Consider the following 56658-nt stretch of genomic DNA (forward strand, 5'->3'; position numbering starts at 1 on the left):
AAGGTCGAGGCGGCCAGCCTCTGCCATTCGGACCTGTCCGTCATCAACGGAAACCGCAGGCGCCCGCTGCCCATGCTGCTGGGGCATGAATCCAGCGGGCGCGTCGTCGCCCTGGGACCGGATGTCGACGACCTCGCCCTGGGACAGCGCGTCGTCCTCACCTTCATGCCCCGCTGCGGCGCCTGCGACGCATGCCGGACCGAAGGGCGCATTCCCTGCACCCGCGGCACCGCCGCCAACGGGGCGGGGACGCTGCTCGACGGCGCCGTGCACCTCAGCGAATGCGGCCACCCCGTCCTCCACCATCTGGGGGTCTCCGCCTTCGCGGATCACCTGGTCGCGCATCGCAGTTCCGCCGTCCCGGTGGGCGACGACGTTCCGCCGGACGTGGCGGCGCTGCTGGGCTGCGCCGTGCTCACCGGCGGCGGCGCGCTCCTCAACGAGGCGCGGCCTACCGAGGCGGACGTGGTGGCGGTCATCGGCCTGGGCGGCGTCGGCATGGCCGCGCTCATCACCGCGAAGGCGCTGCGTCCGCGCCGGATCGTCGCGATCGACGCGCTTCCGGACAAGCTCGCCCTAGCCCGTTCGCTGGGCGCCGACGAGGCGCTGTCGCCGCAGGACGCCGTCGACCGGGGGATCAGGGCCGACATCGTCATGGAATGCGCCGGCCATCCCAAGGCGTTCGAAACCGCCTTCGCCATCACCGCGCCCGGCGGCACGACCGTGACGGTCGGCCTGCCCGCGCCCGGCGCCATGGCGCAGATATCGCCCTTGCAGGTGACCGCCGAGGCGCGCCGCATCGTCGGCAGCTATCTTGGTTCGTCGGTTCCCCGGCGCGACATTCCGTTCCTGGAAAGGCTGTGGCGCGAAGGCCGGCTGCCGGTCGAGCGGCTGATTTCGCGCCGCATCGGGCTGGAGGACATCAACGCCGCCTTCGACGCCCTGGCATCGGGCGACCAGCTTCGCCAGGTCATCATGTTCGATGCCTAGTTCACGGCCCGGTTCACGCGCCGCCACGCATATGCCGCAGGTTCGCGGCCAGAGAGGAAAGACCATGTCCGCCAACCCCATCGACCATGCAGATGCGTTCGACACCTATCTTCCGATCGACATCGACGATGCCGAACTGGAGCGTATATTGGAGAAGGCGGAACTGCCCGCCCTGCTGGCCGCGCTGGCGAAGCTGACGGGCGACACGTCGCTGGTTCCCCCATCGCTCAAGCCGCCGCATACGCGCAAATCCTTCATCCCGATGCCGCAGGGCGGCCTTGACGAAGCACAGCAGAAGGAAGCGAGGCGGCTCGCCTTCGACGCGATCAGGCGGTATCGCGACGGCGAGATCCAGACGCCCGGCCACACCGACGATGCGGAGCTGCGGGCGATCGTCAGCTTCCTCATCACCCGCGATTTCGACGATTACCGGGATCTTCTGATCCATGAGGTGGCCGACCATGACGTGGGCGCGCCCCGGTGGACCCTGTCCGAACTCGATCCCGACCGGCCGTTCAAGGTGCTGATCATCGGCGCGGGCATCACCGGCGTCGTCGCCGCCTATCGCCTCAAGCAGGCCGGGGTGGAGCATGTCGTGCTGGAAAAGAATCCAGAGATCGGCGGGACATGGTGGGAAAACACCTATCCGGGCTGCCGTCTCGACACGTCGAACTATGCCTATAGCTTCAGCTTCGCGCAGAAGACCGACTGGCCGCAGAAATTCTCGCGCCAGTCGGAGATCCAGGACTATGTCCTGAAAGTGGCGCATGACTATGGCGTGCGCGACCGCATCGTTTTCAATACCCTCGTCCGATCGGTGATCTATGACGAGGAAGCGGGCGAGTGGGAGGTGACGGCCGTCACCGACGGGGAGGTCAGGGTCCACCGCGCCAATGTCGTCATCAGCGGCACCGGCCAGCTCAACTCGCCCAAGCTGCCCAATATCGAGGGCATGGACAGCTTCGCGGGCGCAAGCATGCATTCCGCCCGTTGGAACCATGACGTAAGCCTGAAGGGCAAGCGGGTGGCGATCATCGGGACCGGCGCCAGCGCCTATCAGATCGCGCCGGCGATCGCCGACGAGGTCGGCAAGCTGGAGGTGTTCCAGCGCAGCGCGCCCTGGCTGTTGCCCACGGCCGACTATCTGGACGACATCAGCCCGGAACTGATGTGGCTGTTCCGGCACATTCCGGGCTATGCGCGCTGGTATCGCTTCTGGCAGTTCTGGCTCGCGACGGAAGGCCGGATGCCCACCGTCACCGCCGATGAAGGCTGGAGCGAAGAGGGTTCCATCGGCGCCATCAACCATGCCTTCCGCCAGGAACTGGAGGCCGAATTCCGCCGCCAGCTCGCCGACAGGCCGGACCTGATCGACAAGGTCATTCCCACCTATCCGGCGGGGGCCAAGCGCCTGTTGCGCGACAATGGCCAATGGTCGGCCACGCTGCGCAAGCCGCATGTCGACCTGGTGACCGAAGGAATAGAGCGGATCGTGCCCGAAGGCGTCGTCACGGCGGACGGCGTGCTGCATGAGGTGGACGTCATCGCCTATGCCACCGGCTTCCGCGCGGACGAGTTCCTGGCCGACATGGAGGTGCGCGGGCGCGACGGCGTGGAGGTGCACGAATATTGGGACGGCGATCCGCGGGCCTATGCCACCATGACGGTGCCGGGCTTCCCCAATTTCTTCATCTGCGGCGGTCCCAATTCGGCCGTGGCGGCGAACGGCAGCGCGATCTTCATCGTCGAATGCAGCATCGAATATATATTGGAGTGCATCCGCACCCTGGTCGTGAAGCGGCTGAAGGACATGGAACCCACCGACGCCGCGACCGATGCCTTCGTGGGGAAGATCGACCGCGCCAACCGCGCGCGGGCATGGGGCGCGGAAGGCGTCACGAGCTGGTACAGGAACAAGACCGGCCGCGTTTCCGCCGTCTGGCCGTTCGAACTGCTGGAGTTCTGGAACATGACGCGCGGGCCGGCCGAGGGCGATTATCGCTTCACCCCCTTGGGCGAGCTGACGACGCAGGCGGCGGAATGAGCCGCCTGACGGGGAAGACCGCCCTGATCACGGGCGCCGCCCGTGGCCTGGGCGCGGCCTATGTCCGCCGCTTCGTCGCCGAGGGCGCCAGGGTTCTGGTCACCGACGTGATCGACGAGGAGGGCCGGCTGCTGGCCGGGGAGATGGGCGCCGATGCCGCCGACTATCTCCGCCTGGACGTGTCCTGCGGCGAAAGCTGGGGGGCGGCGGCGGACCGATGCGTCGAACGGTTCGGCAGGATCGACATATTGGTGAACAATGCGGGCGTGGGCGGGGGCGGCGCGCTGGAAACCACGTCCGACGACCAATGGGAAAGGCAGATCGCCGTCAATCTGGGCGGCGTCTTCTACGGCATGCGCGCCTGCATTCCGCGCATGGCGGCGGCCGGCGGCGGATCGGTGATCAACATCTCCTCGATCAACGGCGTCAGGGGCAATCGCGAACGTTACGGCTATGTCGCCTCCAAATTCGGGGTCATCGGCCTCACCAAGGCGGCCGCCCTCGACTTCGCGGCGGCGGGCGTCCGGGTGAACGCGGTGCTGCCCGGCATGATCAGCACGCCCATGACCGCGGGATTGAAGGTCGACACGTCGCTTATCCCGCTGGGACGGCCGGGGGGCATGGACGAAGTGGCCCAGGTCGTCGCGTTCCTCGCTTCGGATGAAGCATCCTATGTCACCGGCGCCGAATTCCTGGTCGATGGCGGCGTCGTGCAGAAAGTGGTTGGACAATGACAGAGGCAATCGAACTTCGCGTCCCCCTGGAACCGGGGGCGCAGGGCGTCGTCGATCAATATCGCGCGGCGGCCCTGCCTCCGCTCGAACAGGGCACGGCGCAACAGGCGCGGGAAGGCTATCGCGCCACGTCGCTGCGCGCAGGCTTCGAACCGGAACGCGATGTCCGCGCCAGGGATCTGACGATCGGGGCGGGCGGCAATCCGCTGCGGACGCGGATATACGAGCCGGAGGCGGCGATCGGGCCGCGCCCGCTGATCGTCTACCTGCATGGCGGCGGCTGGGTCATGGGGGATTTGGACACCCATGATTCCACCTGCCGGCTGCTGGCCAGGCAGGCGGGCGCGATCCTGGTCGCGGTCGATTACCGGCTGGCGCCCGAACATCCCTTTCCTGCGGCGGTGGAGGACGCCGTCGCCGCGCTGCGCCATGTGCCTGAGGCGGTGGCCGGGCTGGGCATCGAAACGGCGGGGCTGGCGGTTGCGGGCGACAGCGCGGGCGCGACGCTGGCATTGGTCGCGGCGCTCGCGCTGAGGGACGAAGCGACGCCATCCGCGCTGGCCCTCTTCTACCCCGCCGGCGACATGGGCCGCAGAACCGCGTCGATGGACGAATTCAGCAGCGGCTATCCGCTCACATCCTCGACGCTTCGCTGGTTCCGCGACCTTTATCTGGACGATGTGGCGCTGGCGGGCGACTGGCGCGCATCGCCGGCGCGCCATCCGGATTTCGGCGCCCTGCCGCCCACGCTCATCCTGTCGGTCGGCCACGATCCCTTGCGCGACGACACCATCGCGCTGGCCGGGCGGCTGAAGCGCGAGGTGCGGGGCAGCGAGCACCGACACCTGCCTGACCAGATGCACGGCTTCCTGACGCTGGGCGGGGTCATCGCTCCGGCGCGGGGCGAACTGGACCATGCGGCGCGCTTCCTTCGCCAGGCTATGGGCCTTGGCCCCGTGCTGGAGCGGGAGGGAGAAAGCGCATGACGGCCGCGACCATGCAGCAGCAGGCTCTGACGGAGGCGACCGACACGGTTTCGTCCGTCCCCACGGGACTTTTCATCGACGGCGCCTGGCGCTCGGCGGCCGACGGGCAGCAATTTAGCGTCCACGATCCGGCGACCGGGGATGTCGTCGCCCGGCTGGCGAATGCGACGCCGTCGGACGCCATGGATGCGCTCGACGCCGCCGACCGCGCCTTCCCGTCATGGTCGCGCACGCCGCCGCGCGAGCGCGCCGAGTTGCTGCGCCGGACGTTCGACCTCGTCATGCGCGACAGGGAACGGATCGCCCGCATCATCACGCTCGAAATGGGAAAGCCGCTGCGGGAATCCCATGCCGAGGTGAGCTATGGCGCGGAATTCCTCCGCTGGTTCGGCGAGGAGGCGGTTCGCATATCCGGACGCTTCGGCTCGTTGCCGGAGGGCACCGGGGACATGATCGTCTCGCGCCATGCGCTTGGCCCGGCGCTGCTCATCACGCCCTGGAACTTTCCCCTCGCCATGGCGACGCGCAAGATCGCGCCCGCGCTGGCCGCCGGATGCACCGTCGTGATCAAGCCCGCCGCGCTGACGCCGCTCACCACCCTGTATCTCGTGAAATTGCTTGAAGAGGCGGGCCTGCCGGCGGGCGTCGTCAACGTCATTCCCACGACGAATTCGGGCGGCGCCACCGGACCGATCATCGCGGACAGCCGCTTGCGCAAGATCAGCTTCACCGGGTCGACGCAAGTGGGGCGGGTGCTGCTGGAGAAGGCCTCCGCCAACATCCTGCGATCCTCCATGGAACTGGGCGGAAACGCGCCCTTCCTGGTCTTCGACGATGCCGATCTCTCCCGCGCCGTGGAAGGCGCGCTCGTCGCGAAGTTCAGGAATATCGGCCAGGCCTGCACGGCGGCCAACAGGTTCATCGTTCATGCAAGCGTGGCCCAGGAATTCAGCCGGCGGGTGGCGGAGAAGGTGGCGCAGTTCAAGCTCGGCTCAGGCTTCGATCCGGACGTCGCGATCGGCCCTCTGATCGACGAGGCGGCGGTCGCGGGGGTGGACGAGCTGGTCCAGGATGCCCTGTCCCGCGGCGCGACCCTCGTCACGGGCGGCAAGCGGCGGGGCGGCGCGGGCACCTTCTTCGAACCCACGGTGCTCACCGATGTCGCAAGGGACAGCCGAATCCTGCGGGAGGAGATTTTCGGCCCCGTCCTGCCGATCGTCACTTTCGACACGGACGACGAAGCCATCGCCATTGCGAACGACACCGAATATGGCCTGGTCGGCTATGCCTTCACCGCCAGCATCGAGCGGGGGCAGCGGCTGATCAATGAACTCCAGACCGGCATGATGGGATGGAATGTCGGCGTCCTTTCCAATGCCGCCGCACCCTTTGGCGGGGTGAAGATGTCGGGCCTGGGGCGCGAGGGCGGCGCTGAAGGGATCGATGAATATCTGACCACCAAATATACGCTGCTGCCGTCCGTTTCCCGCCCGTGAAGCATTTTCCCGGCGGGCGGCGCCGCCTGCAAAAGGGATCGGCAGGGATGTGGGGATGCCATTGCCGGACGTTCTGCCCATCTCGTCCGGCAAAGGGAGCGTGCCGCGCCTGATGGACGCGGCACGCTTCCGAATTGGGCCGCTGGCAGGAACCCCGGTTCGCCGTCCGAACTGGGCGCCTGCCTGCGCAGGAAGGGATAAAAGGTAGAGCAGTCGGATCCGAATCTGCTTTAGAATTTCGCGTCGAAGCTGATCCCGTAGGTGCGCGGGTCGGCGAGATGGGTGTAATCGAACCCGTTGCCGGACAGGTCCAGCGAATAACGCGCATAATATTTGTTGAAGATATTTTTGCCCCACAGGCTGACGCCGTAGCGATCGTCGGCAAATCGATAGCTGAGCTGGCTGTTGACCAGCGCATATCCCTTCTGCGCGGTGCGTTCCGTGTTGAACAGGTCGAAATATTGCTTGGACGTGAAACTGCCGTTCACGCCCCAGCTCAGCTTTCCGCCGCCGGTCTCCACTATATCCCAATCGAAACCCGCCGATGCGCTGAGCTTCGGCGCGTTGGGCAACTGGTTCCCCCGCAGGGACGTGCCGTTGAGCGATCCTTCCTTGATCTTCGTGTCCAATATGCCGACCCCGACATTGATCCGAAGCGCCTGGACCGGGCGCACCGTCAGTTCGAATTCCGCGCCCAGGATGCGGGACTTGGGAATATTGATCAGCGTCTGGATATGGGTGACCGAATTGACGCTGATCGCCTGCTGGTCGCGATAATCATAATAGAATGCCGCCCCGTTGAAGGTCACGGCGCGGTCCAGGAACTGGCTCTTGAAACCCAGTTCATAGGCGTTGACGGTTTCCGGTTCCGCCACGTTCAATTCGGCCGGGGAAAAATAGGCCTGCGCGTTGAAGGCGTTGGCGCGATAGCCGCGACTGAAGCTGGCGTAGATCAGGTCGTTGTCGGCGGTCTTGAAATCGACGCCGACCTTGCCGGTGACCGTGCCTTTCTTGAAACGGGCGCTGGTCGACGCATCGAAATCGAACGGATCGTCGCCTGGGATGGTGTTGACGATGGGAACGCCGTCCGGCCCCTCTATCTGGGCGCGGTAGCCGACGACCTTGCCCCGATCCTGCGTATAGCGGATGCCGCCGCGCAGGATGAGCCGGTCCGACAGCTTGTAATTCATGTCGGTATAGACGGCGGCGCTTTTCCTGACCTGCTTATAATTGTTGCGGTAGATGCAGGAGACCGCGAAGCCGCTGTCGACGCAATCTTCCCAGGTGAGCGCGCCGTCTCCGTTCACGTCGATGTCGCTGTAGAATCCCGCCGACGTCTCGTTCCACAATTTCTCGATATTATAATAGGCGCCGAAGATGAAGTTGAACGGTCCGTCGAAGTCCGAAGACAGGCGAAGATCCTGCGACAACTGCTTGCCCCGTCCTTTCAGGTCGGCCTCCAGCACCCGCAGCGGCGTGCCGTCCGCCTCGTCGATGACGCGCAGGCGCCCATAGTCGTAGGACGTCACCGACGTGACGGTCAGTGCGTCCGCGACATGCCAGTTTCCGGTCAGGGACGCGCCATAGGTGCGGTGGCGATGGCGGCCGATATTGTCCGCCTCCATCTCCCGCCGTCCAAGCCCGGTCCTGAAATAGCTCGACGCGCCGAACATCTCATAGACCCCGTTCCCTATGCCCAGAGACCCGACCGGCTCGCCCAGGACGCCATATTCGATCGGATTTTGCAGGCTGGTCGTCAGCCGCAGGATGAAGTCCAGCTTGTCGTTCGGTTCGAACAGCAGGGACGCCCGGATGCCATATTGGCGCACGGCGCTGCCGTCGGGCCTGCCCGGCATCAGATTCTTGAACCAGCCGTCGGCGCGGGAGAATGTGAAGGCGATGCGCGCCGCCAGCGTGTCGCCCAGGCCCGCCTGCACCGCTCCGTCGGCGTCGTATCGGTTGTAATTGCCGTAGCCCAGTTTCAGATAGGCTTCGGAATCATGCCCCGGTCTCTTGCTGATGAAATTGATGGCGCCGCCGGTCGTATTCTTTCCATATAGGGTTCCCTGCGGTCCCCGCAGCACTTCGACCCGTTCCAGATCGAACATGCCCAGTCCCAGCAGGGGAAAGCTGCCCTTGTAGACTTCGTCGAAATAGGTCGCGACCGGACCCTGCTGGTTGAAGCTGAAGTCCGACATGGAAACGCCGCGCAGCGAGAAGATCGGCAGCCCGTCCCCGGCGACGGTCGACGCCTGAAGATTGGGAACCGACCCGGCGAGATCGCTGACCTGCTGAAGCCGCTGCTGCGACAGCGCCGCGCTGCCCAGCGCCGTCACCGACACGGGCACGTCCTGCAACCTTTCGGACCGGCGGAGCGCGGTCACGACGATGTCGCTGGTGCTGACCGATCCCGACGCGCTTCTTTCCGCCGCGGCCTGATCCGGACCGCTATCCTGCGCCAGGGCGGGTTGCGCAAATGCGAAGGCGCAGACGCCACATAATAGCTGATACCCCAATCCGTTCATTTTCTCTCTCCTTGATTGGCCATCGAGGAGTTTGCCTCCTTCTTGGCAGCGCTTTTGATGGATCGAAACCGTCATTGCCTCCCTAGGGCGCCTGGTTGGACAGGATCAGGGAGGCCGCCGACCAGAAAAGCCCGCCGACCCCCTGGACGAAGCTGAGTTTCATGTCGGGCACCTGCACCACGGCTTCGCCGCGCAACTGGCGCACGGCTTCCTGGATGGCGTACATCCCGTACATGCCGGAATGGGTGTAGGACATACCGCCGCCATTTGTGTTGATCGGCAGGCGGCCGCCCGGCCGCGTGTGCCCTTCGGCATGGAAGGCGCCGGATTCGCCGAAACCGACGAAGCCCGTATCCTCCAGCATGTAGAGCGGCAGGTGCGCGAACGCGTCGTAGAACATGGCATGGTCGATGTCGGCATGGGTGACGCCGGCCGTTTCGAACGCCTCCGCGCTGGCCCTGCGGAAGGAGCCGAAGGAGGTGAGGTCGTCCATCTGCGACACCAGCACGCTCTCGCAGGATTCCCCGGACCCCATCAGATAGACGGCGCGCTTCGCGCTCGGCAGGTCGCGCGCCCGCTCCGCGCTGACGAGGACGAGCGCACCGCCGCCGTCGGTCACGACGCAGCACATGTCGCGGGTGAAGGGATAGGCCACGCGCGGTCCTGCCAGAACATCCTCGACCGTCACCGGCGTCCGGCGCTGGGCGCGTTCGTTGGGGATCGCCCATTCGCGCTGCGCCACCACCACTTCGGCCAGGTCGCGCTGCCCCATGCCCCGCGCCTCCAGGAAGGCCAGCGCGGGCAGGGTGAACAGGGAATAGGGGGCGATGGCGCCATAGGGCTGCTCGAACTGCCCGTCCGGCCCCCTGGGGTTCATCGAATAGTTGGGCATGCCCACCCACGACCGGCCGGATTCGCCATGGGTGATCAGCACGACGCTCGCCTGACCCGTGGCGATCGCGGCGGCGGCGTGGCGGACATGGGCCATGAAGCTGCATCCGCCGATGGTCGTGCCGTCCATCCAGCGCGGGCGGATGCCCAGCATGGCGGCGACTTCGATGACCTGCGTCTCCGCCGTGGCGATGCCGTCCACGTCGGCGGGCGTCAGCCCGGCATCCTTCAGCGCCCGCCGGGCGGCGTCGGCATGCAACTGGATCATCGACATATCGGGAACGACGCCGACGCGTTCCGTCTCCGACGCGCCGACGATGGCGATATTGCCGCCATTGGGGGAAGATAGGGGCATGCTCATATCCTGACGGGCTTGAAGACGGGCAGGAACTGGTCGCCGCGCGGTTCGAACGCGACCTGCAATTCCATCCCCAGCGGCAGATTGTCCGGTTCCGGTTCGACCCCGACGATATTGGTGCAGAGGCGCGGGCCTTCCTCCAGCGTCACCAGCGCGATGATCTGCGGGTCCTTGCTCTCGAATTCCGGCGAAGGGCGATAGTTGATGATGTAGGAGGCCAGCCGCGCCCGCCCCGACACCGGCTTCCATTCGACCTCGTCCGAATTGCATTTCGGGCAGAAGGGACGCGGATAGAAATAGAAGCTTTCGCAACGGACGCAGCGCTGGATGCGCAACTCTCCTTCGGCCGCGCCCTGCCAGAAGGGCGCGGTTTCCGGGGTAGGTTCGGGAATGGGCCCGATCGACATCATGAATCTCCGTCAGTCATGGCCCGGTTCACATCTGCGAATCGAAATAGATGCTGGGCGCCAGCCCGTCCGCGAGCGGGCGGAACTCCCTTTCCACCGTGGCGGCGAAGGTCGCTGCATCCAGATCGGCCATGCCGTTCAGGGTCTTGATCATCTCCGGCACATTGTAGAGCATCAGCTCGCCCCCCGCCGCGCCGATGGTCCGCCCGGACATCCAGCCCGATTGCTTCGAACCCAGGAACACCGCGATGGGCGCGACGCGGTCGGGCGTATAGGGGTCGTCCGCCCGCGCCGGGCCGTCCACATTCTTGTCTTCGGGCGCGGTTTCGGTGAGCCGCGTCGTCGCGCCCGGCGCGATGGCGTTGACCGTGACGCCGTAACGGGCAAGGCCGTTCGCCAGCGACATGGTCAGGCCGACGACGCCCATCTTGGCGGCGGCGTAATTGGGCTGGCCGGGCGACCCGTGCAGGCCCGAAGCGGAGGTGAAGTTGACGATCCGGAAATCGCCCTGCGGATTGCGCAGCGAACGCCAATAGGCGGCGGCGGGCTTGATGGTCGAATAATGCCCCTTCAGGTGGACGCGGATGACCGCATCCCAATCCTTCTCGTCCAGGTTGAAGATCATCCGGTCGCGCAATATGCCCGCCACATTGACGACGATGTCCAGCCCGCCGAACTTCTCTATGGCCAGGCCGACCAGCCGTTCGCCGGTCGCGACGTCGGCGATGTCGCCGCCGTCGGCAATGGCCTGCCCCCCGGCGGCGATGATGTCGCTGGCGACGGCGGCGGCCGGTCCCAGGTCGCTGCCTTCGCCCGTCGTGTCGCCGCCCAGGTCGTTGATGACGACCTTCGCGCCCTCCGCCGCGTAGCGCCGCGCTATCGCCGCCCCGATGCCGCGCCCGGCCCCGGTGATGATGGCGACCCGTCCTTCCAATGCACCCATGACATATCCTCGACTTGTTGCTTGTGGTTTCGTTGTTCCGCTTTCCTCAGGCCGCCGCCCGCCTGGGGGGCGCGTAGAGAAGCTGGATGTCGGTGAAGCCGTGCAGGCCCCATGGTCCGTTTTCGACGCCGATGCCGCTCGACTTCAGCCCGCCGAAGGGCAGATGGGGTTGCAGGCCCATGGCATGGCCGTTGACCTGCACCTGCCCCGCCTCGATCCCCAGCCCGACATTGGCGGCGCGGATCGGGTCGGACGACCAGACCGACGCGGTCAGGCCGAACGGACCCGCATTGGCGCGGGCGACCGCATCGTCGACATCGCTGTAGGACAGGATCGGCAGCGCCGGGCCGAACTGCTCCTCGCTCACGATCCGCGCCCTTTCGTCCAGATCGGCGAGGATGGTCGGCTGGAAGAAGAAGCCGGGCCGGTCCATCGGCGCGCCGCCCGCCGCCACCCGCGCTCCCATGCCGATGGCTTCCGCGACCAGTTCCTTCACGCGCTCGAACTGCGGCCGGTTGCAGAGCGGCCCCAGCAGCGCGCCTTCCTCGTTCCAGGCGCCGACCGCCACGGAACGGGCGCGCTCCGCCAGCGCCTCGACCAGTTCGTCATGGCGGCTTTCATGGACATAGATGCGCTTGATCGCGACGCAGACCTGCCCATTATTGGCGAAGGCGCCCCAGAACAGCTCGTCCGCGATGGCGGATATGTCGGCATCGTCCAATATCACCGCCGGATCGTTGCCGCCCAGTTCCAGCGTCACCCGCTTCAGGTCGTTGGCCCCCGACGCCATCACCTTCCTGCCGGTCGCGGTCGACCCGGTGAAGGTCAGCTTGCGCGGTATGGCATGGGCGGTCATCGCCGCGCCCAGCGGGTCCGGGCCGGAAATGACGTTCAGCACGCCGGGCGGCAGGACCGATTGCAGCGCCTGCCCGACCGCCAGCGTCGAAAGCGGCGTATAGGGCGATGGCTTCAGCACCAGCGTGTTCCCGGCGCGCAGGGCGGGCGCGATCTTCCAGAAGGCGAGGGCGATGGGATAATTCCACGGCGTAATGCCCGCCACCACGCCCAGCGGCCTGCGGACGATTTCCGCATAGGCCGCCGCATCGTCCTGCACCACCTCCCGCGGCAGTTCGAGATCGGCATAATAGCGGAGCCATTCCGCCGACGCCTCAAACTCTATGCCGGTGTCCGCCAGCGGCTTGCCCTGTTCCTGGGCCAGTGTCGGTCCCAGATCGGCGGCCATCTCCATCACCAGCCCGGCGGCCTCCTTCAGCGCCCTGCGGCGCAACCCCTCGTCGCGGCTCCACGAAGCGAAGGCGTCCTGCGCGGTCGCCATCGCCTCCTCCAACTGTTCGGGGCTGGCGGCAGGGGCCTCGGCAAAGGCTTCGCCCGTCGATGGATCGATCACCGGGAAGGTGGCCCCTGTCCCGACGGATCGACCGTTGATGGTCATTGCGATGGCGTTCACGGCTGTTTTTTTCCTTATGCTTGCGATCCGGGGCTCAACGATAGGCGTGCGGCAATATCTGCGGCATGGGTCCGCCGACCGCGACGGCGCGGCGTTCGATCAACTGGTCGATGGTCGCAGGATCGATCCCCGCATCCTCCAATATCCGGACGCTGTGCTCGCCGATCCCCGGCGGCTTCAGCACGCCGCGCCATTCGGTCCTGCTGAAGGATGCGATGCGGCCCGGCGTGGCGATGAAGCCGCCATTGTCGGAAGGATAGACATGGGCGAAGCCAGCCTCGCACAGCCGGGGATCGCGCAGCACCTCCGTCACCTTCCTGACGGATGCCGACGGCACGCCCGCCCGGTTGAGGCGGCGCGTCGCCTCCTCGCGGCTGAGATCGATGATGGCGGCCCCGATGGCGGCAATGGCCCCATCCTTGTCCGCCAGCTTTTCCTCAGGAATTTCCAGGGCGCTGGCGATCTTCGCCGGGGCGTCGGGCGCGGCGATCCGGACCCAGCCGTCCGCCGCCCGATACATGCGGTCGAACGCGCCGTCCCCCTGGAAGTCGACGCCGCCGACGATGGCGGGCGGGCGGCCTTCGAACCGGATGATCTCCGCCGACTGGAGGTAGGTTGCGGTGCCCAGCAGCGTGTCCCATGTCCGCTGGCCTTCCCCGGTGCGCAGCCGGTGGAACAGGGCAAGCGCGATGGTGAGCGAGGACATGGAGGCCGTGCTGATGTCGCAGACGGATATGGTGTTGACGATGGGTTCGCCGTCGCCGCCCTCCGCCGCCATCATCCCGGCCATGCCCTGCAACACCATGTCCACGCCGCCGCGCCCGCCCAGCGGGCCGGTCTGGCCGAAGGCGGAAAGCGACATGGTGACGATGCCGGGGTTGATCGCCTTAAGGGAATCATAGTCGATGCCCAGGCTTTTCGTCACGCCGGGCCTCAGGCCGTCGATGAAGACGTCCGCGCCCTCGATGATCTTGTGGAAGGCCCGGATGCTGTCGGGATGTTTCAGGTCGATGGCGATGCTGCGCATGCCCCGGTTCGCGCCATAGGCGGGCTTGCGGAAGGGGTCGCCCTCTCGCGGTTCCACCTTGATCACGTCCGCGCCCAGCGCCGAAAGCAGGCATCCGGCATAGGGGCTGGCGAGGAACGGCCCGCTGTTGACGACCCTGATGCCCGACAGCGGGCCGGATCGCACGAGCGGGCGCGCATCGGCGGCCGGACGGGGCTGCGCGGGCCATGGCGCGACCTTGCCGCTATGCTCGCCAAGGGCAGGGGCGGGGCCGCGAACGGCGCCCGGCGTCGCGGTCAGGTTGATCGGGACGCCCGGCATGACGACAGGACCACGGTCGGGATCGTCAACCTCCACCCGCATGCCCATGGCGGCGACCTGGGGATGGTCCAGCCACCCCTCGCGCCCGTCGATCGGTCCGGAGGGGATGCCGACGGCGTCGAGGCGGTCCAGCCAATATTGGCGGGGCTGCTTCAGCACCGCTTCCTCGACCGCCTTCTGCACCCAGCCGATATTCTCCGGCGCGACCATGTTCGCCAGGCTGCCGCCCAGCCGCTCATCCTCGACAATCGAACCTAGCCCGATCACCTCCATGAACATCGCCTCGAACCGGGGACCGAGCGCGCCGCTGGTGAACCATTTGCCGTCGCCCGCGATCATCCGGGAATAGGTCGGATGGCGGCCCGCGCCCCCCACGGCGGTGCTGGGGTCCGGCGCGTTGGGATCGACCACCAGCGATATCATGGTAAGCTGCTGAAGCGCGTTGATGCCGGACACGGTGACGCGCTGCCCGAAACCCGAACCCTCGCGCTCGATCAAGGCCGCCACCGCGCAGACCGACGCCCACAGGCCATGCGCATAGAGCAAAGTCTGATAGACGGACTCGACCGGCTCCCCCGATACGGAGGACTGGCGGGCGAACTGGCCGCCATAGGCCCCCAGCAGCGCGGCGGATTCGACCCCGCCCGCCCAGGGGACATGGCCGGGCAGATAGACGGGCATCTCCAGCAGGATCAGCCGGGGATGGCTGGCCAGCAGTTCGTCGCCGTCCAGCCCGAAGGCCGCCAGTTCCTCGCCGTCCCTGGTGATCAGCATGTCGGCCCCGCCGATCCGGTTCCGCAGCCATGCGCGCCCCTCGGCCGATCCGGGATCGATCACCACGCTGCGCTTGCCGCGATTCCACATCGGAAAGCCGGGACGGCCGCGTTCCGGGTCGCCGTCCGGCGTCTCGACCTTCACCACGTCGGCGCCGAAGTCGGCGCAGAACATGCCGACTATGGGGCCGGCGACGCCGGTCGCGAGTTCGATCACCCGAATATCGCCAAGAGCATCCATTGGTCGTCAAAGCTCCCGAAAAATTATCGTTCTTGCGGCCATGGTCAGGCGCGGGACGGAACCGCCACGATGGCGCGCCCCGGCGAAGTGCCCTTGCCGTCCTGATTTTCCACGTCGATCTGAAGGTGGATGAGGGCCGCGCCGTCATCCGCGACGGACTTTTCCACGACCACCGCCCTGGTCGACAATATGTCGTTCTTCTGGTTGATGGCGCGGAACTGCATGGCCAGTTCCCTGATCTCGCTCTCGTCGCCCGCCCAGTCGCGCAGGGCGTTCAGCATATAGGCCCAGCGCAGATTGCCCATGCCGAACGCGCCCGGCTGTCCCGCCGCCTGTCCCGCCTCATCGTCCATATGGACATAGACGAACTCCTCGTTCACCGCGGCGAAGCGGCTCCATTCCATCATGGTCGTCTTGCGGGTGAAGGCCGGAATCTGGTCGCCCACGGCGATGTCTTCGAAGAAAATGGACAAGGCGAAGCTCCTAATAATGAATGAGGGTCATGACGCGGGACTTCACCCATTCGCCGCGCTGGTTCGTCCATTCGGTCTCGTTATAGGTGTAGAGCGTCAGGCCGTTGCGGCCCTCCCGCTCCTCCCAATGGGTCAGGCGGGAACGGCTGGAGATGACGTCGCCCGGCCGCATGCGCGCCCCGAACCTGTCGACCTGGCCGCCGTTCAGGATATTGTCGCCCTTCTTCGTTTCCTGGCCGGGGATCGCGCCCTGAAGCCGCAATTCCTCCTCGGTCAGTTCGCGGGGCAACTGCCAGGCGAAGGGGTTGAAATCCTCCGGCGCGACGATCCCGCCCCAGCGGGTCGTCCGGGCATATTCCTCGTCCCAGAAGAGACGCGGCGGCATCTGCCCCCAATAGGTCGCTATCGCCCAGCGGCGTATGTCGGTGGCCGTGATCGGAAAGCTGGTCTCGAACGAATGCCAGACGCCTTTCGACGCCTCCATCTGCGGCGTGACGAGGGTGGTCGCCTCTTCCATGGTCGGTCCTCCCATCGGTCCTAGAGCGCCACCGGCAGCCGGGCGATGCCGTTGATGCTCGCATGGCTCTTGAACTGGATGTCGGCCGGATCGGTCGCCAGCCGCACGTTCGGAATGCGCCGCAGCAGCGTTTCGAACACGATCTGCAATTCGATGCGGGCCAGCGCCTGACCGATGCACTGGTGCACGCCATAGCCGAAGGCGACATGGTCGCGCGGGCGGCGGCGTATGTCGAACTTCGCCGCATCCGGGAAATGCCCGTCGTCGCGGTTCGCCGCGAAGTTGAGCGGGATGATCCCTTCGCCCGCAGGGATCGTCACCCCGCCAATCTCTATATCCTCCGTCGCGATGCGCAGGATGATGAGGTGCACGACCGTCAGATAGCGCAGCAGTTCCTCTATGGCGTCCGGGATCAGGGCCGGTTCCGCCTGAAGCTGCGCCAGTTGATCCGGATGCTCCAGCAGCGTCAGCATGCCCAGGCCGATCATGTTCGCGGTCGTGTCATGACCCGCGACCAGCAGCAGCCATGCGGTGTTCAGCACGTCCCGCCGCTCGATCTGGCCCTCCCGGCTGGCGCGCACCAGGTCGCCCAATATGTCGTCGCCCGGATCGTCCAGCTTCTCCCGCTCGGCGATCAGCCGGTCGACATAGTCGTTGATGTTCGCATAGGCCTCCGTGGCGCGCTCTATGGCTTCCTCCGTCCCCAGGCTGGCGGCCAGCAGCGCCTCCGTCTCCCGGTTGAAGAAGGGATGGTCCGACGGCGGCACGCCCAGCAGCCAGGCGATCACCGTGGAGGGGACGGGCAGGGCGATCTCCTCCACGAAATCGAACGGCTCCGAACGATCGATGATATGGTCGATATGCTCGTCGACCAGCGCCTGGATGCGCGGCCGCATGACCTCCAGCTTCTTCACGATGAAATGCTTGGAGATGAGCCGCCGGAACAGCGTGTGGCGCGGCGCGTCCATGTTGAGGAAGGTGCTTTCCTCCTCGCTGGGGCGCGGCAACAGTTCGATCTGGGGGAAGCCGGGCAGATTCTGGTTCGAACTGACCCTGGGATCGGCCAGGATGCTCCGGACGTCGTTATAGCGGGTGACGAGCCAGGCCGGCGTGCCGTCGTGCAGGACGACGCGCCGGACCGGCTCGTGCTCGCGCAGCCAGGCATAGGCCGGCGGCGGATCATAAGTGCCGCGCTCCCAGGGGAAGGTGGTTTCGGGAACGGGCTTTTCCTGGATTTGGGTCTCTGTCGTCACTGGCTCGTGCCTTCTTCGTAGTGGGTGTCAGCGGTTCGTCGCGTCATCGGCCCGGCAGCAGGACCGGCTTGATGACCGAACCGGATGCAAGGTCGCGCTCGGCATCGTTGATCTTCTCCAGCGGATATCGGGCGATCAGCCGGTCGAAGGGAAAAAGCCCCTCCGACCAGAGTTCGATCAGTTGCGGGATCAGCAATTGGGGCACCGAATTGCCCTCGATGATGAAGGAAATTTGCTGCCCCTTCATCAGCGCCTCCTGCGGCAGGTCCAGCGGCGCGCCGCCGCCGCCCACCAGCCCCAGCTTCCCCCGCGCGCGCAGGGCCGCCAGGGCGCCGGCGATGACGGCGGGCGCGGCGGTCGTGTCCAGCGCATGGGTCGCGCCGCCCCCGGTGATGGACATGATCTGCTCGACCAGTTCGGGATCGCGGCCGGAGATGCGATGCGTCGCCCCCAGTTCCTGCGCGAGTTGCAGGCGGTTTTCGTGCAGGTCGACCGCGATCACCTTCCGCGCCCCGGCGATGCGCGCCGCCATGATCGCCGCCATGCCGACCGCGCCTGTCCCGAATATGACGACGCTGCTGTCGAAACGGACCTGCAGGGCGTTGAGGACAGCGCCCGCCCCGGTCTGGATGCCGCAGCCCAGCGGCCCCAGCAATTCTATGGGCAGGTCCGGCGACACCTTGACCGCATTGCGCTCGGTCGCCAGCGAATGGGTGGCGAAGGACGACTGGCCGAACCAGCGCGTCTGCAATTCGACCCCGTCCGAATCCCGGCCCGACCGATGCGATCCGGGCCGCAGCCCCAGTTCGTTCCGCTCGCTGAATTCGGAGCAGAAGGATGGCGTGCCGCCATGGCAATTGTCGCACCAGCCGCATGAATCATAGGTCAGGACCACATGGTCCCCGACGGCGAAGCGCGTGACGGAGGGGCCGACCGCCTCGACGATGCCGGATCCTTCATGGCCCAGCACGGCGGGCAGGGGCGCCCATTCGGCGGGGATATGCCTGACCACCAGGTCGGTGTGGCACATGCCGACACCGGCGACGCGGACGAGGATCTCGTTCCCGCCGGGTTCGGGCAGGTCCAATGGCTCGATGGCGAAAGGGGCTTGCGCATGGCGCAGGATCGCGGCGCTGGCGTGCATGTCTTCGACACTCCTCCTGGAAGCGGAAAGCGGACCTGGAGGTCAGGCCTTCGGGGTCGCCGAAAGTCGGATCGCCGCCGCCGGGCAGACATTGGCGGAGGATCGGACCGCGGCTACGCTGGCTTCGTCGCCATCGTCCACCGTGTCGCGCAGCAGGAGGACGACGCCATCATCGTCCTGATCGAAAACCCCGGGCGCCAGCATCACGCATTGGCCCGACGAAACGCACCTCTCCGGCAAGGTTTTTACTTGCATCATCCACGCCTTGTTTTTTGTTATTTATGGCCGAATAGAATCGACAATGAACAAGCTAAATCTTCAAATTTTAAAATAAAGAATAATAATTATCACCTATTGTCTCTTCAGTTCCGGAGGATTTGCAAAGTTGGCGCATATGCCCGGCGTGATACGCCCTGTCTTTGGTTATGACCTGTAACTTTCGCCATGGATGTTCGCTGGACGCCGAAGCCAATTTGCCGGTCGGCGCGCCGCGACATCGACAGGGCCATGGCGATCTGATATGCGGTTGAATCCACGCTTGGCCGATGGTCGGCAACAGATCGAACGCGCTTGGAGGACAGCAAACGCCCCAGCGCCGCCGAATGCCGGAACAGGGCCCAAGCGCCATAAGGCCGAGCGCCAAAAGAAAATGTCGGGAGAGGAGATGACCCAGATAAGAGCCTTCCCCATGAGCGAGTCCCCTGTCATCCCGTTGCGGGAGCGTCGCCGGCAGGAAACGATGAACGAGATTCTCGATCTGTCGATCGAGGTCATAAGGCAGCAAGGCGTCGCCGGACTGAATCTCACGACGGTGGCGCGGCTTCTGGGCGTGCAGCCGACCGCGCTGTACAAATATTTCCCGTCCTTGATGGCGGTCTATGACGCGCTCTACCGCCGCGCCGAAAACGATGTCCTGCATGAAGTCGAAAATGCCGTCGCGAGCGCCGAACCAGGCATGGCGGCGATAAGGGACGCGATGCTGGCCGTGGACCGATGGGCGACGGTGAACCCGGAAATGGCCCAGCTGCTCATCGGCCGGCCGATCCCCGGCTATATTCCCGCTCCCGACGCGCTGGACCCCAGCATCCGGATATTGGGCATTTTCCGCCAGTCGCTGGACCAGGCCGTGGCGCGGCGGCAACTGGACGCCGGCGCGGCCGGATCGCGGCATGTGCTGATGCTGGCCGCGCTGCTGACCGGGGCCTCCACCCTTCGGATGCTGCACGCCGAAGAACCGCCCTGCCAGGCGGATATGGAGGGGTTGATTCCCGATCTGGTCAGCATGTTCTTCAGGGCGTTCCCGCCCCAGGACGCGCCCGTCCCCGCCACCGACCTCTGATCCGTCGCATTCCCTTTCCGCCGGGTCCGTCGAGGACCGATAGCCGCCCGCGCAGCGCTGCGGTTCGGCCTGGACAGGACGAGCTATAAGGCGGGGGCGCCGGCCTGCCCGCGCCATTCCCATGCCGTCGGGAGCCGGCGGCGGCAGTCGTCATCCTTGAAAATATTATGGTTGCAATTTTAAACCATAGGCGGCACTATCCGCATGGTTGCAAAATTAAACCGTAACGAGGCGCCGGGCGCGCCTGGTCGAAAGAAGCGGCCATGCCGTCCTGGAGTAGGGTGTCGGATGATCGATTTGCGCGGACAAGCACGTCAGCCATGGCCCGGCCCCTTCGGATCGTCCGCGCCCGGCTCCCTTGCGGAGAGAGCCGAACGACAGGGATGAAGTCCCGCGACCCTCGCCCCCTTTCCTCAGCCAGCATTGCCAGGAGTTGCCAATGACCCAATCCGCCTTGTTCCAGCCGCTCAGGATCGGTCGGCTCGAACTGTCCCACCGCGTGGTGATGGCTCCGCTGACGCGGATGCGCGCCGGTCCGGGCATGGTGCCGCGCGACATCGCCGTCGAATATTATCGCCAGCGGGCGACGCCGGGCGGCCTCATCGTCGCGGAAGCATCCCAGGTGATGCCGACCGGCCAGGGCTATCCGCAAACCCCCGGCATCCATACGGCGGAACAGATCGCCGGCTGGAAAAGGGTCACCGACGCGGTGCATGAAGCGGGTGGCCACATCTTCCTCCAGCTCTGGCATGTGGGGCGCATTTCCCATTCATCCTACCATGGCGAAACGCCGGTCGCGCCGTCCGCCGTCGCCGCCGCGGGCGATCATTTCACCGCGAGCTGGAAGCTGGAGCCGTTCCAGACGCCCCGCGCCCTTGAGCTTGAGGACATCGCCGCGATCGTCGAGGCCTATCGCACCGGCGCCCGCAACGCGCTCGCCGCAGGATTCGACGGGGTCGAGATCCATGGCGCGAACGGCTATCTGATCGAGCAGTTCCTCCAGTCCCGCTCCAACAGGCGGCAGGATATTTACGGCGGATCGATCGCGAACCGCACCCGCTTCCTGCTCGACGTCACGCGCGCCGTGGTGGAGGAGGCGGGGGCCGACCGCGTCGCCGTGCGCCTGTCGCCCTTCGGCACCACCAACGATTCCGGCGAGGACGATCCGCTGCCGCTGTACCGGCATGCGATCGCCGCGCTTTCCGGCTTCCAACTGGCCTATCTGCACCTGATCGAACCGCGGATAGCCGGGACCGGCAAGGCGGACGTCCTCAATGATAGCGCGCCCTCCGCCGCTGAACTCTTCCGCGACTCCTGGCCCGGCGTCCTGATCGCCGCCGGCGGTTATGAGGGGGCTTCCGCCCAGGAGGAAGTGGGCAAGGGGCTGGCGGACGCGATCGCCTTTGGGCGTCCGTTCATCGCCAATCCCGACCTGGTCGAACGAATCCGCCTGGGCGCTCCGCTCAACCCCTGGGACCGTCCGACCTTCTACGGCGGCGATGCCAAGGGCTATACCGATTATCCGACGCTGGAAACGCTGAACGCAGCGGCCTGAACGAAGGTCGGACCGGGCCGCCTTCGCCCGCGGAAGGCGGCCCCCTTGAAGAGACGTCAGAGAATTCGGGAAGGATGCAGGAATGGCGGTCTACACAGTGGCTCAGGTCAAGATCAACGACGGCGAGAGATATGAGAAATATCGGGAGCGCTTCGGCGCGGTGCTCCAGCAATATGATGGCCGGCTCGTCGCCGCCGACGACAATCCGGTCGTCCAGGAAGGCCAATGGTCTTATGAGAAGATCGTGATCCTGGAATTCGCCGATCTGGACGCCTTCAACGCGTTCGCCGACAGCGAAAGCTATCGCGAGATCGCGGCCCATCGCCATGCCGGGGCGGACAGCCTTATCCTCGTCGCGAAAGGACGCTGAACCGGCGCGCAGGCGCTCCATCCGGGGGAAAACGCCGGCGGAATCCCTATTGCGACCCCCGGCCGGCACCGTACGGCCGGCTTCCCCGGCGCGGCAATGCGCCTGGGGGGTCGACAGGCGTGCGCCATAAGTGTATGCTCACACAATGAGCGCGCTACGACCCATCGCCTTCCTGGAGGAAGTCAGGAACACGCCCCACATCTGCCTCGCGGAAGGTCTGCGGGCGGCCAATCGCGCCGTCATGAAGCATTATGTCGACAGCATGGCGGGATCGCCGGTCAATCCGGTGCAGATGTCGCTGCTCATGCGCGTCTATTATCTGCGCAACGCGACCATGCAGACGCTTGCCCAGCATATGGAGACCGATCGCACCACGACGACGCGCAACGTCGATGTGCTGGTGCGGGACGGATTCCTGGAGATCGGGGAGGGCAAGGACAGGCGCCAGCGGCTGGTGCGCTTGACGGAGCGCGGGCATGAGGCGCTGGAGGTGTCGATCCCCAAATGGCGCAAGGCCCAGGATGAGCTGAAAAATGCGCTGGGCGACGAATTGTGGAACAATATCCTGCGCGAAGCCCGGACGTTGATCGAGCTTGGCGGCATCGCCTGCGATCGCACTGCCCAAGCGGCCTGAGGCATTCCCGACCGATCGGGCCGACATGGCCACCGCGCATGCGTTCGGGCGGCGCCGCAATGCCGCGGCCTGTCTACATCCAGAAAATGGATAAGGGGTTTTCATAATCCGCGCTTGAAAGCGGGGGCGCCACATCCTTTGTGGTTCCGCATAATATGCGCGTGGAGAGAGAGAGAATGGCCTCATCGTCCGTCCTGCCGGAATCCTGTGGCCCTGTCGTCCTTCCTCGTTCTGACGGATTTCGATCCCATGACGCGCCGGCGCAGCATCCCGGATGCGCGGGATGAGCGCCGTCTCTCGCCGATCATGCGCGAACCTGCCCGGCATCATGCGAAGCGGATCGGCCGGGCCGAAGATGGAGATACCGATATATGGGCCTGTTGGTTGACGGCGTCTGGCGCGACGCCTGGTATGACACGAAATCGAGCGGCGGCAGATTCGTGCGCAAGGAATCGCAATATCGCGACGGGCTGGACGGCCGTTTCCAGGCCGAGCCGGGCCGCTATCATATCTATGCCGGCTTCGCCTGTCCCTGGGCGCACCGCGTCCTCATCATGCGCGCGCTCAAGGGGCTGGAGGGGTTGATCTCCGTCTCCATGGTCAATGCGTTCATGGGCGAGAAGGGCTGGACGTTCCTGCCGGGCGAGGGCGTCGTGCCGGACAGCGTCAACGGCGCGCAATATCTCTATCAGGTCTATCTGGCGGGCGATCCGACCTATACCGGCCGCGTGACCATCCCGATCCTGTGGGACAAGTTCGAGAAGAGGATCGTCAACAATGAATCGTCGGAGATCATCCGGATCCTGAACTCGGCGTTCGATCATGTGGGGGCGCTTCCCGGCGATTATTATCCGCAGGAATTGCGCGCCGAAATCGACGCGATCAACGCGCGCGTCTACGAAACGCTCAACAACGGCGTGTACCGTTCGGGTTTCGCGACGACGCAGGAAGCCTATGAGGAGGCGGTCCATCCGCTGTTCGAAACGCTCGACTGGCTGGAGGAGCATCTGACGGGCAGGGAATGGCTTGTCGGAGACAGGCTGACGGAAGCGGACATCCGCCTGTTCACCACGCTGGTCCGCTTCGATGCGATCTACCACGGGCATTTCAAATGCAATCTGCGCCGCATCGCCGACTATCCCAATCTTTCGCGGCTGACCTGGAAGCTGGCGTCCCATGAGCGCGTGGCGCCGACCATCGATCTGCGCCATGCCAAGGCGCATTATTACCGCAGCCACACCAGCGTTAATCCCACGGGCATCGTGCCCGTCGGCCCGGCCGAACCATTGGGGCCGGGCCATTCGCTGACCGGAATCCAGCCTCTTCCGGCTTGATCCTGCCGGTCCGCCCAAGGCAGCGGCCCGGCCGCAAAAGCGCCAATAGTCGAACAGGGGTCGTCCCGATGAAGCATCTGCTCCCAATATTGATATTCGCACTAGCCGGAACCGTGGCTGCGCGGGCGGAAACGCCGCCTGCGCAGCCGCCGCGCCTCATCCTGCTGGGCACGGCCGGCGGGCCGATAGCGCGGCTGGAACGCTCCCAGCCCGCCAATGCGATCGTCGTCGGCGGGCAAACCTATCTCATCGATGCGGGCGACGGCCTTTTGAGGCAGATGGCGGCCAGCAAGCTGGGGCTGGGGTCGGTCAAGGCCCTGTTCCTAACCCACCATCATATCGATCACGTCGCCGATGTTCCCGTGCTGATGATCGACCGCTGGCTTCTCGCCAACGCGCCTCCGCTGGAGATATACGGACCGCCGGGATCGGCGCAGCTCGTCGCCGGGACGCTCGCCGCCTTTCGGCCGGTGGAGCTGGCCCCGGTGACGGTCGGCGGCCCGGTCAAGCCGCCCCTCGCCGGATCGGCGGTCGGCCATGACCTGCCGCTTGACCTCAATGAACCGCGGCTGGTCTACAAGGACGATCGGGTGCGGGTGTTCGCCATCGGCGTCGATCACTATCATTATCCGGCCGGATCGATCGAGGCGCGGTCGTCCCGTTCCTATGCCTATCGCGTGGAGGCGGGAGGCAAGGTCTATGTCTTCAGCGGCGACACCGGACCGTCCGAACGCCTGAAGATCCTGGCGAAGGATGCCGATTATCTTGTCTGCGAGGTGATCGACATTGCCCGCATGGAAAAATTGCTGCGAAGCTATCCGGGCTTCTCCGCCGATCAGATTCCGCCGCTGATGGAACATATGCGCGAAGACCACCTGACCGGGGAGCAGATCGGCGAAATCGCCGCCGCCGCGGGCGTCAAGAAGGTCATCCTCACGCATTTCGCGCCTGGCAATGACGGGGAAACCGATGTCGAATCCTATGCCGCGGGAATATCCCGGCATTTCCACGGCGAAGTCGCCCATGGCCGCGACCTGGACCAATATTGAGGAGCGGACAGTAACGGCCGGATTCGCCGACCCGACATAATCCGAATAATGATTATTCATCCTGAGAGATACTCGACGGGATTGGGAGCCAGTAGGGGAATTTCCCCATATTCACTGTTGAGCGGTGTCGACATCGCGATCTGAAAGCAGGCGGGCGAGTGATCATTTCCGTAATAGCCTTGGCATGTGCCGGCAGCGCGATAGCTGCCATCCTCGCCCGATGGATGCCCAGGGCATTGTTGCCGGCCCTGGTGCTGGAAATCGCCTTCGGCATCCTGATCGGTCCCAACGGCATGGCGCTGCTGGCGCCGGGACCGGCCATGGAAATGCTCGCCAAGCTGGGATTCGGCGTGCTGATGCTGATCGCCGGACTGGAAATCGATCTCGGCATGCTGCTCGCGCGCGGGCAGAAGGCGAAGCAGGCGAGTCCGCTCATGCTCGCGGTGATGATGTCGCTGATGACCGTGGTCATGGCCGCGTTCGGCGCCTGGCTGTTGCTCGACTCCTCGACGCCGCTGCTGCATCTGGCGATCTATGCCGTGATCCTGTCGACGACGTCGGTCGGGATCGTCGTGCCGACCATACAGGAACGACGCCTGGCCGACGGCGCCTATGGCCAGACCATCCTCTCCACCGCGTTGCTCGCGGATTTTTTCACGATGATCGCCATCTCGTCCCTGGCCGGCATCGTCGTCAGCGGCCGCGCCGAGGGCGCATTGGGCAGCCTGGCGCTCGTCGGCATCGCCGGGCTGGCGATCTGGCTGCTGCCCAAGCTGCTGGCGCGGGTGCCGGCCGCGCAGTTGGACAGCCGGACCAGCCTGCCGTTGGTCAGGCTCAGCCTGGCGCTGCTGTTCATGGTCGCCTGGCTCGCGGAGCGGCTGGAATCCGAACTGGTGCTGGCGGCCTTCCTCGCCGGATTGCTGCTGGGGCAGATCATCCCCCGCAACAGCCATCGGCGCGAGACGCTGGAAGCGATCGGCTACGGCTTCATCGTTCCCTTCTTCTTCATCAATGTCGGCCTGAAATTCGACATTCCCGCCCTCTTCGCCTCGCCCAAGGCCTTGCTGCTGGTGCCGGGCTTCGTGGCGGTCGCCTTCGCCAACAAGATCATTCCCGCATTGCTGCTGGTTCCGGCGCATGGTCGGAAGATGGCCGTCGCGGCCGGCCTGCTGCTGAGCGCCCGCCTCAGCCTGATCGTCGCCGCGTCCGACATTGCGACGCGGATCGGCGTGCTCGATACGGCGACCAATGCGGCCATGGTGCTGGTTGCCATCATCAGCGCAGCCCTGGCGCCCCTTCTGTTCAACATATTGGTCGATCGGAAAGCGCCCATATTGGCGAATGCCGAAGCGTAAGGGGCAGGGGCAAGTGCCCCCCCTATCCCCCCTGCCGGACAGGCGGGCGCCCTGAGACCGGCCCGGCGCGGGTTCGTTCCAGGGGGGCCATCCCATCCATCACCGGAGGGCCGGAGAGCAGTCGCCAAATTTTCGCCGGAGTTGCTGTCCCGTGCGGGCAGATGTTGCCCGGATCAGGCGGCTTATCGGCATCGAAGCCCCTGCGCTTGGGCAACGTCATCCTCCTCTTGGAGCGGTTTCGATTGCTTGGAAATCGCTCCAAAGAACCCCTGCGTTAAATCACCGGAGTAGCCGTCGAGTCATTCGACATGCTTAGAGTCCGTTTCGAAAGTCATGATGCGCGGGCCATGCGGCGGACCAAGACCATTGCCGCAGCCGCGTAGAGGAAGGCGGTGGCGGAACTGAGGGTGGCTTCAAAGTCCTTCGCCAACCGCCTGTTTCGTCCGAGCCAAGCGAAGGTGCGCTCGACCACCCATCGACGAGGATGAACGGTAAAGCCGACCTGACCGGCTATTTTTCTAACGATCTCAATGCTGATGGATGTGGCGTTGATGACACGAGCGGCGCTGTATGCACTGTCCGCGAACGCTTTGGAGACAAAGGGGTGTCGGTGTCGAGATTGCTGCAACAAAGGGATGGCTCCGTCGCGATCCTGAACATCTCCAGCATGGATCAACAGTTCTAGGGCGCGGCCATCGGTATCGACCATGGCATGCCGTTTTCGCCCCATGACTTTCTTCCCGGCATCGTAACCGCGTGGTCCGCCTGCCTCCGTGGTTTTCACAGACTGGCTGTCGATCACGGCAGCAGACGGTGCCTCCTCTCGTCCTTGACTGCTACGGTCAGCGATGACGAGGGCATGATTAAGCGCCTGAAAAAAGCCTCGGTCACGTAGAGACGCAAACCATCTGTAGACGGTTTGCCATGGCGGAAAACCGGGAGGCAAGCAGCGCCACGGAGCGCCCGTGCGTAGGATAAACAATATGCCATCGAGCAACGCGCGCCACGACCAGCGCCGTGGCCGTCCGTTTGTCGGGGTATCCTGCGGATGACAGGCGATAATCTGCCATTCGGCGTCCGTTAGGCTGGTTGGATATCGAAGATGATCGCGGCTATGCTGCCGCCGAGTGTCGCGGGTCCACATGATCTGTCCAAGGATGGTGTAAGCAACCCCCTTGAATCAGACCATGCCGCGATGCTCAACCTCTGTCCCACCGCGAGACGTGAAGATGAGCGAAGAGCGCGATGAATATGGCTTGCCCGTCGATCCGGCGGAGCGAATGCAGCAAGTGATGCTGGGTCTCTACGATCTCATGGACGAAGCCGGTATGGCCGACTTTCCCGCTGAACTGATCGGCGAACTGAACATTGTCCGGCTCAAATTTATGGACGAATTCGAGGCCCGCTTTCCCGGATATGGAAAGGGTCGTGCCGTTTGGCGCTGACTACCCTTCGACCTTTCGAAACGGGCTCTTAGGGCCTGTCGAAGAGGCGTATCGAAGGACTGATGCTTCGATATGGGCCTTCGACTTCGCTCGGTTCCTGCTCGGCGAGTTATTGCTCGATGCTGCAAGGACATTCCGGCAATAGCCGTCCTCTCCTTTCCCAGGACTTCAAGGTTCCAGGACGCAAAAAAAGAGGCCCGACATTTGCCGGGCCTCCCTTTCTTTCCTGCGTCAGCGATCAGACGACGATCGGATCGTCTTCCATCGCCTGCTGGATGAGGTGCTTCTTGTCGTCGAACTGCGGCGAAACCTTCAGGTCCATGCCGAGGGTGTTTTCGTCCTCGTCATGGGTGAAGCCCAGGCTGTGGGTCGCTTCGAACATCACGCCGCCCGGGGTACGGACATAGGTGGATTCGAAATAGCCGCGGTTCTTGCGGTCCGAGAAGTCGGTGAAGCCGACGCCCTCGGTGTCGAACTTGATCCGGGCCTGGACGTCCATGTCGGGCACGGCGAAGGCGCCGTGGTGGATGATGCCTTCCGCGATCGTCCAGCTACCCTGGCGCACGTCGGGTTCATGAAGCAGGTCGATGATCGTGCCTGCTTCCGTCGAACCCTTCACGCGGTAGCGGTGACGATTGCCTTCCTCGCCGATCTTCTCGAAATTCCAGCAATTCTCCATGAAGAAGTCCATGTCCTCCAGCTCGCGCACGGAGGCCGTCCAGCTATGGAAACCGCGCTGGGCATATTCGAGCGGCACATAGGGCGAATCATAGGGCGCCCGCGTGTCGGTCTCGTCCTCCAGCACCTCGAATTCGATGCCGCAGTCGGGATGCTGGAAGCTCACGAAGCGCTGACCGAAGCGGGTGCCCGGCGCGCTGGTCTCGATGCCATGCTTGTTGAGGTGGCCGATCCACCATTCCAGCGACCCCTTGGGGATCGAATAGGTGCAGACGGTGAACTGGTTGGAACCCTTGCGGCCCTTCAGGCCCGTGCGACGGGTGGGGAAGGTCGTCATGACGGTGCCGGGCGTGCCCAGTTCGTCCGCGAAGTAAAGGTGATAGATGGGAATGCTGCCATCATAGAACAGGGTCCGCTTCACGAAGCGCTGGCCCAAGACCTTCACGAAAAAGTCGATGTCGCCCTGGGCTGTGCCGGTGCAGATGGTGATATGATGCAGGCTGGTGATATGGTTCGTATCCACGATCGCTCTCCAAGATCAAAATATAGTCCGAAAATCGCGCCTCTGCTTTTCGCCTGGCGGCGAGGAGCGGGACCTCCATTGAAATAGCACTCCAAAGCCGTTTACTCCACGCGGGTTCACGAATATCCGGCATTCGAAAAGCGAATGTTCCTGGCCATGCAGCGCTTTACGCAATAGCAGGGTTTCCGGTGCTTTCTCATTCGGAAACCGGAAATGGCGCAATGATTTCCTTCATGCATTTGACTGTGTTTCAGGCCCTGATGCGGGCGAAAAGCGTGGGGGTGGCGGCGGAGATGCTGGATATGCCGCAGCCCACGCTCAGCCGTCATCTCAAACAGCTCAGGGAGCATTTCGGGAACCAGCTTTTCGTGCGGACCAGCCGGGGCCTGGAGCCCACGTCCCTGGCCATCACCGCCGCGCCCGCCGTGTCGCAGACATTGGAACTCTATCATTCCCGCCTGAGCGGCGAGCCGACATTCGATCCCGCGACTTCGAACCGCGATTTCCACATCGCGGCTTCGGACGTCGGGCATCTGCTCGTCCTTCCCCGCGTCCTGCAATGGGTGCGCGATCTGGCGCCGGGCGTGCGGTTCAAGGCCATTCCCCTGGGAGGGGAAAAGCTGATCGCCCGGCTCGAGACCGGCGAGGTCGACATCGCGATCGGCAGTTTCCCGGCGCTCTATGCCGGCGTCGTCGAACAGACGCTTTTCCCGGAGGAATATGTCTGCGTCGTGCCGCGAAGCTATCTGCCCGCCGGGCGCCTGACCATGAACAGGTTTAAGGCCGCCCGGCACGTCCTGGTCGACGGCCGCCACCTTGGCCACATCCATGAGGATGTGGAAAAGCTGCTTCGCAAGATCGTGGGTCCATCGAACATCACCGTCATGGCGGAGAGCTTCCTCCTGAGCGCCCATATAGCCGAGCAGTCGGAACTGATCCTGACCACGCCCTCCCGCCTTACCGGCTTGCTGAACACCAAGAGCGTCCGCATTCTCAAGCCGCCCGTCGCCCTTCCAGGCTTCACCGTGAAGCAATATTGGCATGAGAGATTCCATGACGATCCCGGCAATCGCTGGCTGCGCGGAATTCTGTCCCGCATGCGCGGCCTTTCGGAGGAGGGCGAAGGCCCGTCCTTGCCCGAATTCGCCGGCGGCGCGGCAGAGGGCGATGGCGCTTCGAATCCGGATATTCGCAATTCGCTCTATGAATAAGTGCCGCGCCGCGCCCCGCCGGAAGGCGAGCCATGCGGCCGGCGAGCCAAGGATGGGGCGGGTCGGGAAAAGGAAAAACACTATAAAATACATATGCTTGCGGGAATTTTCTTCATGTCCGGACCGGCCCGTTCCGGTCGTTGCGACAGCCCTGCCGAACAGGGGGCGGGCGGTTCCCGCACCGGCATGGGCGGGCCTGGCCCCTTGTGCGTCTGCCCGATTTCCCCTTTTATCGGTCGACTTGGCTCATGGCGAAGCGCTGGCAGCAGGCAAAGATCCTCTGCCCTGGATATTCGCCAATTCTAATGAGATAGAGAGGAAGCGTGATGCAATTCGTTTATGATCCCCTACCCTATAGGGTCATTTTCGGCGCGGGTTCGGTGCGGCGGGTGGCTGACGAGCTTTCGCATGTCGGCAGCCGCGCGCTGGTGCTTTCGACGCCGGAGCAGGCCGGCAGCGCGCAGGAGCTTGCCGCCACCCTGGGCGACAAGGCCGTGGGCCTGTTCAGCAAGGCGGTCATGCACGTCCCGGTCGCGACGGTCGACGCGGCGGCTGCCGTCGCCAGGGAACTTGACGCCGATTGCACGGTCGCCATCGGCGGCGGGTCCACCGTCGGGCTGGCCAAGGCGCTCTCGCTTCGGCTCGACCTGCCTTCGCTCGTCGTTCCGACCACCTATGCGGGTTCGGAAGTCACCCCGATCTGGGGCCTGACCGAAGATGGGATCAAGACCACGGGTCGCGACAAGAAGGTGCTGCCCAAGGTGGTCGTTTACGACCCCGATCTCACCCTGTCGCTGCCCGCCGAAATGTCGATCGCAAGCGGCCTCAACGCCATCGCCCATGCGATGGAGGGGCTTTATGCCTTCGACGGCAATCCCATCGTCTCCTTGATGGCGGAGGAAAGCATCAGGGCGCTCGCCAGGAGCCTGCCGCTGATCAAGGCCGATCCCACCGATGCGAAGGCGCGGGGCGACGCGCTCTATGGCTGCTGGCTCGCCGGCAGCGTCCTGGGCGCGGCGAGCGTCGCGCTGCACCACAAGCTCTGCCACACGCTGGGCGGCACCTTCGACATGCCGCATGCGCAGACCCACACCGCCGTGCTGCCCCACGCGATCGCTTATAATGCGCCGTCGGTGCCGGAGGCGATGGAACGGGCCAGCCGCGCACTGGGCGGCGGCGACCCCGCGACCAAGCTGTACGAACTGGCGGTGGGCCTGGGCGCGGAAATGTCGCTGGCGAAGCTCGGCATGCCCAAGGACGGCATCGCGAAGGCCGCCGCGCTGGCGGTCGCCAACCCCTATCCCAACCCCCGTCCGATCACGGAGGAGGGCATCGTGCAGCTTCTGAGCCGCGCGGTGGAGGGGCTTCCGCCGATCACCGCATAAGCCAAGGCCTGATCCTGGAACAGTGCCGGCCGCATCCGATCATTTCCGGATGCGGCCGGTTCTCGATCATCCGGCGCTCCCGTTCGGCCAAGGCCAAGGACGGGGCGAAATTCAGCGGCTTTCCGCGCCGAGCCAGCCCTGCACCGCCGCCTTGATCGGCAACGGCAGTTCATGCCCGCCTTCATAAGGGATGAAAGTCGCCCGCGCGCCGCTGGGGCCGGAGAGATAGGCTTCCGCCTGCTCGAACTTGTGGCGCGGGATCACATCGTCGAATTGGCCCCGGCAGAAGAGGACCGGCTTGTCGAGCAGGCCGTTGTCCGGCAGGTCGCCGTCCTCCACCGCGAAGCAGCCGCCGATCATGATGAGGCCGCTATAGGCCCCCGGATTGCTGAGCAGAAGACTGGCGGCCATCGCGGCGCCGTTGCTGAAACCGCATAGCCAGGGCCGTTGGCGGCCGGTATCTGCGGCGATCCAGTCGCCGACCTTCGACGTTTCGCCCGACAGGCTGGAGGGCAGGGCGACGCCGATCCCGGCATTTTCGAACCAGGCGAACCCCGGCCCCTGGGGAAGCGGCCCGCGATAGGAGCGAACATTCGCGCGGCCGAAAAGGGGCAGCGCGAACCCCGCTTCCCTTTCGGTGCTGCCGCGGCCGTGAAGATATACGATGTCGCGGCCGGACGGAATGTCGGGATTGTCGTATCGCATGACGATGGCATTGTCTCGAGACATGTTCGCTTCCAATTCCTGGCGATGCGAAGCCGAAGCGGCGTCCGGTCCGACGGCGTCGGCCCGGCTGCTCCGGCTTCCTGTTTTAGCGGGCTTTCCGGTCGGCGGATATTCCGCCTGCCGGGAAATGCTCAAGGCGACCATAGCATGCGATGGCTGCTTTCAAAGCGCGGTCGCTCAATCCCCATGACCGATTTGTGGGCAGTTGGCCCCGTTTCGATCAAATCCGTATCGCGAATATTCCTAATTCATTTGCAGCAATTTCCTCCGCAGGCGAAAGCTGCGATCCTTTCCGGACGGCCCGATAAGCATAATAATCACCGACGTGCCGGATAAGACAGGCGCTGATCCATAACAGCGCATGGAGAGGATATTCCTATGCTTCGATCTCCGGGCAATGCGCGGCGCGTCCGTCGCAATCCGCTCCCGGCCTCGACGTCCGCTGGCCCGCTCGCTGCGTGTCCGGCCCATGCGCAACATGGTCCAGGGGGAAACCCCGCCGCCTGTTTTCCGGAACGGCGGGAATGGCCCGATGAACTGCGCGGGCAGGCAAGTTGCGACCGTGCACCGGCTGGAATTCGTCAGTAGGGGAAGATCGAATGCCTAATGGAATGCGCTGTTTGGATCCCTCGATCGCCGATCGGATCACATCATTGTCGACGATGAGAAATAATGAGGAGATATTCGAAACATTCGGCTTCAGCTATAACACGCTGAGAAAAGTCTCGAACGGCATGCCGCTTCGCAGGTCACTTGCGGATCGGATTGAGGAACGTGCCAGAAAGGTTTTCGAAGCCGATGGATTTTTGAACATTTCGGCCTGATCGCATCGGATGGAATGCTCCGGCCTGTCGTTTCGGAGCGTTTTCCGACCGGGCGGATGATTGCTTCCGTTCGGGGCGACGCTCCGGTGCCGAACATATGCATTAAGCCATTTTTTGCCCAGTCCGCAGGAGAATTGCAGGGACATGTTGAAGCTCTACTACAATCCAGGTTCATGCTCATTGGCGTCCCATGCCGCATTGGAGGAAGCCGGCCTTCCTTATGAGGCGGAGCTGATCGACCTGACGCAAAACGCCCAGTTTTCAGACGCCTATCGTCAGAAAAACCCGTGGGCGCGGGTGCCCGCGCTCCAGATCGGCGATGATGTCCTGACCGAAAATATCGCCATCCTCAACCATATCGCGGAACTCGTGCCCGAAAAGGCCTTGCTGCCCACGGAAGGCCTTGCCCGCGCCCGGGCCCTGGAATGGCTCGGGCTCTGTTGCAAAGATTGGCGGCAGTCAGAGGTAGGCTGTCGCTCTGCGCCGATCAGGCGGCTGCTGCGAAATGGTGGTTGAGCATGCCCATGGCCTCCGTCAGCGCCGAGGGCCCAATGCCAAAAGCTCTCTCCACAAGGCGCACCTCGCCCCTGATGCCGGGCTGCAGGCACCAGGGGCGAGCCTGTCCTTTGCGCAGGGCTCGCATGACTTCGAATCCCTTGATCGTGGCATAGGCCGTGGGGATCGATTTGAAACCGCGCACCGGCTTGATCAGTATCTTGAGCTTTCCGTGATCGGCCTCGATCACGTTATTGAGATACTTCACCTGCCGGTGGGCCGTCTCCCGGTCCAGCTTTCCTTCGCGCTTCAATTCGGTGATCGCTGCACCATAGCTCGGCGCTTTGTCGGTATTGAGCGTGGCAGGCTTTTCCCAGTGCTTCAGGCCTCGCAGGGCCTTGCCCAGGAACCGCTTCGCTGCCTTGGCGCTGCGGGTCGGCGACAGGTAGAAATCGATCGTGTCGCCCCGCTTGTCGACTGCCCGGTACAGGTAGGTCCACTTGCCCCGCACCTTGACGTAGGTTTCATCCAGGCGCCAGCTCGGATCAAAGCCACGCCGCCAGAACCAGCGCAGCCGCTTCTCCATCTCCGGGGCGTAGCACTGGACCCAGCGATAGATCGTCGTATGGTCGACCGAAATGCCGCGTTCCGCCAGCATTTCCTCAAGGTCGCGATAGCTGATCGGATAGCGACAATACCAGCGCACCGCCCACAGGATCACATCACCCTGGAAATGGCGCCACTTGAAATCCGTCATCGTTCCGTCCGTCCAATCTCCGCCAAGCATGCTCAAGCTTCACGATTTTTGCAACAGAGCCGACAGGCTCGCCCCTGGTGCCTGCAGCCCGGCATCAGGGGCGAGGTGCGCCTTGTGGAGAGAGCTTTTGGCATTGGGCCCTCGGCGCTGACGGAGGCCATGGGCATGCTCAACCACCATTTCGCAGCAGCCGCCTGATCGGCGCAGAGCGACAGCCTACCTCTGACTGCCGCCAATCTTTGCAACAGAGCCTTTTTTGTTACGCGTACTTCGAGAAGTGTTTGATCCATATAAGAAATCCATGCTCGTCCTGGATTCGAGCGCTGTTGAATGGTCTCGGCCCTGCCGGACGACGCGTTCAGGGCATGGACCGCGTCGCTTGCGGACGGCGCGGTGGTTGCCTTTAGGCGTTGCTCAGGAGATGGATGACATTCTCGCTCGGCGGATGGCCGGGCCACTGGATGATCGCATCCTTGACGGAGGGCCGCGCGAAGAGCCGATTGGCATAGGCCTCGACACGGGGCTTGCCTGCACCGTCTTTCCAGAAACCCGAATAGCCGAGCCAGAGGAAGCGGTAGAGACTGACGGCCCAGAACAGGTCGGCGAGCGTGAAGCGGTCGCCGAACAGCCAAGGTCCGGTGGACGCCCCGAGGTCGCGATCGAGATCGGTAACCAGCTGCTCCGCCTTCGAGATGGCGGTCCGCATTTGCGGCTCGTTGATGACGAACGAGGCGGCGGCTTCCTCCTTCACAATCTTGTGTTGGTAGGCTTCGAGGAGAAGCGGGTCGCCGTCCGCGAGCGGGATATTGCGGCGCACGGCGTCGATCTTGTGTGCGTGGATGCCGGGCATGACCGCCTGCATGCTTTCGGGCCGACGATCACCGTCCGGATCGGCGCCGTAGAGCAGGGCTACATGGGGCGTCGTGTCAGCGAGCTGGACCTGCTTGAGCACAGCCTCCCGTATGTCGGCGGGCAGAAGATCGGTACCGCCGGACAAGGCGTCGCAGAGGTAGAGGCAGATTGCCTTGGAATCGGCGAGGATCCGGCCGGTCTCATGGTCGACGAGGGTCGGTACGACGAGCGGGTCGAACCCTTCGGAATCAACAGACGACTGCCCAGTGAACGAGCTGACAGGACGGTGCTTGGCTGCGGCTTCCGATCGCAACCGCAGCCGGACATATTGCGGACAATAATTCTCATTCTGCGGGGGAAGGATCGTCAACTCGTTGGAGCCGAAGGTCACGCCCTTCTCCATTAGGGTGCCGCGCACCTTTTGCGAGCAGACTGAGAACACGAAGTGGAACAGTTCGAACCGCGGTTCGACCGTCGCTTCGCGGCGAAGGAGGCTCGGTGACTGTCGATCCGGGCTAATCAGAGTCGATTGCTCAGGCTTGATAACCTCTTCACGGACTTTCCTCGCCAGGGTTTCTGTATCAGCGCTCATATTTTTATGATCCTTTTGCCTGGAACTGAGACGTTCGGGGATTTTTGCGGGCTAAATCGTCATGTAGAATGAGTGTGTTCCGCCGGCGGCCGGATGGCTGGTGAACTTTCCCGGCGCTCCTGCCCCACGCAGCGCGCAAGGCCGGTAAGCAGCGGCAGTGCAACATAGGTCGCGGCGGGCACGACAAGCCCCACGACCAAGAAGGAGCGCAGCAAAACGGGAAGATGGGCAATGGTGTCGCCCAAGAGAATGTTGACGAGGGCCACTAGCGGCGCGAGCGTGGTGATCAGCAGCAACACTCTGAGATGGCGTGTGCGGAGCGAAGGTTGGGGCGCAGCGCTCACCCCTTCCTTATTCAGACTTTGATGCGCTGCGTCTTGTCTCTCGACGTTCGCCCCTTGCCAGGGGTATCGCCGATCGAACCCGCCCATCCGCCATTCAAGAATGTCGATGCTTTGACGTGCCCCGGACACGGTCATGGGGTCTTCGGCGATGAAGGCCCGGGCTGCGTTCCAATCGTCGACATCAACGAGATATGTCGATCCGACCAAATCGCCGCCTTCGGCGAAGGTGGTCCCCACTGCCAAAATGCTTGCGGTGTGCGACGCAAGATAGGCGCGGTGTGCCGGTATGGCTGCTGTGCGCTCTGCCAGCTTTTCAGGCGAGATGGTGGTTATGACGGAGAACAGCATGGGACGTTCAATCCGTCAGACTTGGCGTGCTTTGCGGCACGAGCGGCTGATGTCGCGGCCCGCGCGTAGGGACCGGCGGGTTCAGCTCGAAGCGTGCGATCAGGGTGTCTCGCAACAACGCGATCTCGTCCGCCCCAATTCCATGGTCCTTGATCGGTTGAATATACTCGCCGACATCAGCACCAGAGAGTCTAAAGCGCTCAGCTGTCTCCCGCACATGCTCTGCCTTGACCCAATCGTCGTTCAGACCACCTGTGAATATCGCCTTGAGACCGGTAAACCGAGGCTCAACTGGCGCGGTTGGGAGCTCAAAACCCGGGAGGCTTCCGGTCAGCGAGCCCAGGAACCCCATTTTCGCAGCGCCGCACCACATGAAGTGACTGGCGAGGCAGGCACCCTGGCTGAAGCCGACTATGCCCTGACGGTCTAGCGCGACCCAGGCTGCTTCCAGCCGCGAGGAGATCTCAGCCAAGGCGGTGCAGGCGTCAGCCACAGACCTGTCGCCGTCTGGATCGAACCCGTCATATTTGGGCGAGTACCACGCCCCGGCGGGCGCTTGCAGGGCAAGCCAGGCGACAGAGGGCAGATCGAGCTGTCTCGCAAGTTCCAGCATCGCTTGCGCACGCTGGCCACGGCCGTGCAGAAGAATGATCGCAGCATTTGCCTGTTCGACAGGCGGGCCGGTCACGATTGTCCCATAGGGTCCTTCAGGGGAAAACGTCATCGCGGCGCTCCAGCAATATGGCGGCATAGCCGGTCCGCAAAGGCGACAGGATGCTGCATCGCGACCTGGTGCGCGGCACCCGTCACAACTTCGAATGCGGCACCTGGAATGAGAGCGGCGGTCGCGCGGACCGCCTCCGGTGGCACGGCGGCATCGTTCGCACCGGCTATGACGAGCGTTGGCGTTTCGACCTGCGGAAGAAGGCTTCTCGCGTCATGGCCCTTGATCGCTGCGACAGCGCCGGTGAATCCGGCAACTGTCGTGGCCAAGATCATCGACTCAGCAAGATCCAGCAGACCTTGGTCGACCGCTCCGGAAAACCATGCCGGATACACGATCGGCACCTGCGTAATGAGCCCGCCGCTGCGCACTGCGGCCACCCGCTTGTCCCAGATCGGCCAAGCTGGCTCTGGAACGAGAGAACCTGCTGCCACGAGTGTCAGCGAGATAAGCCGGTGTCCCGCCGTGGCGCCAAGATATTGCGCGACCATCGACCCGACCGACGTGCCAACAAGATGAACTCTTGCAAACGCGAGGTTATCCATTACATTAAGCACGTCGGCCGCCAGTTCGGCTAGACTGTAGTCGCCGGCACTCGGCGAACTCGTTCCATGACCCCGCAGGTCCATCGTGATCGCATATACCCCTGAAGGTAAACGACCGGCCACGTCATTCCAGGACCGCCAGTCGGCCAGCAGGGAAGAAAGGAGCAGGATCGGCTCACCGCTCGGCAAGCCAGTGGTATGAACACCGATCCGCGCACCATTTCGGCTATTGACTGCCCGATGTCGCCACATTCTCTTCACCCAGCCTGCGGAGTCATCTTGCGATCAAATGACGATCGGATCGTTCATCGTCCGGAGGAGCTCGTCCTTTACACCTTCGAGCTGCGGCGCGACCTTGACCTCGCTGCCGAGCTTCTCGGGGCTCTCGTCATGGGTGAAACCAAGCGTGACCGAGGCTTCGAACAACACGCCGCCCGGCGTACGAACGTAGATCGATTCGAAGTAGCCGCGGTGCTTGCGATCTGAGAAATCGGTGTAGCCGAGGCCTTCCACGTCAAATTTGAGCGCGGCCTGCACGTCGAGGTCGGCGACTTCAAACGCGGCGTGATGAACTTGGCCTTCGCCAAGCGCCCAGGTGCCGGGCCTTTCGTCCTCATCGATATAGACGTCTAGCACCTTGGCCGCACCGCCATTGCCGAAAGCGTAGCGCTGGTAATTGCCGTCGCGTCCCTGGGGCTTCAGGTTCCAGGCATTGCGCATGAAGGAGTCCATCTCCTCATTGCGATTTAGGGTGGCCGTCCAGCTGTGAAAGCCCCGCAGCGCGACCTCCTTGGGCACATAGGGAGAGTCCCAGGGCTCGAACTGGCCGTCCGTGTCCTGCTCGATGATTTCGAAGCCGACACCGCAGTCGGGGTGCTCGAACGACAGATATTTCTGCCCGAACCGCTCACGCACTTCCGAGACGGTCACAGCGCGCTTTATGAGATGCTCCTGCCACCAGGAAAGCGTACCGACGGGTGCGTTATAGGAAACCGCCGATATCTGCCCTGCACCACGCTTTCCGGTGTAGCCAGCCTGGCGAACGGGGAAAGTGGTGTACAGCGTGCCCGGTTCGCCAAGCTCATTGCCGAAATACAGATGATAGACCGGCCGTGCGCCGTCGTAGAACATCGTCTTCTTGACGAGCCGCTGTCCCAGCGTCTTGACGAGAAGATCCACGTCGCCTTGCGCGGATCCGGTCGCGACGGTGATGTGATGAAGTCCTTCGACGCGTTCGGGCAGTTGCATCATGATCGCTCTCCACTATTTTCTGCGATTGCGGATCGTCTCTTCAAACCTGCACAACGATCGCTGCTGCAGCCTGTTTGAGGGATCAGGGAGTATTTGACAATTGGCGGACCTTCATAGATACAATTCAGATTGTGAATATAGATGACCTGGATTTTCGGCACTTGGTGCTTTTGGATGCGCTGTTAAAGCGGCACAGCGTCAGCGCCGCTGCACGAGAACTCGACCTACCGCAGCCCACCGCCAGCCATGGGCTGGCGCGCCTGCGCAAAGCATTGGGCGACCCGCTTCTCGTCCGGGCGCGCGACGGCATGGAGCCGACACCACGTGCCGAGGCGATCGCCGGGGTTGTTCAGCAACTGCTGGAACTGCGTCGCGACCTGGCTGAAGGCGGGCAGACATTCTCACCTGACCGTCTCAAGCGCGAATTCATCATTGCCGGATCGGACATCGCCCATCTTGTCGTTTTGACGGCGTTGCATTCGGCGGCGCGGTTCGAGGCACCACACACCAGCTACCGCGCACTCACGCTGAGCGGCGATGAAATGGTGAGCGCGCTCGAGACCGGGCATGTCGATATCGCCGTCGGCGCCTATCCGAGCCTTGTTGCCGGCATCAAGACGCAACGGCTCTACCAGGAGGAATATCTGTGCTTCGGAAAGGAAGGTCATCCGTTCATCAAGTCCGGTGAGACCGATGACTTCATGGCCGCAGATCATATCGTGGTCAGCACCAAGGGTATGGCCCATGCCCATCGTGCCGTCGAACGCGCTCTCCTCGACAAGATCCATCCCGATCGGATCAGGATCGTCGCGAGCAGCTTTCTCGTGGCGTTGGCAGCTTGCTTCGAGTCGGACCTTATTCTTACCGCTCCGGCTCGCGTGATTGGTCGGCTCGCCGAGGTCTACGGACTCCGGGCCGTGCGGCCGCCAATTCTTATGGAAGCATTTGAGGTCAGGCAATATTGGCATGCGAGGAACCAAGACGACCCGCCTCACCGCTGGTTGCGACAGCTCCTGCACAAGGTGCTGTCCGCGCGGATGTGAGAAAGCTGCCATCGACCTAGCAAAGAAAGCCCGGCCTAGGTTAAACCCGGGCCGGACAGATAGGAGCATCCGGAGTGGGATCAGTCCGGGTCGATCAGAATTTAAACCTCAAAGTCGCATAATATTCAGACGGCCTGTTCGGCACCGCGCTCAGCAGGCCAGCTCCATTGAGCTGATTGACGCCATTTGCGATGTAGCGTTTGTTGAAAACATTGTTCCCGCCAATTGCGAGAGACCAGTCGTCGCCGGGCGCGCTGTACGTGAGCGAGGCATTGACGAGGCTGACATTCCCACTGAACAACTCGGGCGTGTTTTCCGCATCCGCCGCCATGGTGGACTTGTAGGAATAATCCGCCCGCAGTGTGACCCGACCTTCATTGGCCAGGAAAACGTTGAACTCGGGAGATAGCGTCGCGGTCCACTTCGGGACACGCGGCAGCCGGCTCGCCAGCGTGATCGTGCCCGACGGATCGTTGATCCTCCGATAGTAAGCGTCAATGTATCCCGCCGACGCGCTCACGCGGAAGACGCGGCTCGGCGCGAAGATCGTCTCGACCTCGAAACCCTTGATTCTGGCGTTGCCGGCGTTCTCGAAGGAGGCACCGATGCCGCGCTGGATCTGGATCTGGATGCCCTTGTAGTCCGTGTAGAATGCCGCAGCATTGACTTGCAGCATTCGATCGAAAAGCTGCGACTTGAAGCCGATCTCGAACGTGTCGGCTTTCTCCGGATTGAAGCTCGGCGCCTGCTTGTCCGCAGGCTTGGTCGGATCCGGCGGGACCGGAGCGGCGACGCGGGTCGTCCAGCCGCCCGACTTGAACCCCTTCGAGAATGATCCGTACAGCATTATCCGCTCGGTCGGATGGAGTTCGATGCCGACGCGCGGCGAAACATTGCTGAACGAGAGCTTCTGCTCCCCTGTCGGGTAGAATTGCGACAGGTCTGTCGGATCCGGGAACAGAAATGCCGGAGTACCGAGTTTGGTGAGAAGCATATTGAGGTCCCGCTGGCTTCCAACGAGCGTCTTATCTTCCTTGGTATAACGTCCGCCCAGCGTGATCCCGATGAGATCGTTCACACGGTAGTTGAGGTGCGTGAAGAGCGCGTAGGACTTGGTGTTGAACCGATAGTTTCCGACGATCTGCAACAGACCGCCGGGAAATGCGACATCCTCCGATTCCCTACCACCTTCTGAGAAATAATACGCGCCGACGAGATAATCGAGTTTGTCATTGAACGCCTTGCCCGAAAGCTGCAGCTCTTCGCTGAACTGATGCTGCTTCACCCGGAATGAGCCCTCGAACCCCACGACCGGTGAGTTGTCGAGATCCTGTCCGAAACGGGTGTCGAGATTGCGATAGGCGGTGATCGACTTCAAGGCAGGTCCACCCAAGTCGATATCGACGGTCCCTGTGAATCCGAAATTGCGCGTGTTGGTAAAATTGATACCCGTGCCGTAACCACGGTTGAGGCTACCGGTAACGAAGCGGTTATCGATCGGAAGCCGACTATTGGTGGGATCGGCGTCCGCGTTCGCGCCGGCGATAGCCGGGAGGCCGCCCGCACGCGGGCCACAGGCGCCGCCGAGACCAATCGCGCCGAGCACTGACTCCGGAAGGCTGATGCAGGTATTATAGAGGCCGGCCAAAGTGGAGTCCGGGACGCCGTTTCCGTCCGCATCGACTGGCGTTCCGGCCGGTGACAACACAGTTGACCGTGTACCGAGAAGAGTGCTTGGCGAAGCGCTCGTTTCCGAGTTGAGATAGTCGCCCTCCAGCGTCACATCGATCGCATTGGTCGCGTTCCATAGCAATTTACCGCGAACGCCCTGTTCGCTGATGCCGCCTGCTGCGGTCCGCGAGGTATAATCGATCTGCTGGAAGGCTTCTGAAGGATCCGAAGCAAAGCCTGCAGCTCCAGGGAACGGGATCCGTTTCTGCCAAGCGTTCCGGTTCTTCGACGAGAAGGCAATGCTGCTCTTGAGCTTGCCCTCGACGATCGGGATGTTGATGACGCCACCGACATCGATTCGGTTGAAGCGACCGCCCGAGACCTGACCCATCACGCTGAAATCGTCTGTCGGTTTGCGGGTGACGACGCTGATCGCGCCACCGATGGTGTTGCGTCCGAACAGCGTACCCTGAGGGCCCTTCAGGATCTCGATGCGTTCCACGTCGAGAAGATCGACATTCGACCCGGCGGTACGCGCGAGGTAGACACCATCGACATAGGTGCCGACGCCCGGGTCGAAGTTGAGTGCGAAGTCGTCCTGGCCGATGCCGCGGATGAATCCGGACAACATCGATGGCGAACTGAAAATCTGCGACGTGGACGATAGCTGCACGCCGGGGGTGAGGTTCGCGAGCTGCGAAACATTGTCGACGCCTTTTTCCTGCAGGGCCGCACCGGAAAAAGCTGCAACGGCAATCGGGACCTGTTGGACATTCTCCGCGCGGCGCTGCGCCGTGACCACGATGTCCCCGATGCCGACATTGGACGCGGGGTCTGTGCTTTCCGCCTGAGCAGGCGCCACGGCTTGAGGCAGCGCCGGAGCAATCTGTGCCTCAGCGGGGGCCTGCGCGTATGCCGGGGTCCAGCCGAGCGCACCAGCCGTGCCGAGCATCAGCCCAATTTTGATGCGGTTTTTCATATTGTACCTCTCCCTCCCTCTTTATTTTTCGCAAGCTGGCTGGCTGCTTTGGCAGCCAGTGGCACTTGCGCGCTTTCAAACAGCGTTAATGCAAGAAGTCATCACACCTGACTTTCAACTCACGTGCAGACTGGATCTCGCTAGACTTACGACAGAAGCGACAGTCAGCCAGGAAACAGGCGGACTGAATCCTAAGCGTCCACTGACTGCTTCTGATCGCTCGCCTCTTCGCCGTTGGATTGCTCCTGCGCGATAAGTTTACGCAGCATGCGACGAGCGCGCACCGCGCCAGCATCGCCAGCCAGGAGCACAGGCCGCATGGACATGATGTCCCGATCGCCGACTTGCGCCTGTTGGAGAGCGATCATCGGCTTGTCCTCTTCCTCGAACGCATATTCGATGCCGGCGCGCAATTTTGCGGAGAACTCCTCATTGTCCGGATGGATGTCGCGCCCGAAAGCCCAGAAATAATGTGTGGTGTCCGGTGACTCCGGCGTCATCACGTGGATGGACGTGTGCATATGCCCGTCCTCCTTTGGCGTGCCAGGCTCGGCATAATAGCTGAGCAGCGACATCGACCCGGGCGCTGTCCACTGAACGTCCGTCCATGCGTCGAAGCGCTTGCCATGCGAGTTGAACATGTTGTTCATGATGTCCGAGATGAAGTCGTTAGGATGAGAGACATTGCTCCACACCGTGTCGCCATCCTGGAACACGTGCCTCTTGCCGATGGTGAAGGCCGGCGCGCTTAGATGTAGGCGCTTGCAACCGTAGCAGCTTCTGCTCGCAAACAGCGCCTTTTCCTGCCCAGATTACCTGACAACGAGCCGACTATGCTGCTCACGCTATCCGACAATGTGCTCGCCATCATCCGCGTCTGCTCGCAAACGGCAAAGGGCCGCTCATGGTATCTGCCAACTACAAAGTCGAGATTAGCAGTCATTTGCTGATGCGCGATGCTCACGCAGCTTTGTGGAACCCAAGATCAGAAAGTACACGATGGGGCAAACCACCATCAGCATCACTGCTGGATCGGTAGCCCATCTCGTTGGGCCATCGCTGTCCGGCTCACTTGCTACCGCGAGCATGAGCGCGATTGATCCTCGCACAGCGGCGTAGGTGGCAGGAACAAGCAGGATGTGGAGAAGCCACCCGTAGCGGAACCGCATGGCGCCAAACCAGCAGAGTACAGCTATGGCGGGTGGAGCGAGTGTGGCGGCTACGAAGCCGCAGAACCAAATGGCAAACCCTGCCGGAGTCAGCGTATCGCGATAGTAGCTGGCGATCCCATCCGGTCGCAATCCGAGAGCGACGAAAGAGCCTGCGACGACAACGGCACCCAAAGCCGTCAGTCCGACGCCACGCAATGTCCCGTGTCTCGGCATCAATCTATGCAATCCAGTAAGCCATTGATCAGGCTGCTCGCACTTTGGCTCGGAAGAAGGTCGTTTCCGACCCAATCAGATCGGGGTCGATCCCGCTCTCCTCGGCGGCCAGTTGCTGGATGATCCGCCAAATCTCGGGGGCGGTGAGGCGCGCGCCGTCGCGGGCAAGCCTGCCACGGTTCTGCTCCGTGACCAGTCGGGCGAGATCGCCGATAGTGTCGCACCTCCGAGGTAATCGCCGGCGGTCGAGGTGCCGTAACCATAGCCCCGCGTAGGCGCTCGCTCCAGCAGCGAAGATGCGAAGGGGAGGTGCCAGCGTCGTGAAGGCGAGGATCGCGACCGCGACAGCGAAGCAGAGACCACTGACAATCCCAAGCCATCCGGCTCGCGTCGCCGGCATCTTGAGGTCGGTATCGGCTTCCAGGTCGCTGAACGCTTGGCGCAGCTTCCCACCGATCAGCGGCGCCAACGGCGCATCCGGCCCGACGTGCCGGCCAAGCCCGAGCGCGCGTCGAAGCCTGTAGAACGTCATCTGCGTGGCGCATGTCGTGCCGCCCCCGCTGTAGGCTGCGACATGCGCGACGACATGGTCACGCACCTCGCCGAACGTTGTCCAAGGCAGGTTCGAGCGCAGGCGCAGATCGAAGGTGCGCTCGATTGCGAGGAAGAAGTCGGTGTCGTCGCCATCACCGACCCAGCCAACCGTATCGAGCACCTGCATGAACCCGGCTCCTCAGCGGTTCTGCAAAACGACCGTTTCTGACGAGCCGATCGCCTTGCTGGGCCGGCAACGTAAATCTGCGGGCCGCACTTTGTCAAAACTGTTCTGGAAACCCGCGTCGCAAAACGGTATGCCCCGCACGAGTTTGGAGAAGATCAGACGCTCATGCGGGTCGGCTATGCCAGGGTCAGCACCAGCGACCAGAACCCCGAGCTCCAGCTCGATGCGCTGCGGCGGGCCGGCTGCGAGCGGGTGTTCACCGAAAAGGCGTCGGGCGCGCGCGATGACCGGCCCGAACTGGCGCGCATTCTGGAAGACGTGCTGCGCGCAGGCGACACGCTGGTTGTTTGGAAGCTCGACCGCCTCGCCCGCTCGCTCAAGAAGTTGATCGCCACGGCCGAGGATCTGGAGCGCGAGAAGATCGGGCTGGTGTCGCTGACCGAGAGCATCGACACGACAACGCCGGGTGGCATGCTCACCTTTCACGTGTTCGGCGCCATCGCGCAGTTCGAGCGTGCCCTGATCCGCGAGCGAACTACCGCGGGGCTAGTGGAGGCGCGCCGGCAGGGTCGCAAGGGTGGCCGCCCATCGGCAATGCGCCCGAGCGACGTCGCCGCGGCACGGGCGATGATGAAGGAGGGCACGTTGCCGGTGCGCGACATCGCCAAGCGCATGGGCGTGTCGGTCGCGACCCTCTATCGCTATGCAGGCAAGCGCGGCAGCGGTGCATCGATCAAGGAGGCTGCAACAGCCCATGGCTGACCGGGCGAAGCGACCGCCTGGAGAGGCGCTGATCGATCTTCGCCGACGGTTGTCGCTGTTGCCCCCACGCGACCCCGGTCGCACCGAGATCATCGCCCGTGCGGCCGAGGCCTATGGCATCTCCATCTGGACCCTTTACCGGGCGTTGCGCGAGCTGAACCGCCCCAAGTCGGTGCGCCGGTCCGACCATGGTGCGACGCGGGTTGCCCCGCAGGCCGAGATGGAGCGCTACGCCGAGATCGTCGCCGCACTGAAGATCAGGACCACCAACAAGAAGGGCCGGCACGTTTCGACCGCCCGCGCCATCGAGTTCCTGGAAACCGATGGCGTCGAGACGCCGGAGGGCCTGGTCAAGGTAGCACCCGGCCTGCTGAAGCGGGCGACCATCGACCGGCTGCTCCGCTCATCAGGGCTGGACTATGCCCGCGTGACCCGCCCCCACGCAGCCGTTCGTTTTCAGGCGCGGCGATCCAACGAGCTGTGGCACTTCGACATGAGCCCGTCCGACCTCAAGCAGGTCGAGGCGCCGCTCTGGATCGAGCAGGGTCGCGGCAAACCCACGCTGATGCTGTTCTCGGCCGTCGATGACTGCTCGGGCGTGGTCTACCAGGAATATCGCAGCGTCTATGGCGAGGATGCCGAGTCCGCGCTGCGCTTTCTATTCAACGCCTTCGCCGCCAAGCCTGAGCCCGAACTGCCGTTCCAGGGCCTGCCGGTCACGATCTACATGGACAACGGCCCGGTCAGCCGGTCGCGCGTGTTCCAGTCGGTGATGGGCAGCCTCGGCGTGCGCGTCCTCACCCATCTGCCGCCGAAGGCCGACGACCGGCACACCGCGGCCCGCGCCAAGGGCAAGGTCGAGCGGCCGTTCCGCACGGTGAAGGAGGTGCACGAGACGTTGTACCACTTCCACAAACCCAAGGACGAGGCGGAAGCCAATCTGTGGATGCGGCGTGCGCTGGTCACCTACAACAACGGCGACCATCGTTCCGAGCCACACGCGCGGATCGAGCACTGGCTGCGGCACCTGCCCGGCGATGGCGTGCGGGCCATGTGTTCATGGGAGCGGTTCTGCGCCTTCGCTCGTGAGCCCGAGCGGCGCACCGTTGCGGGCGACGCGACCGTCTCGGTTGAGGGCGCTTCCTACGAGGTCGAGCCCGAGCTCGCCGGCGAGACGGTGACGCTGCTCTGGGGGCTGTTCGACCAGCAGCTCTTCGTGGAGCATGACGGCAAGCGGCATGGCCCTTACGAGCCGTCGCGCGGCGCCGTGCCGCTCTACCGCTATCGCAAGTATCAGAAGAGCCGCGCCGAGGAGCGGCTCGACAAGGTGGTCCGGCTCGCTGACCAGCTGGGGCTGCCCCGCGCGACCGTGACGGGCGGCGACCGGCCGCTGCCGTCGCTGCCGCCCTCCACCGCAGGGCTCGCGGTGCGGCAAACACCTTTTCCGGAGCCGGCGGTCGAGACGGCATACCCGACCGGGCTCGCGGCGCGCCACGCCATCGTCGACCAGCTCCGGCGACCGCTCGGCTCGCTGCCTGAGGCAGACCGCGCCTTCATCGACGCGCTGCTGGGCGAAACGCTCGACAAGACCATCATCGCTGACCGCATCCGAGAGCGGTTCCAGTCAAGACGGGGGACAAGCTGATGCTCGCCGACGTTCAATCCAGCTACGGGCTCGCCCGCCCGTTCCAAGGCGTCGGCAACTTCGAGACAGAGCATCAGCGCAACCTCGTGCGCGAGGTCTGTGCGGCCGTGCAGACCGGCAGGTTGATCGTCGTCTCCGGCCTGGTCGGATCGGGCAAGACGCACCTGCTGCGCCGCATCGAGGACGAGCTGGCCCGGGCGGGCAAGGTCGCCGTCGCCAAGTCGCTTGCGGTCGACAAGCGCCGCACCTCGTTGCCCTCGCTGATCGAGGCGCTGTTCTACGATCTCTCGCCCGGTGACCGTGCCCAGGTGAAGATTCCCAAGCAGGCCGAGCGCCGCGAGCGCGACCTGCGCGACATCATGCGCAAGGGCAAGCGCCCGGTCGTACTGGTGGTCGACGAGGCGCATGACCTGCACCACAAGACGCTGACCGGCCTCAAGCGGTTGATGGAGGTGGTGGCTGATGCCGGCGTGCTGCTGTCGGTCCTTCTGGTCGGCCATCCTCGGCTACGCAACGACCTGCGCCGCCCGCAAATGGAAGAGATCGGCTACCGCACGACCACCTTCGACTATGAGGGCATCGGCGCCGAACGCCGCGACTATGTTGCCTGGCTGCTCGGCGCCTGTGCGGCCGAGGGGGTCAAGGTTGCCGACTTGATGAACGAGGACGCGATCGACCTCATCGCCGAGCGCCTGCGCACCCCGCTCCAGATCGAGATGCACCTGACACTCGCCTTCGAGCAGGGCTTCCGCTTCGCTGCCAAGCCCGTCACGGCCGAGATCGTCGAGCAGGTGCTGTCGCGGGCGATTGACGACCTCGAACCCACGCTGACGCGCAACGGTTACGATGCGGGCGCGCTCGCCAGCCAGCTCAACACCCGGCCGTCCGACATACGCGCGTTCCTCGCCGGAACGCTGGACGCCGAACACACCCGCGACCTGACCGAGCGGCTCCGCGAAGCCGGTGTGCCGATATGATACTGGCTGTCCTCGCCTTGGTATCTCCCGCACGCGGACGCAACGCATGTCGTCTGTGCCACCGATTGTGGACGTTGCGCTTCTCTCATAGCCTGCCGGCATGAACAGGCATCTTACCGCAGCTTCTTTATCGATCGTCAGCTTGCTCAGCGCGTGCTCGGCCTCGGCCGAGAGGAGGTTGGAGGGACGAGTCTTCGACATCCCGAGAGCCAACGACATATCCGACAATGATAAGCCGTTCTTTCTACCAGCGCTCGATCCCAGCGACGGGTTCTCGTTCTACCTAAATCCGAGCGCAAGCTTGCCGGAGCGAAACTTGGTGGGCGTGGCAAGCAAGAAGCGGATGTGTGCCCGCGCAGCGGGAACAGAGGCGCTTGTCAACTCGACTGTCTGCGCAAGTCGCCCGCTTTCATGGCGCGGCCGAACACTGCGCAAGGTAAGTGATGGTGTTTTCTGGACATACCAGTTGCCAGCCGAAGCAGGTCAGAAGCGTCCTCCATCGCTGGCGAGTTGCTCCGCCATGGGCGGAGGCTCGCGGCCGGGGCTCTGCACGGCCAATCTGCCGTATGACAATCTCGTGCTGACGATTCACTTCCGAGACAATCAGGTCGGCTCGCTCCAGGCATTATACGATCAATCCGTTGCTAGCCTGAGGAAGTGGGAGCGCTGATGCTTACGGCAAACCCGGCGGGAACGATCGCTGCCAGACCGCTCACCGGCACTCCTCGCTATTGGCAGAAAGCGAGAACAGGCCTTCTCCGTTTGCGAGCAGGCGCGGATGATGGCGAGCACATTGTCGCATAGCGTGAGCAGCATGGCCCACCTGCTGTCAGCAAATCTGAGCAGAAATCCGCGCTGTTTGCGAGCAGAGGCCAGTATCTTTGCAATCGCCTACAGCTACAAGTCTCGCTTCCCATTGTTTATTGCCACATGCGAGCAGCGAAATAGCCATGGCGTGGCGTATGTGCGCAAAGAACACGGCCGCATCAATGTTGTCGTGGCTCCAGAGGCCAAGCGCTCCGCCGAAATAGGTGTTGATCATACTGGCGAAATCTTCCGGAGACACGTGGCCCACCAAATCGCCACTCTGCCAGATCGCCAAAGCGACCGCATGCCAGTGCCGCACGCCTTTATTCATGAAAGCCGGGCGCAGTTCGGCGTCGGAAACACCGAACAGGAACCGTAACAGCGGCCTGAAAAAATCCGGGTCAGATACGTAGAACTCGACTGCCAAGTCGCCCATGTCGAAAGCATAGCTGAGCGGATCGAAATTGGGGTCGGCCTGGCTGGGCAAATTGGTTATGCGATCGATTGCGCGATGCAGAAGGGTGTAAAGGACCGTGCCCTTGTTCCCGATCAGGTTGTAAGACGTATAATGGCTGATATGTGCGCGCGCAGCGAGTTCTCTCATCGAGAACTCCACAGTGCCCAGTTCCCGGATCAGCTTTTCAGCAGCGCCGAGAATACGACTGCGGCGTTCCTCCTTGTTCTGTTCACGTACCACTAAAGCCGGATCCCCAGAGATACTGCGCCCAATGTAGGCCTTGGCCCCTATCGTAAAAAGCCCGGTAATCCAACGATCTTTCCTTTGCGTGTTTCAGGGCGTCCGTCGCCGACAATATGGAAAAATTGGAGGCAGACTAATTTAGGCTTTACACTAAAAATGAGATCGGCGATTATCCGAGTCGAAAGCAGCCGGGCTTCGCGCGGCTTTTTCCAAGCAAATATCAGCAAGACAATGAAATGCAGGGAGAGGTTTATGAGCGAGGTCAGATCTTTGGCGCTGGTCACGTGCGCGGTTTCGGCGGCGTTGGCGGTGCCGGCGTGGGGACAGGATGGCCCTGCCGCAGGTTCCGGCGATGAAATCATCGTTACGGCCAACAAGCGCAGCCAGAATCTGCAGGATGTCGGCCTTTCGGTTTCCGCGATCAGCGGCGATGCGCTGAAGAACCAGCAGATATCGAACCTTGCCGATGTCGCGCAGATCGTGCCCGGCCTGACATTCTCGCAGACCGCCAACGACACACCGGTCTATACGCTGCGTGGTGTCGGCTTCTTCGAATCGACGCTGGCCGCCTATCCTGACGTCAGCGTCTATCTGGATCAGGTGCCGCTCCCTTTCCCGACGCTCACATCGCTGACCGCGTTCGATCTCGATCGGCTTGAAGTGCTCAAGGGGCCGCAGGGCACGCTGTTCGGCCAGAATTCAACCGGCGGCGCGATCAACTATATCGCGGCCAAGCCCACCAGCGACCTGTCGGCCGGTGGATCGCTGTCCTACGGCCGGTTCGATACGGTTGAACTGGAAGGTTTCCTGAGCGGACCGCTCACCAACACGCTGCGCGTCCGCCTTGCAGGCCGGGTCGCGCGCGGTGACGAATGGCAGAAGAGCCATACCCGCGATGACAGGCTGGGCAAGAAGGACACCAAGGCGATCCGTTTCCTGGCGGACTGGAAGCCGTCTGAACGCCTGTCCTTCGAACTCAATCTCAATGCCTGGCAGAACAAAAGCGATCCGCAAGCGCCGCAGGCCATCGCTATCGTGCAGCAGAATGCGGCGATCCCGTCAGACTATCCGGCGCTGAACATCGCTTTCGCCCCGGCCGGCTCTGTTGCAAAAATCGTGAAGCTTGAGCATGCTTGGCGGAGATTGGACGGACGGAACGATGACGGATTTCAAGTGGCGCCATTTCCAGGGTGATGTGATCCTGTGGGCGGTGCGCTGGTATTGTCGCTATCCGATCAGCTATCGCGACCTTGAGGAAATGCTGGCGGAACGCGGCATTTCGGTCGACCATACGACGATCTATCGCTGGGTCCAGTGCTACGCCCCGGAGATGGAGAAGCGGCTGCGCTGGTTCTGGCGGCGTGGCTTTGATCCGAGCTGGCGCCTGGATGAAACCTACGTCAAGGTGCGGGGCAAGTGGACCTACCTGTACCGGGCAGTCGACAAGCGGGGCGACACGATCGATTTCTACCTGTCGCCGACCCGCAGCGCCAAGGCAGCGAAGCGGTTCCTGGGCAAGGCCCTGCGAGGCCTGAAGCACTGGGAAAAGCCTGCCACGCTCAATACCGACAAAGCGCCGAGCTATGGTGCAGCGATCACCGAATTGAAGCGCGAAGGAAAGCTGGACCGGGAGACGGCCCACCGGCAGGTGAAGTATCTCAATAACGTGATCGAGGCCGATCACGGAAAGCTCAAGATACTGATCAAGCCGGTGCGCGGTTTCAAATCGATCCCCACGGCCTATGCCACGATCAAGGGATTCGAAGTCATGCGAGCCCTGCGCAAAGGACAGGCTCGCCCCTGGTGCCTGCAGCCCGGCATCAGGGGCGAGGTGCGCCTTGTGGAGAGAGCTTTTGGCATTGGGCCCTCGGCGCTGACGGAGGCCATGGGCATGCTCAACCACCATTTCGCAGCAGCCGCCTGATCGGCGCAGAGCGACAGCCTACCTCTGACTGCCGCCAATCTTTGCAACAGAGCCGCAGCGCGAGCCATTCCAGGGCCCGGGCGCGGGCAAGGCCTTCCGTGGGCAGCAAGGCCTTTTCGGGCACGAGTTCCGCGATATGGTTGAGGATGGCGATATTTTCGGTCAGGACATCATCGCCGATCTGGAGCGCGGGCACCCGCGCCCACGGGTTTTTCTGACGATAGGCGTCTGAAAACTGGGCGTTTTGCGTCAGGTCGATCAGCTCCGCCTCATAAGGAAGGCCGGCTTCCTCCAATGCGGCATGGGACGCCAATGAGCATGAACCTGGATTGTAGTAGAGCTTCAACATGTCCCTGCAATTCTCCTGCGGACTGGGCAAAAAATGGCTTAATGCATATGTTCGGCACCGGAGCGTCGCCCCGAACGGAAGCAATCATCCGCCCGGTCGGAAAACGCTCCGAAACGACAGGCCGGAGCATTCCATCCGATGCGATCAGGCCGAAATGTTCAAAAATCCATCGGCTTCGAAAACCTTTCTGGCACGTTCCTCAATCCGATCCGCAAGTGACCTGCGAAGCGGCATGCCGTTCGAGACTTTTCTCAGCGTGTTATAGCTGAAGCCGAATGTTTCGAATATCTCCTCATTATTTCTCATCGTCGACAATGATGTGATCCGATCGGCGATCGAGGGATCCAAACAGCGCATTCCATTAGGCATTCGATCTTCCCCTACTGACGAATTCCAGCCGGTGCACGGTCGCAACTTGCCTGCCCGCGCAGTTCATCGGGCCATTCCCGCCGTTCCGGAAAACAGGCGGCGGGGTTTCCCCCTGGACCATGTTGCGCATGGGCCGGACACGCAGCGAGCGGGCCAGCGGACGTCGAGGCCGGGAGCGGATTGCGACGGACGCGCCGCGCATTGCCCGGAGATCGAAGCATAGGAATATCCTCTCCATGCGCTGTTATGGATCAGCGCCTGTCTTATCCGGCACGTCGGTGATTATTATGCTTATCGGGCCGTCCGGAAAGGATCGCAGCTTTCGCCTGCGGAGGAAATTGCTGCAAATGAATTAGGAATATTCGCGATACGGATTTGATCGAAACGGGGCCAACTGCCCACAAATCGGTCATGGGGATTGAGCGACCGCGCTTTGAAAGCAGCCATCGCATGCTATGGTCGCCTTGAGCATTTCCCGGCAGGCGGAATATCCGCCGACCGGAAAGCCCGCTAAAACAGGAAGCCGGAGCAGCCGGGCCGACGCCGTCGGACCGGACGCCGCTTCGGCTTCGCATCGCCAGGAATTGGAAGCGAACATGTCTCGAGACAATGCCATCGTCATGCGATACGACAATCCCGACATTCCGTCCGGCCGCGACATCGTATATCTTCACGGCCGCGGCAGCACCGAAAGGGAAGCGGGGTTCGCGCTGCCCCTTTTCGGCCGCGCGAATGTTCGCTCCTATCGCGGGCCGCTTCCCCAGGGGCCGGGGTTCGCCTGGTTCGAAAATGCCGGGATCGGCGTCGCCCTGCCCTCCAGCCTGTCGGGCGAAACGTCGAAGGTCGGCGACTGGATCGCCGCAGATACCGGCCGCCAACGGCCCTGGCTATGCGGTTTCAGCAACGGCGCCGCGATGGCCGCCAGTCTTCTGCTCAGCAATCCGGGGGCCTATAGCGGCCTCATCATGATCGGCGGCTGCTTCGCGGTGGAGGACGGCGACCTGCCGGACAACGGCCTGCTCGACAAGCCGGTCCTCTTCTGCCGGGGCCAATTCGACGATGTGATCCCGCGCCACAAGTTCGAGCAGGCGGAAGCCTATCTCTCCGGCCCCAGCGGCGCGCGGGCGACTTTCATCCCTTATGAAGGCGGGCATGAACTGCCGTTGCCGATCAAGGCGGCGGTGCAGGGCTGGCTCGGCGCGGAAAGCCGCTGAATTTCGTCCCGTCCTTGGCCATGGCCGAACGGGAGCGCCGGATGATCGAGAACCGGCCGCATCCGGAAATGATCGGATGCGGCCGGCACTGTTCCAGGATCAGGCCTTTGCTTATGCGGTGATCGGCGGAAGCCCCTCCACCGCGCGGCTCAGAAGCTGCACGATGCCCTCCTCCGTGATCGGACGGGGGTTGGGATAGGGGTTGGCGACCGCCAGCGCGGCGGCCTTCGCGATGCCGTCCTTGGGCATGCCGAGCTTCGCCAGCGACATTTCCGCGCCCAGGCCCACCGCCAGTTCGTACAGCTTGGTCGCGGGGTCGCCGCCGCCTAGTGCGCGGCTAGCCCGTTCCATCGCCTCCGGCACCGACGGCGCATTATAGGCGATCGCATGGGGCAGCACGGCGGTGTGGGTCTGCGCATGCGGCATGTCGAAGGTGCCGCCCAGCGTGTGGCAGAGCTTGTGGTGCAGCGCGACGCTCGCCGGGCTCTGTTGCAAAAATCGTGAAGCTTGAGCATGCTTGGCGGAGATTGGACGGACGGAACGATGACGGATTTCAAGTGGCGCCATTTCCAGGGTGATGTGATCCTGTGGGCGGTGCGCTGGTATTGTCGCTATCCGATCAGCTATCGCGACCTTGAGGAAATGCTGGCGGAACGCGGCATTTCGGTCGACCATACGACGATCTATCGCTGGGTCCAGTGCTACGCCCCGGAGATGGAGAAGCGGCTGCGCTGGTTCTGGCGGCGTGGCTTTGATCCGAGCTGGCGCCTGGATGAAACCTACGTCAAGGTGCGGGGCAAGTGGACCTACCTGTACCGGGCAGTCGACAAGCGGGGCGACACGATCGATTTCTACCTGTCGCCGACCCGCAGCGCCAAGGCAGCGAAGCGGTTCCTGGGCAAGGCCCTGCGAGGCCTGAAGCACTGGGAAAAGCCTGCCACGCTCAATACCGACAAAGCGCCGAGCTATGGTGCAGCGATCACCGAATTGAAGCGCGAAGGAAAGCTGGACCGGGAGACGGCCCACCGGCAGGTGAAGTATCTCAATAACGTGATCGAGGCCGATCACGGAAAGCTCAAGATACTGATCAAGCCGGTGCGCGGTTTCAAATCGATCCCCACGGCCTATGCCACGATCAAGGGATTCGAAGTCATGCGAGCCCTGCGCAAAGGACAGGCTCGCCCCTGGTGCCTGCAGCCCGGCATCAGGGGCGAGGTGCGCCTTGTGGAGAGAGCTTTTGGCATTGGGCCCTCGGCGCTGACGGAGGCCATGGGCATGCTCAACCACCATTTCGCAGCAGCCGCCTGATCGGCGCAGAGCGACAGCCTACCTCTGACTGCCGCCAATCTTTGCAACAGAGCCGATGCTGGCAAGCTCGGTCATCTCGTTCATGCGACGAACTCCTTTACAGCGTTGGCTCTGCCGTCCGCAGGATGCGGACCTGGTGCGGATAGGGCGAATTGTGCGCGCGCGGCTGCTTGTGCAATTCTACGGACATCGCCGCGTGAGCCAGCGCCAGCTGTAGCCTGAACAGGCGCAGCGTCGGCGCCGGCATCGCGTCGAGCGGAAAGGTCTCGACATGGTCGAGGATGGCTTCCGAACGGGAGAGCAGCACATCGTAGAAGCGGGTTATCTCCGCCATAGTCGCGCGCGCCCGGATATCCCATCGTTCCTGCGCCGTCTCGCCGATCCAGTGCGGCACGAATTCGAGAAGATCCTCGAAGCCGGGGGGCAGCACGGGCTCCTCGTCGAGCGCGGGGGCCGGCATCAGATCACCCGCTCGGCCGATGCCAGCATCGTGTAATGCTGGCCGGCCTGTGCCAGGAGCGCATCGAACGCCGCGCGATCACCCGCCACGCCGCGTTCGAAATCGGATAGCGTCGGCCACCACAGTTCGCGCGCGCCGATGAACGGCGAGGTGCCCTTGTGCACCGCGTCTATCGCGAACGAGCGGACATGCCGAAACGCGCCGATGCGATCGCCCAGCGCCTTGTCCTGATCGCCTGCCCAGGCCGGATTGCCATCCGCCTTGACCAGTTGCAGGATCTTGACGCTTACCGACCATTCGGTGGGCGACCACTGCACGGCCGCATCATCGGGATCGTCCACCGCCGGTCGCGAGCGGATAATGTCCTCCTCGAAGAAGGTGAACTTCAGTCCGTCCATGTCGACGAACAGCGGTTCGTCGGGGATGTTGTATTTGCGATGCGCGGGATCTTTGCCCATGTTGAGCGCATCGTCGAGACTGTCATACCACAGCTCGGTAATGCCGTCGTAGGCCAGCTGTGTATCAGGCAGCAGCGGAGAGACGATCCGGTGCGATTGCACATAGCCGCGCAGGCACGCGATCTTCTTGCTGAGTGTGCCGTGCGGATGGCGCCAGTGATCGTGGAACTGCTGTTCCGAAATGTCCTTCCGGCGCGGGATCGTCGCGAGTATCTTGATGCTGTGCATGGAGGCTGCTCCGTAAAATGATCAGATCGCGGTAAAGCCGCCGTCTGCTGCAAGGCAGGAGCCGGTGACGAACGAAGCCGCGTCGGACAGCAACCATACGGCGGCCTGGGCCTGCTCGTGCGGTTCGCTGAAACGGCCGATCGGGTGGATCGAGTTCAGATAGGGCTCAAGGCCCGCATCATTGTCCATCGCGCGCTGCAGCATAGGCGTGCGCACCGCGCCGGGCACAAGCGCGTTCACGCGAATGCCGTGCTTGCCATAGTCTGCCGCCGCCACGCGGGTCAGCCCGACCACCGCATGCTTCGCGCCGACATATTCGCCGTGCATCGGCACGCCGACCACGCCAGCGACGGATGCGGTGTTGACGATCGATCCCTTCGTCCCGCGCTCGATCATCGCAAGGATCTGGTACTTCATGCACAGGAACGTGCCGGTTACATTGATATCCATGCTCTGCCGAAACCGTTCGAGCGACACTTCGGCAAGCGGCAGTCCGGCCTGCGGGATCGCCGCATTGTTGAACGCGCCGTCAAGCCCGCCGAACGCCGCCAGAGTCTGCGCGACAAGTGCCTTCACGTCCTCTTCCTGTGCGATGTCGCACCGGAAATAGGCGGCCTTCCCGCCAGACGCAGCGACGACCGCCTCACCGGCCTCGTCGTTGATGTCCGCCACCGCGACGTTGGCACCACTGGCCACCAGCAATTCCACGGTGGCGCGCCCGATGCCGCTGCCACCACCCGTCACGATTATCG

Annotated in this window: 54 protein-coding genes and 2 pseudogenes (2 of these 56 only partly in view); 26 read left to right on the forward strand and 30 right to left on the reverse strand. The window is 63.5% G+C overall.

Annotated features, from left to right (window positions below; all coding sequences use genetic code 11):
• The 5 genes from K663_RS19735 to K663_RS19755 all read left to right on the forward strand — a co-directional run.
• Positions 1-990, forward strand: partial view of an alcohol dehydrogenase catalytic domain-containing protein gene (locus K663_RS19735; protein ID WP_015449282.1) — the 3' portion only. The gene continues 120 nt to the left of window position 1, outside the view; 990 of the gene's 1110 nt are visible here — the last part of the coding sequence; the start codon falls outside the window, past its left edge; it ends in the stop codon at positions 988-990.
• 64 nt (positions 991-1054) lie between these two features.
• Positions 1055-3034, forward strand: a complete 1980-nt coding sequence (locus tag K663_RS19740; RefSeq protein WP_015449281.1) for a flavin-containing monooxygenase — start codon at positions 1055-1057, stop codon at positions 3032-3034.
• A complete protein-coding gene (locus tag K663_RS19745) occupies positions 3031-3768 on the forward strand; it encodes an SDR family NAD(P)-dependent oxidoreductase (RefSeq protein WP_015449280.1) in 738 nt (245 codons plus the stop codon). Before K663_RS19740 ends, K663_RS19745 begins: the two co-directional genes overlap by 4 nt.
• Positions 3765-4754, forward strand: a complete 990-nt coding sequence (locus K663_RS19750) for an alpha/beta hydrolase (protein ID WP_015449279.1) — start codon at positions 3765-3767, stop codon at positions 4752-4754. Before K663_RS19745 ends, K663_RS19750 begins: the two co-directional genes overlap by 4 nt.
• Positions 4751-6250 (forward strand): NAD-dependent succinate-semialdehyde dehydrogenase, encoded by a 1500-nt coding sequence (locus tag K663_RS19755; RefSeq protein WP_015449278.1) that lies wholly within the window; start codon positions 4751-4753, stop codon positions 6248-6250. Before K663_RS19750 ends, K663_RS19755 begins: the two co-directional genes overlap by 4 nt.
• Positions 6251-6480: 230 nt before the next feature.
• Here the strand turns inward: K663_RS19755 and K663_RS19760 are convergent, their stop codons facing one another.
• The 11 genes from K663_RS19760 to K663_RS19810 all read right to left on the reverse strand — a co-directional run bounded on the left by K663_RS19760 (position 6481) and on the right by K663_RS19810 (position 18825).
• Positions 6481-8775: a TonB-dependent receptor gene (locus K663_RS19760; RefSeq protein ID WP_007682306.1), complete on the reverse strand. Its 2295-nt coding sequence runs from the start codon at positions 8773-8775 to the stop codon at positions 6481-6483.
• A gap of 82 nt (positions 8776-8857) precedes the next feature.
• The gene (locus K663_RS19765) at positions 8858-10021 is read right to left on the reverse strand and encodes a thiolase C-terminal domain-containing protein (RefSeq protein WP_007687812.1); all 1164 of its coding nucleotides are present in this window, start codon (positions 10019-10021) and stop codon (positions 8858-8860) included.
• Between the two features lie 2 nt (positions 10022-10023).
• Positions 10024-10434 (reverse strand): Zn-ribbon domain-containing OB-fold protein, encoded by a 411-nt coding sequence (locus K663_RS19770; RefSeq protein ID WP_015449277.1) that lies wholly within the window; start codon positions 10432-10434, stop codon positions 10024-10026.
• A 25-nt stretch (positions 10435-10459) separates the two neighbouring features.
• A complete protein-coding gene (locus K663_RS19775) occupies positions 10460-11374 on the reverse strand; it encodes an SDR family NAD(P)-dependent oxidoreductase (RefSeq protein ID WP_007687816.1) in 915 nt (304 codons plus the stop codon).
• Positions 11375-11420: 46 nt separating this feature from the next.
• A complete protein-coding gene (locus K663_RS19780; RefSeq protein WP_007687818.1) occupies positions 11421-12842 on the reverse strand; it encodes an aldehyde dehydrogenase family protein in 1422 nt (473 codons plus the stop codon).
• 34 nt (positions 12843-12876) lie between these two features.
• Positions 12877-15183: a CaiB/BaiF CoA-transferase family protein gene (locus tag K663_RS19785; RefSeq protein ID WP_007687820.1), complete on the reverse strand. Its 2307-nt coding sequence runs from the start codon at positions 15181-15183 to the stop codon at positions 12877-12879.
• 44 nt (positions 15184-15227) lie between these two features.
• A complete protein-coding gene (locus tag K663_RS19790; protein WP_007687822.1) occupies positions 15228-15656 on the reverse strand; it encodes a MaoC/PaaZ C-terminal domain-containing protein in 429 nt (142 codons plus the stop codon).
• A 10-nt stretch (positions 15657-15666) separates the two neighbouring features.
• Positions 15667-16173, reverse strand: coding sequence for an FAS1-like dehydratase domain-containing protein (locus K663_RS19795; protein ID WP_007687824.1), 507 nt, complete (start codon positions 16171-16173; stop codon positions 15667-15669).
• A 20-nt stretch (positions 16174-16193) separates the two neighbouring features.
• Positions 16194-17426: a cytochrome P450 gene (locus K663_RS19800; RefSeq protein ID WP_007687826.1), complete on the reverse strand. Its 1233-nt coding sequence runs from the start codon at positions 17424-17426 to the stop codon at positions 16194-16196.
• Positions 17427-17469: 43 nt separating this feature from the next.
• A complete protein-coding gene (locus tag K663_RS19805) occupies positions 17470-18570 on the reverse strand; it encodes an NAD(P)-dependent alcohol dehydrogenase (RefSeq protein ID WP_007687828.1) in 1101 nt (366 codons plus the stop codon).
• A 42-nt stretch (positions 18571-18612) separates the two neighbouring features.
• Complete coding sequence (locus K663_RS19810; RefSeq protein ID WP_025160874.1) at positions 18613-18825, reverse strand: ferredoxin; 213 nt, start codon at positions 18823-18825, stop codon at positions 18613-18615.
• Positions 18826-19258: 433 nt separating this feature from the next.
• Here K663_RS19810 and K663_RS19815 point away from each other — a divergent pair, with 433 nt between their 5' ends.
• The 7 genes from K663_RS19815 to K663_RS19845 all read left to right on the forward strand — a co-directional run bounded on the left by K663_RS19815 (position 19259) and on the right by K663_RS19845 (position 26206).
• Entirely contained in the window at positions 19259-19909 is a 651-nt protein-coding gene (locus tag K663_RS19815) for a TetR/AcrR family transcriptional regulator (protein WP_013054044.1), read from the forward strand.
• 439 nt (positions 19910-20348) lie between these two features.
• Positions 20349-21464 (forward strand): alkene reductase, encoded by a 1116-nt coding sequence (locus K663_RS19820; protein ID WP_007687833.1) that lies wholly within the window; start codon positions 20349-20351, stop codon positions 21462-21464.
• Between the two features lie 82 nt (positions 21465-21546).
• Positions 21547-21834, forward strand: a complete 288-nt coding sequence (locus K663_RS19825) for a DUF1330 domain-containing protein (protein ID WP_007687835.1) — start codon at positions 21547-21549, stop codon at positions 21832-21834.
• Positions 21835-21979: 145 nt separating this feature from the next.
• Positions 21980-22468 (forward strand): MarR family winged helix-turn-helix transcriptional regulator, encoded by a 489-nt coding sequence (locus tag K663_RS19830; RefSeq protein ID WP_007687838.1) that lies wholly within the window; start codon positions 21980-21982, stop codon positions 22466-22468.
• A 371-nt stretch (positions 22469-22839) separates the two neighbouring features.
• Positions 22840-23802 carry a glutathione S-transferase family protein gene (locus tag K663_RS19835; protein WP_007687840.1) on the forward strand — a complete coding sequence of 321 codons (963 nt, stop codon included), beginning with the start codon at positions 22840-22842 and terminating at the stop codon, positions 23800-23802.
• A gap of 68 nt (positions 23803-23870) precedes the next feature.
• A complete protein-coding gene (locus K663_RS19840) occupies positions 23871-24851 on the forward strand; it encodes an MBL fold metallo-hydrolase (protein WP_007687842.1) in 981 nt (326 codons plus the stop codon).
• Positions 24852-25087: 236 nt separating this feature from the next.
• Positions 25088-26206 carry a cation:proton antiporter gene (locus tag K663_RS19845; protein ID WP_007687844.1) on the forward strand — a complete coding sequence of 373 codons (1119 nt, stop codon included), beginning with the start codon at positions 25088-25090 and terminating at the stop codon, positions 26204-26206.
• A 331-nt stretch (positions 26207-26537) separates the two neighbouring features.
• Here the strand turns inward: K663_RS19845 and K663_RS19850 are convergent, their stop codons facing one another.
• Positions 26538-27350 (reverse strand): IS5 family transposase, encoded by an 813-nt coding sequence (locus K663_RS19850; RefSeq protein WP_031291306.1) that lies wholly within the window; start codon positions 27348-27350, stop codon positions 26538-26540.
• An 85-nt stretch (positions 27351-27435) separates the two neighbouring features.
• Between K663_RS19850 and K663_RS19855 the strand changes: the two genes are divergently transcribed.
• Entirely contained in the window at positions 27436-27651 is a 216-nt protein-coding gene (locus K663_RS19855) for a hypothetical protein (RefSeq protein ID WP_007687848.1), read from the forward strand.
• Between the two features lie 238 nt (positions 27652-27889).
• On the opposite strand, the gene K663_RS19860 is transcribed toward K663_RS19855, so the two are convergent.
• A complete protein-coding gene (locus K663_RS19860; protein ID WP_020820199.1) occupies positions 27890-28852 on the reverse strand; it encodes a ring-cleaving dioxygenase in 963 nt (320 codons plus the stop codon).
• 233 nt (positions 28853-29085) lie between these two features.
• On the opposite strand from K663_RS19860, the gene K663_RS19865 reads away from it, so the two are divergent.
• Positions 29086-30063, forward strand: a complete 978-nt coding sequence (locus K663_RS19865; RefSeq protein ID WP_233431819.1) for a LysR family transcriptional regulator — start codon at positions 29086-29088, stop codon at positions 30061-30063.
• Positions 30064-30389: 326 nt separating this feature from the next.
• On the forward strand, positions 30390-31448 hold the full coding sequence (locus tag K663_RS19870) for a maleylacetate reductase (protein WP_007687859.1): 1059 nt from the start codon (positions 30390-30392) through the stop codon (positions 31446-31448).
• A gap of 111 nt (positions 31449-31559) precedes the next feature.
• Here the strand turns inward: K663_RS19870 and K663_RS19875 are convergent, their stop codons facing one another.
• Positions 31560-32177, reverse strand: a complete 618-nt coding sequence (locus tag K663_RS19875) for an alpha/beta hydrolase (RefSeq protein WP_013054035.1) — start codon at positions 32175-32177, stop codon at positions 31560-31562.
• A 965-nt stretch (positions 32178-33142) separates the two neighbouring features.
• On the opposite strand from K663_RS19875, the gene K663_RS19885 reads away from it, so the two are divergent.
• Entirely contained in the window at positions 33143-33514 is a 372-nt protein-coding gene (locus K663_RS19885; RefSeq protein ID WP_062121709.1) for a glutathione S-transferase N-terminal domain-containing protein, read from the forward strand.
• Here the strand turns inward: K663_RS19885 and K663_RS19890 are convergent.
• On the reverse strand, positions 33486-34250 hold the full coding sequence (locus K663_RS19890; RefSeq protein WP_001389365.1) for an IS6-like element IS6100 family transposase: 765 nt from the start codon (positions 34248-34250) through the stop codon (positions 33486-33488). The genes K663_RS19885 and K663_RS19890 overlap by 29 nt on opposite strands.
• A 63-nt stretch (positions 34251-34313) precedes the next feature.
• On the opposite strand from K663_RS19890, the pseudogene K663_RS24045 reads away from it, so the two are divergent.
• Positions 34314-34448: pseudogene (locus tag K663_RS24045) on the forward strand (IS6 family transposase); the annotation flags it as partial.
• A 205-nt stretch (positions 34449-34653) separates the two neighbouring features.
• Here the strand turns inward: K663_RS24045 and linD are convergent.
• The 5 genes from linD to linE are packed head-to-tail and all read right to left on the reverse strand — an operon-like array spanning position 34654 to position 38906.
• Positions 34654-35694, reverse strand: a complete 1041-nt coding sequence (gene linD, locus K663_RS19895) for a 2,5-dichlorohydroquinone reductive dechlorinase (RefSeq protein ID WP_013035740.1) — start codon at positions 35692-35694, stop codon at positions 34654-34656.
• A 59-nt stretch (positions 35695-35753) separates the two neighbouring features.
• A complete protein-coding gene (locus tag K663_RS19900) occupies positions 35754-36386 on the reverse strand; it encodes a YciI family protein (RefSeq protein WP_007686013.1) in 633 nt (210 codons plus the stop codon).
• Between the two features lie 7 nt (positions 36387-36393).
• On the reverse strand, positions 36394-37110 hold the full coding sequence (locus K663_RS19905) for an alpha/beta hydrolase (RefSeq protein WP_007686010.1): 717 nt from the start codon (positions 37108-37110) through the stop codon (positions 36394-36396).
• Positions 37107-37907, reverse strand: coding sequence for an alpha/beta fold hydrolase (locus tag K663_RS19910; protein ID WP_218847786.1), 801 nt, complete (start codon positions 37905-37907; stop codon positions 37107-37109). Before K663_RS19910 ends, K663_RS19905 begins: the two co-directional genes overlap by 4 nt.
• Positions 37908-37940: 33 nt before the next feature.
• A complete protein-coding gene (gene linE / locus K663_RS19915) occupies positions 37941-38906 on the reverse strand; it encodes a chlorohydroquinone/hydroquinone 1,2-dioxygenase (protein WP_007686007.1) in 966 nt (321 codons plus the stop codon).
• 164 nt (positions 38907-39070) lie between these two features.
• Between linE and K663_RS19920 the strand changes: the two genes are divergently transcribed.
• A complete protein-coding gene (locus K663_RS19920) occupies positions 39071-39949 on the forward strand; it encodes a LysR family transcriptional regulator (RefSeq protein WP_233431924.1) in 879 nt (292 codons plus the stop codon).
• A gap of 94 nt (positions 39950-40043) precedes the next feature.
• Here the strand turns inward: K663_RS19920 and K663_RS19925 are convergent, their stop codons facing one another.
• The 4 genes from K663_RS19925 to K663_RS19940 all read right to left on the reverse strand — a co-directional run bounded on the left by K663_RS19925 (position 40044) and on the right by K663_RS19940 (position 44705).
• Positions 40044-42599 carry a TonB-dependent receptor gene (locus tag K663_RS19925; protein ID WP_007685998.1) on the reverse strand — a complete coding sequence of 852 codons (2556 nt, stop codon included), beginning with the start codon at positions 42597-42599 and terminating at the stop codon, positions 40044-40046.
• 191 nt (positions 42600-42790) lie between these two features.
• Positions 42791-43315 carry a hypothetical protein gene (locus tag K663_RS19930; protein WP_007685997.1) on the reverse strand — a complete coding sequence of 175 codons (525 nt, stop codon included), beginning with the start codon at positions 43313-43315 and terminating at the stop codon, positions 42791-42793.
• A gap of 216 nt (positions 43316-43531) precedes the next feature.
• On the reverse strand, positions 43532-43984 hold the full coding sequence (locus tag K663_RS19935; protein ID WP_007685995.1) for a hypothetical protein: 453 nt from the start codon (positions 43982-43984) through the stop codon (positions 43532-43534).
• Between the two features lie 28 nt (positions 43985-44012).
• The gene (locus K663_RS19940; RefSeq protein ID WP_007685994.1) at positions 44013-44705 is read right to left on the reverse strand and encodes a hypothetical protein; all 693 of its coding nucleotides are present in this window, start codon (positions 44703-44705) and stop codon (positions 44013-44015) included.
• Positions 44706-44870: 165 nt separating this feature from the next.
• Here K663_RS19940 and K663_RS19945 point away from each other — a divergent pair, with 165 nt between their 5' ends.
• The 4 genes from K663_RS19945 (at position 44871) to K663_RS19960 (ending at position 48759) form a co-directional block, all read left to right on the forward strand.
• Positions 44871-45467 (forward strand): recombinase family protein, encoded by a 597-nt coding sequence (locus K663_RS19945; RefSeq protein ID WP_007685993.1) that lies wholly within the window; start codon positions 44871-44873, stop codon positions 45465-45467.
• Positions 45460-47112 carry an IS481 family transposase gene (locus K663_RS19950; protein ID WP_007685992.1) on the forward strand — a complete coding sequence of 551 codons (1653 nt, stop codon included), beginning with the start codon at positions 45460-45462 and terminating at the stop codon, positions 47110-47112. The genes K663_RS19945 and K663_RS19950 overlap by 8 nt, the downstream gene beginning before the upstream one ends.
• A complete protein-coding gene (locus K663_RS19955; protein ID WP_007685991.1) occupies positions 47112-48089 on the forward strand; it encodes an ExeA family protein in 978 nt (325 codons plus the stop codon). Before K663_RS19950 ends, K663_RS19955 begins: the two co-directional genes overlap by 1 nt.
• A gap of 100 nt (positions 48090-48189) precedes the next feature.
• Complete coding sequence (locus K663_RS19960) at positions 48190-48759, forward strand: hypothetical protein (protein ID WP_062121710.1); 570 nt, start codon at positions 48190-48192, stop codon at positions 48757-48759.
• A 159-nt stretch (positions 48760-48918) separates the two neighbouring features.
• Here K663_RS19960 and K663_RS19965 read toward each other — a convergent pair whose 3' ends face one another.
• A complete protein-coding gene (locus K663_RS19965; RefSeq protein ID WP_062121711.1) occupies positions 48919-49593 on the reverse strand; it encodes a TetR/AcrR family transcriptional regulator in 675 nt (224 codons plus the stop codon).
• Between the two features lie 255 nt (positions 49594-49848).
• On the opposite strand from K663_RS19965, the gene K663_RS19970 reads away from it, so the two are divergent.
• Positions 49849-50790 (forward strand): TonB-dependent receptor, encoded by a 942-nt coding sequence (locus tag K663_RS19970; RefSeq protein WP_062121712.1) that lies wholly within the window; start codon positions 49849-49851, stop codon positions 50788-50790.
• On the forward strand, positions 50756-51520 hold the full coding sequence (locus tag K663_RS19975; protein ID WP_001389365.1) for an IS6-like element IS6100 family transposase: 765 nt from the start codon (positions 50756-50758) through the stop codon (positions 51518-51520). Before K663_RS19970 ends, K663_RS19975 begins: the two co-directional genes overlap by 35 nt.
• Here the strand turns inward: K663_RS19975 and K663_RS19980 are convergent.
• Positions 51492-51869, reverse strand: coding sequence for a glutathione S-transferase N-terminal domain-containing protein (locus tag K663_RS19980; RefSeq protein WP_015460613.1), 378 nt, complete (start codon positions 51867-51869; stop codon positions 51492-51494). The two genes, K663_RS19975 and K663_RS19980, sit on opposite strands and share 29 nt — an antisense overlap.
• A gap of 965 nt (positions 51870-52834) precedes the next feature.
• Here K663_RS19980 and K663_RS19990 point away from each other — a divergent pair.
• A complete protein-coding gene (locus K663_RS19990) occupies positions 52835-53452 on the forward strand; it encodes an alpha/beta hydrolase (protein WP_013054035.1) in 618 nt (205 codons plus the stop codon).
• Between the two features lie 111 nt (positions 53453-53563).
• Here K663_RS19990 and K663_RS19995 read toward each other — a convergent pair.
• Positions 53564-53932: pseudogene (locus K663_RS19995) on the reverse strand (iron-containing alcohol dehydrogenase); the annotation flags it as partial.
• A 63-nt stretch (positions 53933-53995) separates the two neighbouring features.
• Here K663_RS19995 and K663_RS20000 point away from each other — a divergent pair.
• Positions 53996-54760, forward strand: a complete 765-nt coding sequence (locus tag K663_RS20000; protein ID WP_001389365.1) for an IS6-like element IS6100 family transposase — start codon at positions 53996-53998, stop codon at positions 54758-54760.
• 97 nt (positions 54761-54857) lie between these two features.
• Here K663_RS20000 and K663_RS20005 read toward each other — a convergent pair whose 3' ends face one another.
• The 3 genes in view from K663_RS20005 to linC are tightly spaced (at most 21 nt apart) and all read right to left on the reverse strand, a layout consistent with a single transcriptional unit that may run on beyond the window.
• Entirely contained in the window at positions 54858-55220 is a 363-nt protein-coding gene (locus tag K663_RS20005; RefSeq protein ID WP_007682395.1) for a hypothetical protein, read from the reverse strand.
• Positions 55220-55906, reverse strand: a complete 687-nt coding sequence (locus K663_RS20010; RefSeq protein WP_007682394.1) for an EthD domain-containing protein — start codon at positions 55904-55906, stop codon at positions 55220-55222. The genes K663_RS20005 and K663_RS20010 overlap by 1 nt, the downstream gene beginning before the upstream one ends.
• 21 nt (positions 55907-55927) lie before the next feature.
• Positions 55928-56658 carry the 3' portion of a 2,5-dichloro-2,5-cyclohexadiene-1,4-diol dehydrogenase LinC gene (gene linC / locus K663_RS20015; protein WP_015460611.1) on the reverse strand. 22 nt of this gene lie beyond the right edge of the window, so 731 of the gene's 753 nt are visible here — the last part of the coding sequence; its start codon lies beyond the right edge, outside the window — the gene reads right to left on this strand; it ends in the stop codon at positions 55928-55930.

Origin of the sequence: Sphingobium sp. MI1205 (assembly GCF_001563285.1) — a bacterium.
Lineage (GTDB): Bacteria > Pseudomonadota > Alphaproteobacteria > Sphingomonadales > Sphingomonadaceae > Sphingobium.

Bases quoted from the DNA above. Each gene is read 5' to 3' on its own strand.
- K663_RS19740 (WP_015449281.1), top strand. From the start codon at position 1,055: ATGTCCGCCAACCCCATCGACCATGCAGATGCGTTCGACACCTATCTT.
- K663_RS19745 (WP_015449280.1), top strand. From the start codon at position 3,031: ATGAGCCGCCTGACGGGGAAGACCGCCCTGATCACGGGCGCCGCCCGT.
- K663_RS19750 (WP_015449279.1), top strand. From the start codon at position 3,765: ATGACAGAGGCAATCGAACTTCGCGTCCCCCTGGAACCGGGGGCGCAG.
- K663_RS19755 (WP_015449278.1), top strand. From the start codon at position 4,751: ATGACGGCCGCGACCATGCAGCAGCAGGCTCTGACGGAGGCGACCGAC.
- K663_RS19760 (WP_007682306.1), bottom strand. From the start codon at position 8,775: ATGAACGGATTGGGGTATCAGCTATTATGTGGCGTCTGCGCCTTCGCA.
- K663_RS19765 (WP_007687812.1), bottom strand. From the start codon at position 10,021: ATGCCCCTATCTTCCCCCAATGGCGGCAATATCGCCATCGTCGGCGCG.
- K663_RS19770 (WP_015449277.1), bottom strand. From the start codon at position 10,434: ATGATGTCGATCGGGCCCATTCCCGAACCTACCCCGGAAACCGCGCCC.
- K663_RS19775 (WP_007687816.1), bottom strand. From the start codon at position 11,374: ATGGGTGCATTGGAAGGACGGGTCGCCATCATCACCGGGGCCGGGCGC.
- K663_RS19785 (WP_007687820.1), bottom strand. From the start codon at position 15,183: ATGGATGCTCTTGGCGATATTCGGGTGATCGAACTCGCGACCGGCGTC.
- K663_RS19795 (WP_007687824.1), bottom strand. From the start codon at position 16,173: ATGGAAGAGGCGACCACCCTCGTCACGCCGCAGATGGAGGCGTCGAAA.
- K663_RS19805 (WP_007687828.1), bottom strand. From the start codon at position 18,570: ATGCACGCCAGCGCCGCGATCCTGCGCCATGCGCAAGCCCCTTTCGCC.
- K663_RS19810 (WP_025160874.1), bottom strand. From the start codon at position 18,825: ATGCAAGTAAAAACCTTGCCGGAGAGGTGCGTTTCGTCGGGCCAATGC.
- K663_RS19815 (WP_013054044.1), top strand. From the start codon at position 19,259: ATGAGCGAGTCCCCTGTCATCCCGTTGCGGGAGCGTCGCCGGCAGGAA.
- K663_RS19820 (WP_007687833.1), top strand. From the start codon at position 20,349: ATGACCCAATCCGCCTTGTTCCAGCCGCTCAGGATCGGTCGGCTCGAA.
- K663_RS19825 (WP_007687835.1), top strand. From the start codon at position 21,547: ATGGCGGTCTACACAGTGGCTCAGGTCAAGATCAACGACGGCGAGAGA.
- K663_RS19830 (WP_007687838.1), top strand. From the start codon at position 21,980: ATGAGCGCGCTACGACCCATCGCCTTCCTGGAGGAAGTCAGGAACACG.
- K663_RS19835 (WP_007687840.1), top strand. From the start codon at position 22,840: ATGGGCCTGTTGGTTGACGGCGTCTGGCGCGACGCCTGGTATGACACG.
- K663_RS19840 (WP_007687842.1), top strand. From the start codon at position 23,871: ATGAAGCATCTGCTCCCAATATTGATATTCGCACTAGCCGGAACCGTG.
- K663_RS19850 (WP_031291306.1), bottom strand. From the start codon at position 27,350: ATGTGGACCCGCGACACTCGGCGGCAGCATAGCCGCGATCATCTTCGA.
- K663_RS19855 (WP_007687848.1), top strand. From the start codon at position 27,436: ATGAGCGAAGAGCGCGATGAATATGGCTTGCCCGTCGATCCGGCGGAG.
- K663_RS19865 (WP_233431819.1), top strand. From the start codon at position 29,086: ATGCATTTGACTGTGTTTCAGGCCCTGATGCGGGCGAAAAGCGTGGGG.
- K663_RS19870 (WP_007687859.1), top strand. From the start codon at position 30,390: ATGCAATTCGTTTATGATCCCCTACCCTATAGGGTCATTTTCGGCGCG.
- K663_RS19875 (WP_013054035.1), bottom strand. From the start codon at position 32,177: ATGTCTCGAGACAATGCCATCGTCATGCGATACGACAATCCCGACATT.
- K663_RS19885 (WP_062121709.1), top strand. From the start codon at position 33,143: ATGTTGAAGCTCTACTACAATCCAGGTTCATGCTCATTGGCGTCCCAT.
- K663_RS19890 (WP_001389365.1), bottom strand. From the start codon at position 34,250: ATGACGGATTTCAAGTGGCGCCATTTCCAGGGTGATGTGATCCTGTGG.
- linD (WP_013035740.1), bottom strand. From the start codon at position 35,694: ATGAGCGCTGATACAGAAACCCTGGCGAGGAAAGTCCGTGAAGAGGTT.
- K663_RS19900 (WP_007686013.1), bottom strand. From the start codon at position 36,386: ATGCTGTTCTCCGTCATAACCACCATCTCGCCTGAAAAGCTGGCAGAG.
- K663_RS19905 (WP_007686010.1), bottom strand. From the start codon at position 37,110: ATGACGTTTTCCCCTGAAGGACCCTATGGGACAATCGTGACCGGCCCG.
- K663_RS19910 (WP_218847786.1), bottom strand. From the start codon at position 37,907: ATGTGGCGACATCGGGCAGTCAATAGCCGAAATGGTGCGCGGATCGGT.
- linE (WP_007686007.1), bottom strand. From the start codon at position 38,906: ATGATGCAACTGCCCGAACGCGTCGAAGGACTTCATCACATCACCGTC.
- K663_RS19925 (WP_007685998.1), bottom strand. From the start codon at position 42,599: ATGAAAAACCGCATCAAAATTGGGCTGATGCTCGGCACGGCTGGTGCG.
- K663_RS19935 (WP_007685995.1), bottom strand. From the start codon at position 43,984: ATGCCGAGACACGGGACATTGCGTGGCGTCGGACTGACGGCTTTGGGT.
- K663_RS19940 (WP_007685994.1), bottom strand. From the start codon at position 44,705: ATGCAGGTGCTCGATACGGTTGGCTGGGTCGGTGATGGCGACGACACC.
- K663_RS19945 (WP_007685993.1), top strand. From the start codon at position 44,871: ATGCGGGTCGGCTATGCCAGGGTCAGCACCAGCGACCAGAACCCCGAG.
- K663_RS19950 (WP_007685992.1), top strand. From the start codon at position 45,460: ATGGCTGACCGGGCGAAGCGACCGCCTGGAGAGGCGCTGATCGATCTT.
- K663_RS19955 (WP_007685991.1), top strand. From the start codon at position 47,112: ATGCTCGCCGACGTTCAATCCAGCTACGGGCTCGCCCGCCCGTTCCAA.
- K663_RS19960 (WP_062121710.1), top strand. From the start codon at position 48,190: ATGAACAGGCATCTTACCGCAGCTTCTTTATCGATCGTCAGCTTGCTC.
- K663_RS19970 (WP_062121712.1), top strand. From the start codon at position 49,849: ATGAGCGAGGTCAGATCTTTGGCGCTGGTCACGTGCGCGGTTTCGGCG.
- K663_RS19975 (WP_001389365.1), top strand. From the start codon at position 50,756: ATGACGGATTTCAAGTGGCGCCATTTCCAGGGTGATGTGATCCTGTGG.
- K663_RS19980 (WP_015460613.1), bottom strand. From the start codon at position 51,869: ATGTTGAAGCTCTACTACAATCCAGGTTCATGCTCATTGGCGTCCCAT.
- K663_RS19990 (WP_013054035.1), top strand. From the start codon at position 52,835: ATGTCTCGAGACAATGCCATCGTCATGCGATACGACAATCCCGACATT.
- K663_RS20000 (WP_001389365.1), top strand. From the start codon at position 53,996: ATGACGGATTTCAAGTGGCGCCATTTCCAGGGTGATGTGATCCTGTGG.
- K663_RS20005 (WP_007682395.1), bottom strand. From the start codon at position 55,220: ATGCCGGCCCCCGCGCTCGACGAGGAGCCCGTGCTGCCCCCCGGCTTC.
- K663_RS20010 (WP_007682394.1), bottom strand. From the start codon at position 55,906: ATGCACAGCATCAAGATACTCGCGACGATCCCGCGCCGGAAGGACATT.